58 protein-coding genes, 1 other RNA gene and 1 pseudogene (1 of these 60 only partly in view) are annotated in these 55,089 nt (G+C 65.5%); 23 read left to right on the forward strand and 37 right to left on the reverse strand.

Annotated features, from left to right (window positions below; all coding sequences use genetic code 11):
* Window positions 1–39 precede the first annotated feature (39 nt).
* Together ACUCV3_RS18505 and ACUCV3_RS18510 are read left to right on the forward strand one after the other, a co-directional pair.
* Window positions 40–654, forward strand: a complete 615-nt coding sequence (locus ACUCV3_RS18505) for a superoxide dismutase (protein ID WP_279731226.1) — start codon at window positions 40–42, stop codon at window positions 652–654.
* A gap of 170 nt (window positions 655–824) precedes the next feature.
* Entirely contained in the window at window positions 825–1,271 is a 447-nt protein-coding gene (locus tag ACUCV3_RS18510) for a hemerythrin domain-containing protein (protein ID WP_279731225.1), read from the forward strand.
* 7 nt (window positions 1,272–1,278) lie between these two features.
* On the opposite strand, the gene ACUCV3_RS18515 is transcribed toward ACUCV3_RS18510, so the two are convergent.
* The 14 genes from ACUCV3_RS18515 to mscL all read right to left on the reverse strand — a co-directional run bounded on the left by ACUCV3_RS18515 (window position 1,279) and on the right by mscL (window position 13,699).
* Window positions 1,279–2,808: a methyl-accepting chemotaxis protein gene (locus ACUCV3_RS18515; RefSeq protein ID WP_278394645.1), complete on the reverse strand. Its 1,530-nt coding sequence runs from the start codon at window positions 2,806–2,808 to the stop codon at window positions 1,279–1,281.
* Window positions 2,808–3,128, reverse strand: coding sequence for a hypothetical protein (locus ACUCV3_RS18520; RefSeq protein WP_099233749.1), 321 nt, complete (start codon window positions 3,126–3,128; stop codon window positions 2,808–2,810). The genes ACUCV3_RS18515 and ACUCV3_RS18520 overlap by 1 nt, the downstream gene beginning before the upstream one ends.
* Before the next feature lie 72 nt (window positions 3,129–3,200).
* A complete protein-coding gene (locus ACUCV3_RS18525; RefSeq protein ID WP_279731234.1) occupies window positions 3,201–3,551 on the reverse strand; it encodes a thioredoxin domain-containing protein in 351 nt (116 codons plus the stop codon).
* On the reverse strand, window positions 3,524–4,072 hold the full coding sequence (locus ACUCV3_RS18530; protein WP_279731221.1) for a J domain-containing protein: 549 nt from the start codon (window positions 4,070–4,072) through the stop codon (window positions 3,524–3,526). The genes ACUCV3_RS18525 and ACUCV3_RS18530 overlap by 28 nt, the downstream gene beginning before the upstream one ends.
* 49 nt (window positions 4,073–4,121) lie before the next feature.
* On the reverse strand, window positions 4,122–6,110 hold the full coding sequence (locus ACUCV3_RS18535; protein ID WP_279731220.1) for a hypothetical protein: 1,989 nt from the start codon (window positions 6,108–6,110) through the stop codon (window positions 4,122–4,124).
* A gap of 55 nt (window positions 6,111–6,165) precedes the next feature.
* Window positions 6,166–6,550: RNase P RNA component class A (rnpB, locus tag ACUCV3_RS18540), an RNA gene on the reverse strand.
* Between the two features lie 29 nt (window positions 6,551–6,579).
* Window positions 6,580–7,278 (reverse strand): N-acetylmuramoyl-L-alanine amidase, encoded by a 699-nt coding sequence (locus ACUCV3_RS18545; protein WP_004210419.1) that lies wholly within the window; start codon window positions 7,276–7,278, stop codon window positions 6,580–6,582.
* A gap of 137 nt (window positions 7,279–7,415) precedes the next feature.
* Window positions 7,416–8,285 carry a CheR family methyltransferase gene (locus ACUCV3_RS18550; RefSeq protein WP_278394642.1) on the reverse strand — a complete coding sequence of 290 codons (870 nt, stop codon included), beginning with the start codon at window positions 8,283–8,285 and terminating at the stop codon, window positions 7,416–7,418.
* Entirely contained in the window at window positions 8,285–9,379 is a 1,095-nt protein-coding gene (locus ACUCV3_RS18555) for a chemotaxis protein CheB (RefSeq protein WP_279731215.1), read from the reverse strand. The genes ACUCV3_RS18550 and ACUCV3_RS18555 overlap by 1 nt, the downstream gene beginning before the upstream one ends.
* Before the next feature lie 64 nt (window positions 9,380–9,443).
* Window positions 9,444–9,809, reverse strand: a complete 366-nt coding sequence (locus ACUCV3_RS18560; RefSeq protein WP_004210416.1) for a response regulator — start codon at window positions 9,807–9,809, stop codon at window positions 9,444–9,446.
* 84 nt (window positions 9,810–9,893) lie between these two features.
* Window positions 9,894–10,331: a chemotaxis protein CheW gene (locus ACUCV3_RS18565; protein ID WP_017500268.1), complete on the reverse strand. Its 438-nt coding sequence runs from the start codon at window positions 10,329–10,331 to the stop codon at window positions 9,894–9,896.
* Window positions 10,332–10,342: 11 nt separating this feature from the next.
* Window positions 10,343–12,712 (reverse strand): chemotaxis protein CheA, encoded by a 2,370-nt coding sequence (locus ACUCV3_RS18570; RefSeq protein WP_482240963.1) that lies wholly within the window; start codon window positions 12,710–12,712, stop codon window positions 10,343–10,345.
* Window positions 12,713–12,848: 136 nt separating this feature from the next.
* Window positions 12,849–13,121 carry a hypothetical protein gene (locus ACUCV3_RS18575; protein ID WP_004210413.1) on the reverse strand — a complete coding sequence of 91 codons (273 nt, stop codon included), beginning with the start codon at window positions 13,119–13,121 and terminating at the stop codon, window positions 12,849–12,851.
* A 143-nt stretch (window positions 13,122–13,264) separates the two neighbouring features.
* A complete protein-coding gene (mscL, locus tag ACUCV3_RS18580; RefSeq protein ID WP_004210412.1) occupies window positions 13,265–13,699 on the reverse strand; it encodes a large conductance mechanosensitive channel protein MscL in 435 nt (144 codons plus the stop codon).
* Between the two features lie 101 nt (window positions 13,700–13,800).
* Between mscL and ACUCV3_RS18585 the strand changes: the two genes are divergently transcribed.
* The 5 genes from ACUCV3_RS18585 to ACUCV3_RS18605 are packed head-to-tail and all read left to right on the forward strand — an operon-like array spanning window position 13,801 to window position 16,942.
* The gene (locus tag ACUCV3_RS18585) at window positions 13,801–14,403 is read left to right on the forward strand and encodes a LemA family protein (RefSeq protein ID WP_004210411.1); all 603 of its coding nucleotides are present in this window, start codon (window positions 13,801–13,803) and stop codon (window positions 14,401–14,403) included.
* Window positions 14,404–14,413: 10 nt separating this feature from the next.
* Entirely contained in the window at window positions 14,414–14,923 is a 510-nt protein-coding gene (locus ACUCV3_RS18590) for a TPM domain-containing protein (protein ID WP_279776258.1), read from the forward strand.
* Between the two features lie 2 nt (window positions 14,924–14,925).
* A complete protein-coding gene (locus tag ACUCV3_RS18595) occupies window positions 14,926–15,726 on the forward strand; it encodes a TPM domain-containing protein (RefSeq protein ID WP_279776262.1) in 801 nt (266 codons plus the stop codon).
* Window positions 15,727–15,776: 50 nt separating this feature from the next.
* The gene (locus ACUCV3_RS18600) at window positions 15,777–16,403 is read left to right on the forward strand and encodes a TPM domain-containing protein (protein WP_048938408.1); all 627 of its coding nucleotides are present in this window, start codon (window positions 15,777–15,779) and stop codon (window positions 16,401–16,403) included.
* Window positions 16,400–16,942, forward strand: a complete 543-nt coding sequence (locus ACUCV3_RS18605) for an NUDIX hydrolase (RefSeq protein WP_279731909.1) — start codon at window positions 16,400–16,402, stop codon at window positions 16,940–16,942. Before ACUCV3_RS18600 ends, ACUCV3_RS18605 begins: the two co-directional genes overlap by 4 nt.
* 210 nt (window positions 16,943–17,152) lie before the next feature.
* Here ACUCV3_RS18605 and ACUCV3_RS18610 read toward each other — a convergent pair whose 3' ends face one another.
* On the reverse strand, window positions 17,153–17,611 hold the full coding sequence (locus ACUCV3_RS18610) for a DUF6456 domain-containing protein (protein ID WP_482240964.1): 459 nt from the start codon (window positions 17,609–17,611) through the stop codon (window positions 17,153–17,155).
* Window positions 17,612–17,710: 99 nt separating this feature from the next.
* Here ACUCV3_RS18610 and ACUCV3_RS18615 point away from each other — a divergent pair, with 99 nt between their 5' ends.
* A complete protein-coding gene (locus ACUCV3_RS18615; RefSeq protein WP_048938403.1) occupies window positions 17,711–18,274 on the forward strand; it encodes a helix-turn-helix domain-containing protein in 564 nt (187 codons plus the stop codon).
* Window positions 18,275–18,331: 57 nt separating this feature from the next.
* Window positions 18,332–19,501 (forward strand): glycosyltransferase, encoded by a 1,170-nt coding sequence (locus ACUCV3_RS18620; RefSeq protein ID WP_279731904.1) that lies wholly within the window; start codon window positions 18,332–18,334, stop codon window positions 19,499–19,501.
* A 97-nt stretch (window positions 19,502–19,598) separates the two neighbouring features.
* Here ACUCV3_RS18620 and ACUCV3_RS18625 read toward each other — a convergent pair whose 3' ends face one another.
* Window positions 19,599–19,934 (reverse strand): hypothetical protein, encoded by a 336-nt coding sequence (locus tag ACUCV3_RS18625; protein WP_482240965.1) that lies wholly within the window; start codon window positions 19,932–19,934, stop codon window positions 19,599–19,601.
* Window positions 19,935–20,328: 394 nt separating this feature from the next.
* A complete protein-coding gene (locus tag ACUCV3_RS18630; protein WP_482240966.1) occupies window positions 20,329–21,966 on the reverse strand; it encodes a molybdopterin oxidoreductase family protein in 1,638 nt (545 codons plus the stop codon).
* 143 nt (window positions 21,967–22,109) lie between these two features.
* Here ACUCV3_RS18630 and modA point away from each other — a divergent pair, with 143 nt between their 5' ends.
* Entirely contained in the window at window positions 22,110–22,895 is a 786-nt protein-coding gene (gene modA / locus ACUCV3_RS18635) for a molybdate ABC transporter substrate-binding protein (RefSeq protein ID WP_010335671.1), read from the forward strand.
* A gap of 39 nt (window positions 22,896–22,934) precedes the next feature.
* Here modA and ACUCV3_RS18640 read toward each other — a convergent pair whose 3' ends face one another.
* The 9 genes from ACUCV3_RS18640 to ACUCV3_RS18680 all read right to left on the reverse strand — a co-directional run bounded on the left by ACUCV3_RS18640 (window position 22,935) and on the right by ACUCV3_RS18680 (window position 31,393).
* Window positions 22,935–23,582, reverse strand: a complete 648-nt coding sequence (locus tag ACUCV3_RS18640; protein WP_029547404.1) for an ATP-binding cassette domain-containing protein — start codon at window positions 23,580–23,582, stop codon at window positions 22,935–22,937.
* On the reverse strand, window positions 23,572–24,273 hold the full coding sequence (gene modB, locus ACUCV3_RS18645) for a molybdate ABC transporter permease subunit (RefSeq protein WP_010335669.1): 702 nt from the start codon (window positions 24,271–24,273) through the stop codon (window positions 23,572–23,574). The genes ACUCV3_RS18640 and modB overlap by 11 nt, the downstream gene beginning before the upstream one ends.
* A 70-nt stretch (window positions 24,274–24,343) precedes the next feature.
* Complete coding sequence (locus ACUCV3_RS18650) at window positions 24,344–25,630, reverse strand: capsule polysaccharide biogenesis protein (protein ID WP_017500257.1); 1,287 nt, start codon at window positions 25,628–25,630, stop codon at window positions 24,344–24,346.
* Window positions 25,623–27,308 (reverse strand): capsular polysaccharide export protein, LipB/KpsS family, encoded by a 1,686-nt coding sequence (locus tag ACUCV3_RS18655; RefSeq protein ID WP_100206919.1) that lies wholly within the window; start codon window positions 27,306–27,308, stop codon window positions 25,623–25,625. Before ACUCV3_RS18655 ends, ACUCV3_RS18650 begins: the two co-directional genes overlap by 8 nt.
* 93 nt (window positions 27,309–27,401) lie before the next feature.
* Entirely contained in the window at window positions 27,402–28,697 is a 1,296-nt protein-coding gene (locus tag ACUCV3_RS18660) for a glycosyltransferase family 4 protein (RefSeq protein ID WP_482240967.1), read from the reverse strand.
* Window position 28,698: 1 nt separating this feature from the next.
* Window positions 28,699–29,139, reverse strand: coding sequence for an HIT family protein (locus ACUCV3_RS18665; protein ID WP_136186455.1), 441 nt, complete (start codon window positions 29,137–29,139; stop codon window positions 28,699–28,701).
* Between the two features lie 9 nt (window positions 29,140–29,148).
* Window positions 29,149–29,784 (reverse strand): CoA transferase subunit B, encoded by a 636-nt coding sequence (locus tag ACUCV3_RS18670; protein WP_279730537.1) that lies wholly within the window; start codon window positions 29,782–29,784, stop codon window positions 29,149–29,151.
* A gap of 2 nt (window positions 29,785–29,786) precedes the next feature.
* Window positions 29,787–30,683: an HAD family acid phosphatase gene (locus tag ACUCV3_RS18675; protein ID WP_279730539.1), complete on the reverse strand. Its 897-nt coding sequence runs from the start codon at window positions 30,681–30,683 to the stop codon at window positions 29,787–29,789.
* Entirely contained in the window at window positions 30,683–31,393 is a 711-nt protein-coding gene (locus tag ACUCV3_RS18680; protein ID WP_037506493.1) for a CoA transferase subunit A, read from the reverse strand. Before ACUCV3_RS18680 ends, ACUCV3_RS18675 begins: the two co-directional genes overlap by 1 nt.
* 90 nt (window positions 31,394–31,483) lie before the next feature.
* Here ACUCV3_RS18680 and ACUCV3_RS18685 point away from each other — a divergent pair, with 90 nt between their 5' ends.
* Entirely contained in the window at window positions 31,484–32,368 is an 885-nt protein-coding gene (locus ACUCV3_RS18685) for a LysR family transcriptional regulator (protein ID WP_279730541.1), read from the forward strand.
* 464 nt (window positions 32,369–32,832) lie between these two features.
* Here ACUCV3_RS18685 and thiS read toward each other — a convergent pair whose 3' ends face one another.
* A complete protein-coding gene (thiS, locus tag ACUCV3_RS18690; protein ID WP_279730543.1) occupies window positions 32,833–33,861 on the reverse strand; it encodes a sulfur carrier protein ThiS in 1,029 nt (342 codons plus the stop codon).
* A gap of 131 nt (window positions 33,862–33,992) precedes the next feature.
* On the opposite strand from thiS, the gene aroQ reads away from it, so the two are divergent.
* From aroQ to ACUCV3_RS18715, 5 genes are all read left to right on the forward strand, one after another.
* The gene (gene aroQ / locus ACUCV3_RS18695; protein ID WP_004210356.1) at window positions 33,993–34,433 is read left to right on the forward strand and encodes a type II 3-dehydroquinate dehydratase; all 441 of its coding nucleotides are present in this window, start codon (window positions 33,993–33,995) and stop codon (window positions 34,431–34,433) included.
* An 83-nt stretch (window positions 34,434–34,516) separates the two neighbouring features.
* Window positions 34,517–35,005 (forward strand): acetyl-CoA carboxylase biotin carboxyl carrier protein, encoded by a 489-nt coding sequence (gene accB, locus ACUCV3_RS18700; protein WP_010335658.1) that lies wholly within the window; start codon window positions 34,517–34,519, stop codon window positions 35,003–35,005.
* A 12-nt stretch (window positions 35,006–35,017) separates the two neighbouring features.
* Entirely contained in the window at window positions 35,018–36,370 is a 1,353-nt protein-coding gene (gene accC, locus ACUCV3_RS18705) for an acetyl-CoA carboxylase biotin carboxylase subunit (protein WP_004210354.1), read from the forward strand.
* Window positions 36,367–36,711, forward strand: a complete 345-nt coding sequence (locus ACUCV3_RS18710; RefSeq protein WP_004210353.1) for an arsenate reductase family protein — start codon at window positions 36,367–36,369, stop codon at window positions 36,709–36,711. The genes accC and ACUCV3_RS18710 overlap by 4 nt, the downstream gene beginning before the upstream one ends.
* Window positions 36,712–36,795: 84 nt before the next feature.
* Window positions 36,796–37,545, forward strand: coding sequence for a ParA family protein (locus ACUCV3_RS18715; RefSeq protein WP_017500882.1), 750 nt, complete (start codon window positions 36,796–36,798; stop codon window positions 37,543–37,545).
* A gap of 9 nt (window positions 37,546–37,554) precedes the next feature.
* Here the strand turns inward: ACUCV3_RS18715 and ACUCV3_RS18720 are convergent, their stop codons facing one another.
* A complete protein-coding gene (locus tag ACUCV3_RS18720; protein ID WP_037490941.1) occupies window positions 37,555–39,858 on the reverse strand; it encodes a putative bifunctional diguanylate cyclase/phosphodiesterase in 2,304 nt (767 codons plus the stop codon).
* A gap of 108 nt (window positions 39,859–39,966) precedes the next feature.
* Window positions 39,967–41,727, reverse strand: a complete 1,761-nt coding sequence (locus ACUCV3_RS18725; protein ID WP_037516124.1) for a fatty acyl-AMP ligase — start codon at window positions 41,725–41,727, stop codon at window positions 39,967–39,969.
* Window positions 41,728–41,890: 163 nt separating this feature from the next.
* Here ACUCV3_RS18725 and ACUCV3_RS18730 point away from each other — a divergent pair, with 163 nt between their 5' ends.
* The 4 genes and pseudogenes from ACUCV3_RS18730 to ACUCV3_RS18745 all read left to right on the forward strand — a co-directional run.
* On the forward strand, window positions 41,891–42,415 hold the full coding sequence (locus tag ACUCV3_RS18730) for a regulatory protein RecX (protein WP_279730550.1): 525 nt from the start codon (window positions 41,891–41,893) through the stop codon (window positions 42,413–42,415).
* A 48-nt stretch (window positions 42,416–42,463) separates the two neighbouring features.
* Window positions 42,464–43,021, forward strand: a complete 558-nt coding sequence (locus ACUCV3_RS18735) for a DUF192 domain-containing protein (RefSeq protein WP_279730552.1) — start codon at window positions 42,464–42,466, stop codon at window positions 43,019–43,021.
* Window positions 43,022–43,071: 50 nt separating this feature from the next.
* On the forward strand, window positions 43,072–43,470 hold the full coding sequence (locus ACUCV3_RS18740) for an NADH:ubiquinone oxidoreductase subunit NDUFA12 (RefSeq protein WP_010335652.1): 399 nt from the start codon (window positions 43,072–43,074) through the stop codon (window positions 43,468–43,470).
* Window positions 43,471–43,712: 242 nt separating this feature from the next.
* Window positions 43,713–43,883: pseudogene (locus ACUCV3_RS18745) on the forward strand (DUF2155 domain-containing protein); the annotation flags it as partial.
* A gap of 35 nt (window positions 43,884–43,918) precedes the next feature.
* On the opposite strand, the gene aat reads toward ACUCV3_RS18745, so the two are convergent.
* Entirely contained in the window at window positions 43,919–44,671 is a 753-nt protein-coding gene (gene aat / locus ACUCV3_RS18750) for a leucyl/phenylalanyl-tRNA--protein transferase (RefSeq protein ID WP_279730554.1), read from the reverse strand.
* A gap of 81 nt (window positions 44,672–44,752) precedes the next feature.
* Here aat and ACUCV3_RS18755 point away from each other — a divergent pair, with 81 nt between their 5' ends.
* Window positions 44,753–46,054 (forward strand): dipeptidase, encoded by a 1,302-nt coding sequence (locus ACUCV3_RS18755; protein WP_279730556.1) that lies wholly within the window; start codon window positions 44,753–44,755, stop codon window positions 46,052–46,054.
* 58 nt (window positions 46,055–46,112) lie between these two features.
* Here ACUCV3_RS18755 and ACUCV3_RS18760 read toward each other — a convergent pair whose 3' ends face one another.
* Together ACUCV3_RS18760 and ACUCV3_RS18765 are read right to left on the reverse strand one after the other, a co-directional pair.
* Window positions 46,113–47,150 (reverse strand): S66 peptidase family protein, encoded by a 1,038-nt coding sequence (locus tag ACUCV3_RS18760; protein WP_279730558.1) that lies wholly within the window; start codon window positions 47,148–47,150, stop codon window positions 46,113–46,115.
* Window positions 47,147–47,593 carry a cupin domain-containing protein gene (locus ACUCV3_RS18765; RefSeq protein WP_279730560.1) on the reverse strand — a complete coding sequence of 149 codons (447 nt, stop codon included), beginning with the start codon at window positions 47,591–47,593 and terminating at the stop codon, window positions 47,147–47,149. The genes ACUCV3_RS18760 and ACUCV3_RS18765 overlap by 4 nt, the downstream gene beginning before the upstream one ends.
* Window positions 47,594–47,646: 53 nt before the next feature.
* Between ACUCV3_RS18765 and dapE the strand changes: the two genes are divergently transcribed.
* Window positions 47,647–48,789 (forward strand): succinyl-diaminopimelate desuccinylase, encoded by a 1,143-nt coding sequence (dapE, locus tag ACUCV3_RS18770; protein WP_279776275.1) that lies wholly within the window; start codon window positions 47,647–47,649, stop codon window positions 48,787–48,789.
* Window positions 48,790–49,265: 476 nt separating this feature from the next.
* On the opposite strand, the gene ACUCV3_RS18775 is transcribed toward dapE, so the two are convergent.
* The 5 genes from ACUCV3_RS18775 to secB form a co-directional block, all read right to left on the reverse strand.
* Window positions 49,266–50,507, reverse strand: a complete 1,242-nt coding sequence (locus tag ACUCV3_RS18775) for a dicarboxylate/amino acid:cation symporter (protein WP_482240968.1) — start codon at window positions 50,505–50,507, stop codon at window positions 49,266–49,268.
* Between the two features lie 136 nt (window positions 50,508–50,643).
* Window positions 50,644–51,294, reverse strand: a complete 651-nt coding sequence (locus tag ACUCV3_RS18780; RefSeq protein WP_010335644.1) for a DUF4136 domain-containing protein — start codon at window positions 51,292–51,294, stop codon at window positions 50,644–50,646.
* Between the two features lie 210 nt (window positions 51,295–51,504).
* On the reverse strand, window positions 51,505–52,509 hold the full coding sequence (gene trpS / locus ACUCV3_RS18785) for a tryptophan--tRNA ligase (RefSeq protein ID WP_004210335.1): 1,005 nt from the start codon (window positions 52,507–52,509) through the stop codon (window positions 51,505–51,507).
* Between the two features lie 20 nt (window positions 52,510–52,529).
* The gene (gene murJ / locus ACUCV3_RS18790) at window positions 52,530–54,104 is read right to left on the reverse strand and encodes a murein biosynthesis integral membrane protein MurJ (RefSeq protein ID WP_004210333.1); all 1,575 of its coding nucleotides are present in this window, start codon (window positions 54,102–54,104) and stop codon (window positions 52,530–52,532) included.
* A 69-nt stretch (window positions 54,105–54,173) separates the two neighbouring features.
* Window positions 54,174–54,677: a protein-export chaperone SecB gene (gene secB / locus ACUCV3_RS18795; protein WP_099234505.1), complete on the reverse strand. Its 504-nt coding sequence runs from the start codon at window positions 54,675–54,677 to the stop codon at window positions 54,174–54,176.
* A 221-nt stretch (window positions 54,678–54,898) separates the two neighbouring features.
* Between secB and ACUCV3_RS18800 the strand changes: the two genes are divergently transcribed.
* Window positions 54,899–55,089, forward strand: partial view of a Tim44/TimA family putative adaptor protein gene (locus ACUCV3_RS18800; RefSeq protein WP_125985631.1) — the 5' portion only. Its footprint extends 466 nt past the window's final position; only the first 191 of its 657 coding nucleotides appear in the window; the start codon lies at window positions 54,899–54,901; the stop codon falls past the right edge of the window.

The raw sequence follows: 55,089 nt of genomic DNA on the forward strand, positions 1-55,089 counted from the left end.
ACTGCGAGCCGCCCCATAACGAACCCGAGGAGTTCCGCCATGGCCTTTGTTCTGCCCGACCTTCCCTATGCCAAGGACGCCTTTGGCGACATCCTGTCGGTCGAAACCTTCGACTTCCACCACGGCAAGCATCACAATGCCTATGTCGTGAAGGCCAATGAACTGGTCGCCGCCGACGAGAGCCTGCAGGGCAAGTCGCTGGTCGAACTGATCAAGTCGTCGAAGGGCGGCCTGTTCAACCAGGTCGGCCAGATCTGGAACCACACCTTCTACTGGAACTCGCTGTCGCCGGTGAAGACTGCCCCGACCGGCGACCTGCTCGCCAAGATCGAGGAAGCCTTCGGTTCGGTCGACGCGCTGATCGAAAAGCTCAAGGCAGAGGCCGTCGGCCACTTCGCCAGCGGCTGGGCCGCGCTGATCCTGAAGGACGGCAAGCTGGAAGTGACCAGCTATCATGACGCCGACACCCCCGTCGCGCATGAAGGCCATGCCCCGCTGCTGATCCTCGATGTGTGGGAACATGCCTATTATATCGACTATCGCAACCTGCGCCCGGCCTATGCCGAAAAGCTGCTGAAGGAAGCGATCAACTGGGACTTCGCGGCCCTTAATCTTGACGGCGAGGGCGCAAGCCGCGCCGACCAGCCGGCCTGATCGCGACAGGCTCCGATGGAGCCTGATCCCCAGGATCGATGACAGAAGGACCGTCCGGTGCGCAGGCGCCGGACGGTCTTTCTTTTTTACAGGCTTTGCGCGCTTTGCCCGCCCTGCGCTCCAATCCCCTCTTAACGCCGGCCGACGCATGATCGCACGGGGCAGGGAGGATGATCGCGATGAACATGGACGAGTTGGGCACGCAGCATGAGGAGATCGCCCTGATCGCCGCGCAACTGCGCCAGGCGATCGCCGATCCCGACCAGCCCCAGGCGGTGAGCGCATTGCGCTGGCAACTGGCGCGCAAGCTGATGGCCCATCTCGCGCTGGAGGATCGCATCCTCTACCCCGCGCTCCAGCGCCAGGGCGACGATCGCGTCCGCACCACCGCCGCCCGCATCCAGGCCGAGATCGGCGCGCTGGCCGAGAGCTTCGCCCGCTACATGGCCGCCTGGACCGACGAGCGGATCACCCGCGACTGGCGCGGCTTCTGCGCCGACAGCGGCCGGATATTGGATGCCCTTGCCCGGCGGATCGATCGGGAAGAGCGCGTCCTTTATCCGCTGGCACGCTCCCTTGATAACCAGGCAACCGGCCAGATAGCCCGCGCCGGCTGACCGGCGATCAGGCCGCTTCCAGCTGAGCCACGAACAGGTCGGTCGCGCGCTGCAACTCCTGCGCGGTGCGCGAAAGGCCGGCCGCCGCGCTCGACACGCGATCGGACAGATTTTCTGTATTGCGCGCGACATCGGCCACGGTCGCCATCCGCTGCGCCATATGATCGGCGTCGCGGGCGGTATCGCGCGCCGACTGGCCGATCGCCGCCGTCGCATCGCGCTGGTCGGCCACCGCACGCTGAATCGCCTGCGCCGCCTGCGCCAGTTCCTCGACGCTGCCGGCCACCTCGGACAGGGCTTCCTGCGCCACCCCGGCCCCCTGCCGCGCGGACGAGGCCAGCGACTGGATTTCGCCGGTCGCACTCGCCGTCTGGTTGGCCAGCTGCTTCACCTCGCCGGCCACCACCGCAAAGCCGCGCCCGACCTCGCCGGCCCGTGCCGCCTCGATCGTGGCATTGAGCGCCAGCAAATTGGTGCGGGCGGCAATCTCGGTAATCGAATCGGCGAAGCTGGTGATCGACGCGGTGCGCCCTTCCATCGCCTGCATCGCCTCATGCCCCGCCACCGACACGCGCTGCGCCTCGCCGCCCAGACTCGCCTGCTGGCTGGCCGCCGCTGCAATCGCGCTGATCGATTCGGACAATTGCTCGATCCGCCGCGCCAGCACCGCCGCGCTGGCCGAGGATTGCCCCGCCGCCGCCATCGTCTCGTCCGTGCCCACACTCGCCCGGCGCGCCAGATCATGCAGCAGCCCGGCCGATTCCTTGAGTTCGCCCGTTGCCGCGCTGACCGCGCTCACCACGCCCGCGACCGACTGGCGGAAGGCGCCGACCAGCGCCAGCGTCTCGCTGCGTCGGTCCTGTGCCATCCGTGTCTTTTCGGCATCCCGCTCGATTCGCAGATGCGCCTCGCGCGCATCGGACTGGCGCTGGGCATCCATCGCCGATTCCGCCGCATTGCGCCCCGCCTGCGCTTCCCGCGCCAGCCGGGCCGTGTCCGCCACATGTGCATCCTGCGCCAGCAGCAGCGCATGCAGCTTGATGCTGAGATAGCCCAGGATCGTGCCTTGCAGCACCACCGCAAAGCCATGGACGATGACCCGGCCGAGCTCCGCCTGCCCCGAAAACACCCAATTGGGCGCGACATAGGTCAGCACCAGATGATGCAGCGCGATCAGCACCGACGCCAGCAGGATCGGCCGCCAGTCGTAGAGCACCGCCAGCGAGGCGAGCGCCACGAAGAAATACATGTGCGCGTCCATCTGCCAGACATGGCCGCTCAGCAGGAACAGGGTGATCGCCGGCTGCACCGCCGCCAGCGTCCCCATCACCAGCCGCACCTCCAGGTCGTTGCGACGCCGCATCACCATCCAGGTCGGCAGGATATTGGCCAGCGCCGACAGCAGCATGGCGGGCGCCGCCCGCTCATTGCCGATCATCATGCCGCCAATGCCGATCAGCACGGTCCAGATCAGGCTGCACAGCAGCAGGATGCGCAGGCCATGCAGGCGCAGACTTTCGAGACTGTTGAATGCCATCAGGCCAATCCTCCCACCGGTTCGCCACAGGCCGCGGCAAAGGCGCGCAGCGGCAATATGCCGCCCCGCAACAAGGGCAGCAGCGCGTCGCGCTGCCCCTCCACCACCATCGATCCCGGCAGGCGTCCGCTCGCCACCAGCCGGGCGCCATGCGCCACCGCATCAGGCACCAGATGCGCACGCGCGCCGGCCGTCATCGGGATCAGCAGGATGCGCCCCTGCGCCGGCGGATTGCCGTAGAGCAGGGCGAGACCCAGGAGGATGATCGCGAGCTGGACCAGCAGCACCGCACCGCGCGAGGAAGGAAGCCATATCCGCATGGCATCCCCCCTAGGAAATGTTGGTAAGGATAGGCTTAACAGACCCGCCGGGATTTACGCATTTTGCGTAAGTCAGCCCGGATTCTGCGATTCCGCCTGCGCCGGCAGGTCCAGTGCCGTCGCCAGTGCGTCCAGATCCGCCCCCGGCCGCACCAGCAGCCAGTCGCGGCTGGCGGCGCCATTGACCACCGTGACCGCGCCCCTGGGACAGACGCCTAGGCAATTCACCTCGATGATGCCCGCCGCCGCCTTGCGCCCCTTCTTCAGCGACAGATGCCGCCGCAGCGCCTTGGCCAGCCGCTCCTCGCCATCCTTGCCGAAGCCGCCGTCCAGCTTCTTCGAGCATTTGCGGCAGACCAGCACGGCATTTTGCCAGTTGGACCGGACATGATCCTTCAATCGCTGGCGCCCCGCGGCTTCCAGGTGCGCCGTTCCTCGGCCGCGCGCAGCACCTCATAGGCGGCCTGGATCGTCTGGAACTGCACCGCCGCCTCGGCATCGCCCGGCTTCACGTCAGGATGATATTCCTTGGCCAGGCTGCGCCAGCTCTTGCGCACCGCCTCGAAATCGGCGTCATCCTCCAGCCCCAGCGCCTGCAGCGCGTGCATCTCGTCGCGCGACCGGCTGCCGTCGCCGGGACCGCCCCAGCCATGATGGGCGCTCGACTGATAGCCGCCGGCATCGCCCCGTTCGGTGCGCTCGCGTTCGGCCCGCTCTTCCTCGTCCAGTCCCTGAAAATAGTCCCAGTTACGGTTATATTCGGCCGCATGCTCGCTGCAGAAATACCAGCGGTCCGGGCTGTTGGGCGATTTGGGCGCGGGGCAGTTACCCGGCTGGTCACAGCCGAAACGGTCGCAGATGCGCACGCGCTGCGCTTCCCGCGTCGCGCCATAGGCACGCCAGCGGGGAAAACCCCAGTCATTGGATCGGCTCTGTCTTGCCATCGGACCAAATTAGGGAAGCCGCGCCCGGAAAGCCAGCCCTGCGCCGGGATTAGCGACGGAAAGTCACCCCCTGCATGTTGCCGCCGCAGCCAAGGCCACCATCGGGGCGATAGCTTTGCTCATATTTGGCCCGCGTCACGATCTTCGTGCCGTTGGTGCCAAAGATCATCGGCGGATAGGTGATGACGGCCCGCTGGTTGCGGGTCGTGCCGTCCGCCGCGATGTCGAACTGGACCCGCGTCCATCCCTCGACACCCACGGACACCATGTCCGTGGGATAATCGGCGGAGGATACTGGCGCGCTGCGCAGGCTGGGCTTGGCATCGACGATCGAACATTGCTGCGCCGACAATCCGGTCGCGGCATAATCGGCCCGTGCCGCTTCCAGATTGCCGCCGGTCGCCTGCAGGCTCGCCCGTCGCACCAGCGCTGCCACGCGCAGCGGATCATTGGCCGGCAAGGCGCCATCGTCGATCACCGCGTTCAACAGCGCCTGCGACCCGGCCTTTTCCCTGGGCCTCAGATCATCATAGGCCAGGATCGCGAAGGTCGCCCGTGCATCGGCATCGGCCTGATAATCGGCGGCGCGCAACGCATAGGGGGAATCGGCCCGGATACGAATATCCACATGCTCGGCGGCATCATGGACCAGGCGGTCGACCAGCAATTGCGCCAGCGGCGGGGCATCCGCCGTCCGCACCACCCGGCGCAGCAGCGGGCCATAGGTCTCGACATCCTCGCGCGCGGCCATCGATCCGGCGAGCAGCGGGATCAGCACCGGCACCAGTTCCACCGTCGTATCGCCCTTCTGGCTGCGGATCAGCTGCGCCTGCTGCAACAGCAGCGCGCGCTGCCGGGTCATCGGCACATTGTCCAGCACCGGGCCGGGAACGCGCCTGGCCTCCAGCCAGTCGCCCAAAGCCTTGGTCGGCCCCGCCAGCATCGACGGACCGCCTTCCGCGGTCGAACAACGCAGTTCCAGCCGCGTGACGAACCGGAACAGCGCCGGGATATTCTTCACGTCATCGGGCCGCCACGACCAGTCCCGCACCGCCCGCGCGAACGCGAGCGCCGACGGGCCGGGACGCGATCCATAGACCGGCCGGGCATAGGAAACAGCGCCGCTGTCGCTGATGCCGAATTCCACCACGGCATAATCGTCGGGCTGGACGCCATCCTCACCACAGCGCGGCAGCGCCATGTCCGCGCCCTGGGTAAAGTCCTGCTGCGGCATGCGCCCGGCACCGGTATAAACCAGATAATTGCGCGCCGTGTCGCGATGGCCGGCCAGCATGGCCGCGATCGACGCATCCGACCGGGTCACCAGATCATTGAAATCGACCCTGGTGGTCAGCCCGCCCTGCTGCTTCACCGCCCGCGCGAACAGTTTTTCCGCAGGATCGAACTGGCCCAGATTGAGCAGCGCCCGCCCCCGGATCAGATCGATATGCGCCAGCGACGCCTTGTCGAACATCTTGGGGTCCGCGACCGCGATGGCATTGGCCGCTTCGGCGGCCTTCAGCGCTTCGGCCGGATCGACGAACGTGCCGGCCTGCGCCTGTCCCAGCAGCGCCTGGATGCGCGCCGCCGGCCCCTCCGCTTCGGCCAGCGCCGCGCTGAAATGGGCCAGCGCGCCGACATAGTCGAGGTCGCCCATCGACACGCGGCCCAGCGTGTAGGCGGCACGATAACGGTCGGTCGACAGGCTGGCATCATCCCTGGGCAGGGCCGGCGCCGCCTGATTCAGCAGGTCGCGCGCCTCGGCCCAGCGCGACAGTTCCGCCAGCACCATGGCCTTGCGCACCCGCACGATCGCCAGGCTGCGCGGATTGCGCACCACCCGGCCTTCGAGCGCAGTGAGGATTTCGAGCGCGCGGGGATAATCCGCCGCCTCGGTGGCTTGCGTCGATTGCTCGAACAATTGCTGGATCGTGCCAGTTGCGGGGGCAGACGTTGCCGGCGCCGCATCCTGCGTCGCATGGCCGATAGCGGGCATGGCGGCCATCGCCATCAGCAAGGCCAAATATCTGTTACGCAAACCATATCCCCCCAAGACCACGGACCGGTTATTGCGATAACCTCGCAACAGGGGAAATGCCAGAGGGCCTGTAAGCCGGGTTCTGTCCACCCCCAAGGGGGATAGGCGACCATTCCTCTAGGGGACGGATTGCTCCGTCCCTCAAGCAACCAACCCGGACGGTCTCAGTCGAAACAGACCTAGCAGTCAAGCTGCGCGCCGCCCCTATTCGGTCTTGCTCCCGGTGGGGTTTACCGTGCCGTCTTGCGTTGCCGCAGACGCGGTGCGCTCTTACCGCACCCTTTCAATTTCACTGGGCCGAAGCCTTAGTGACCTGCTTTCTGTTGCACTGTCCCTTGGATCACTCCAGCCGGCCGTTAGCCGGCACCGTCATTTCGTGGAGCCCGGACTTTCCTCGCCGTGGAAGTTACCCGCCACGCCGCGGCCGCCCGGCCCTCTGGCACAGGCGCCTATAGGCGCAAAAATCGGGTCAGTCATCCCCTGTCGGCTTGGGCAGCAACAGGGCGAGCAAAATCGCCCGGCATTCGCCGTCGATGACGCCGTCGATCAGTTCCGGGCGGAAGCGCCGCTGGAAGGCGACGACCGCCGGCTCCGGCTCGGCAATGTCATAGCCGAAGCGTTCGAGCGCCAGCATGAAGCCGCTATCGGTCCAGTGCGGGTCCATCAGATTCTTGGTCGGTCGCGGCAGCGCCAGCCGCAGCCGCGCCAGTTGCCCCCAGGGGAAAAGCTCGCCCGGATCCTGCTTGCGCGCGGGCGCGATGTCGCTGTGCCCGACGATATTGCCACGCGTGATCCGGTGGCGCTGGACGATGTCGTGGACCAGCGGGATCAGCGATCCCATCTGCGCCTCGGGGAAAGGCCGATAGCCCCATTCATGCCCCGGATTGACGATCTCGATGCCGATGCTGGCACTGTTCACATCGTCGATGCCGCGCCAGTGCGACCGGCCGGCATGCCAGGCGCGCTTGTCCTCGGCCACCATGCGGATGATCTGGCCATCCTCGGTCACGACATAATGGGCCGACACCTTGGATTCGGCATTGGCCAGCCAGTTGATGGCGCTCGCCGCGTCCGGCATGCCGGTATAATGGAGCACCAGCATGGTGATCGGCAGGCTGCGCTCGTCATAATTGGGCGACGGCGTCTCGATCATGGGGATGTCGGTCATCGCAAAGGGCCCGTCACCACGAAAAGTCCAGTCTCACGCCCTGTTCCGCCCTGCGTCGCGCCGCGTCATGCAGCCACGAACGGAATCATGGCCGAGACCGGCGCGGCAATCAAGCGTGGTAAATGATCGGCGGACGATTAGCCCGCGCGCCGGGCCGAATTGCCGGCATCGGTCGAAGGCCCCCTCCGCGCATAGCTGCCGCGAAATTCGGGATGCGGCACGAATTCCTCGCTCTGGCCGATCACCGTCTCGCCCGCGCCCAGCAGCAGCACCGATCGGTCATGGCTGTGCCGTGCCAGCAGGTCGAACACGCTCTGGCGCCGTTCGGGCGAGAAATAGAGCAGCACATTGCGGCACAGCAGCAGGTCATAGGCGCCGGTCGGCACCCGCGCGGCAAACAGATTATCCTGACGGAAGTCGATCATCCGCCGCAGCTCCGGGTTCGCGCGCCAGTCATCGCCCGCCGGCTCGAACCATTTGATCAGGTCGCCGATAGGCAGGCCGCGCTGCACGTCCATCTGCGAGAAAATGCCGCTGCGCGCCTGGTCGATCGCCGCGCTCGAAATATCGGTCGCCAATATCTCGATCCGCCAGCCCGCCCAGCGCGCCGCCTCGTTGCAGAAACGGATCGCCAGCGAATAGGCTTCCTGCCCGGTCGAACAGCCCGCGCTCCAGATCCGCAGCACCCGGTCGCCCCGCGCCTCCTGGATGCGCGGCAATATCTGCCGGTGGATGAGGTCGAATATCTGCAGATCGCGGAAGAAGCTGCTTTCGTTGTTCAACAGCGCGTTCACCACATCCTCGTCCAGCCGCGGATTGCGGCTGCGCAGCAGCTTGCCGGCCAGTTCATCGATATCCTGCAACCCATGATCGCGCAGCACCGGCTTCAGCGCCGTCTCCATGCGCCAGGCCCGCCCCTCGGACAGAACCTGGCCGGTCCGCGCTTCCAGCAGACCCGTCAAAATCCGGGCAGCGCCCGATCCCATCCTGGAAGGGGGCAAGGCCATCAGTCGTTCATCTTTCCGCGTCGTGCGACAAAATCCATGATCGCATGGGGTTCCATCAGGGCACAGGTCAGCCCTGCCCCCGCGACCGATCCCGGCATCCCCCATACCACGCTGCTTGGCTCATCCTGGGCGACGATCCAGCCGCCCGCTGCCACGATGTCCCGCGCCCCGGCCGTGCCGTCGCGGCCCATGCCGGTCAGCACGATCCCCGCCGCGCCCGCGCCATAGACATCGGCCATGGCGGCGAACATCGGGTCGACACCCGGCAGATTGCCCGACGGCGTCCGTTCCGGGTCCAGCACCACGCTCACCCGGCCATGCAGCCCGCGCCGCAGCAGCAGGTTGGCGTCGCCCGGCGCGACATAGACGGTGTCGGGCGCCAGCTGGTCGCCGGCCTCCGCCACCTTGACCCGCAGGCTGGTCATGCGCGCCAGTTGCTGCGCGAAATAGACGGTGAAACTGACCGGCAGATGCTGGGTCAGCAGGATCGGCACGCCCAGCGGCGCGGTCAGGCCGCTGAACAACTGGCTGAGCGCATGGATGCCCCCGGTCGACGCCCCGATGCCCAGGCAGGCCAGGGGTTCGACCGCTGCGCCGGTCGCATGGGCGGACGGAACCATGGTCGACCGCTGCGCCGGTGCCGTCGGCGCTTCGCCGCCGAACAGCCGGCCGAGCCGATCGATCAATGCCTGCGGAAATTGCTCGCCAAAGCTGCCGCTGCCCGGCTTGGAAAGAATATCGCTCGCGCCCAGCGCCAGCGCCTCGATCGCCGCCGCACTGCCCTCCTCGCAGCGGCCCGACAGGATCGCCACCTTACCCTGCGGGTTCGATCGCAGGATCGCGGGGAGCGCGGCCAGGCCGCTCTGGCCCGGCAGTTCGATGTCGAGCAGCACCAGGTCGACGCTATGTTCGGCCAGATAGCGCAGCGCATTTTCCGCGCTGTTGGTCTTGTGGACGACGGTAAAGCCGGGATCGGCGTTCAGGATGCGCTCGATCACCGTGCGCACCACCACCGAATCGTCAACCACCAGCGTGCGCACCGCGGGAGCGGTGTGGCTGTCGAGGCTGACCATGGTCGGCACGAAGACGGTCATTGACGGGCTTTCAGAACGAAGAGGCTGGGAAAGACGGCGATATCCTCGAAGGGAGGGACCGGGCCTAGATGACCCCGACGATCGCCAGCTTGCTCTCCAGCGTCTCGCGGTCGAACGGCTTCATCACATATTCGTCGGCACCGGCCTCGACAGCCGCCTTGATATGGCTGATGCCGTTTTCCGTGGTGCAGAAGATGATCTTGGGCCGGGCCTCCATCTTGGTGGCCGACAGCGCCTGCAGGAATTCCATCCCGCTCATCACCGGCATGTTCCAGTCGAGCAGCACCACATCGGGCAGGCTGGCCTCGCACTGGGTCAGGGCATCCTGCCCGTCCACCGCTTCGGTCACGGTCAGGTCCAGCGATTCCAATATGTGGCGTGCCACTTTGCGGATGACCTTGGAATCATCGACGACCAGGCAGTTCTTCATGAAGCGTCCCTTTGATTTTTACGTGCCGGGAGGAGAGGCGTAAACGCGAAAGGCGAGGAAATGGTAAACGACGCGGCCAAGCGATCAGGCCGCCTGTGCCTGGGCACCGGCCTCGATGAAGCCGGCCAGCGACACCAGCAGATGGGGCACGCCCTCATGCTCCACCACGCCGCGCGCAAAGGGCATCCAGGCCGGATCGAGCTGTCCGCGCAACGGCAGTTCGCCCTCGGGCACGCGACAGATATCCGACACGCCATCGACCATCAGGCCATAGCTATGACCGCTGATATTGGCGATGATCGCCAGATCGCGCTGGTCGGCCGGGGTCGCGCGCCCATGAATCAGGGCGGCGACATCGATGATCGTCAGCACCCGGCTGCGCAGCGCGGAAAGACCCGCGACATGCACGCCCATGCCGGGCACGGGCGATATCTCGGTCAGCTTGACCACCGCCTCGACCTCACTGGCGTCGACCGCGATGCGGGCGCCGGCCAGCGTCGCCAACAGATAGAGTTGCTCCATCGCTCTTCCCCTTATCCGCGCGCGCCGGACAGCGCCGCCATCAGCGCGTCCTGGTCATAGCGGTAGATGCTGGCATCCATTGGCCCGGTCGCCCGCGGCGTGGCGCGCAGATGCACCACCCGGCATCCCATGATCTCGACCACCTGGCCGACATCGCCGGCCGAATAGAGCACGATATCCTGCGCATCGACGGCGTCGCCCGGCAGGCCCAGCACCACCTCATGCCCGGCCTGGCGCAGCAGCGGCGCCAATATCTCGCGGGTCCAGCCATCCTCCGCATCGGCCAGCAGGCAACGGCCCCGGCTGTGCGGCGCAATCGGTTCCTGCGGCAGCGCGGCGAACAGGGCGAAGGGGTTGATGACCTCCAGATGCTCGCCATCGACCACCGCGACACCGCTCAGCATGCCGTGCATCGCCACCATGTCCGGCACCAGCGGCATCTGGACGATGTCCAGCACCGCCGCGACCGGGTAACAGGCTTCCAGGCTGCCATCGCGCAGGCGCAGCGCGCAGACCTTGTCCTCGGCAAAGGCATGGCGGCCGTTCACCACCGGCACCAGCCGCTCGTCCAGCCGGACGAAGGCCTGGCCGCCGGACCGGCCGAACAGGCTGGCGTCGATATCCTCGACCCGCTCGATCAGCGACAGGCGCAGCAGGCGCCGTTCGCCCGACAATTCCTCGAAGCGCAGCGCCGCCACCATTTCGACGCCGGCCTCCTGCGCGGCGGCATCCGCCACTGCGCCATGGGCGCGATCGTCGATCAGGTTCGGCAGGCGCGCCGCATTGGCCAAGCCCGCCGCATCCAGCAGCAGCATCGGCTTGCCATTGTCGGGCAAGGTCATGCCGGCATAGACGCCGCTCGCCATCACCAGCGGCGATGCGGGACGGATCACCAGTTCCTCATGATTCTCGACTGCGGACACGCCCATGGCAAAGGGCACGCCGGTCGCCGATCGCACCACCATCACGGCGCGCGGTCCGATCTGCTGTGGCTTGTCCATGCCCAGCACATCTTCCAGGTCGATCATCGAATGGCGGATCGACCGGATCGTCGCGATCTTGGCACCGCCGACATCGGCAATCTGCATCATCTCGTTATTGTCGTGCAGTATCTCGACCACCGCCGCGCGCGGGATCGCGAAATGCAGGCCGCCGGCGCGCACGATCAGGCCCGGAATGATGGTCAGCGTCAGCGGCACGCGCAGCGTGATGCGCAGCCCCTGCCCCGGATGATTGTCCAGCGCGATGACGCCGCCGATCCGTTCAATATTGGCGCGCACCACGTCCATGCCGACACCGCGCCCCGACACCGCCGTCACCTTGGCGGCCGTCGTCAGCCCCGGCTGGAAGATCAGGTCCAGCTTGTCCTGCTCGGTCATCCGCGCTGCCGCATCGGGCGTCAGCCGCCCGGCGGCGATCGCCTTTTCCACCAGCCGCGCGGTGTTGATGCCGGCGCCGTCATCGCTGATCTCGATCACGATCTGGTTGCCCGACTGGCGCGCCTCCAGCCGCAACCGGCCGGCCTCCGGCTTGCCCGCCGCACGCCGCCGCTCGGGCGTCTCGATGCCATGGTCGATGCTGTTGCGCACGATATGGGTGAGCGGGTCGACGACCATCTCCACCATCTCGCGGTCCATCTCGACGTCGCCGCCTTCCAGGCTCAGCTCGATCCGCTTGTCGAGATCGCGGCTCAGGTCGCGCACCATGCGCGGCATCGCCGCGAACAGGCGCTCGACCCGCTGCATGCGGGTCTTGGAAATCACGTCGCGCATGTCCGCGACACAGGTGGACAGCCGCTCGAACGCGCTGTCCAGTTCAGGATCGGCCGACCGGTCGCGCAGCTTGCGCGACAATTCATTGCGCGCCAGCACCATGTCCGACACGCCGTTCATCAACTGGTCGATCAGCGACAGCGGCAGGCGAATGGTGCGCAGCGCCTGGCCCTGGCGCACCGCCGCGACCGGGGCCGCCGGCTCTTCGGGTTCCGCTTCCTCGGCGGGCGCGGCCGGCGCCTCCACCTGCGTCAGCGCGCCGATCAGATATTCGTCATTCTCGTTGGGCAATGCCGCGCCGCGCGCCACCGCCTCGGCCAGTTCGCCGATCCGGTCCATGATCGCCAGCACCGCGCTGACGGTCGCGGGATCGGGCTTGCGGTTGCCGGCGCGAATCTCCGACAACACGTCCTCGGCCGCATGGCTCAATTTCTCGAAACGCGGCAGATTGAGGAAGCCGCAGCTGCCCTTCACCGTATGGAAGAAGCGGAAAATGGCGTCCAGCCGCTGGCTATCGCCCGGATTGGCCTCCCAGGCGACGACTTCGCCCGCCAGAGCCTCCAGCGTTTCCTGCGTTTCGGATATGAATTCCTGAAGTAACTCGTCCATTCCCACGACCTTTGGATGCGCGCGAGGGCACCATGGCCGGCCGTGGTTAAGGGGCCGTTAAAGGCGAGAGCCGGCAAAGAAAAAGGGCGCCGCAAGCGCGACGCCCCTTTGGCCCGATGCTCGGTGCCGCAGCAGATCAGTGCTGCTTCTTCTCCACCGCGTCGGCGGCAGCCTCGCCCGCCTCGCGGGTGGCGTCGGCCTTGTTCTCCAGCGCGTCGGCCGCATTTTCGGCTGCATTTTCGGCGTTGCCCGACAGGTTGTCGGCCATCGCTTCCATGTTCGCGGCCTGGTTGTCGAGAGCGTCCGCCTGATTCTCGTAGGCATTCTCGACCTTGTTTTCCTGCTTGGAATCGCACGCGGCGAGCGAGACCATGCTGGCAAGGCCAAGGATTGCGACGAAGCTTTTCACAGCGTTTTCTCCTGTTGCGCCCCCTCAGGGCTGACATGTTCGACACGAGGTTCGGGACGGTCCTTGCCATCCCGAACCCTGACGCCGATCAACCGGCCGCGTCCCCAATGGTTCCCATCAGGGCCTCGGTTCGTCGCAATCGCTTATTTTTTCAGCGAGTCGCGAATCTCGCGCAGCAGCACGATATCCTCCGGCGTGACGGCCGGTGCCGGCGCTTCCTCCGGCTTGGCCAGAACCTTGTTCACCAGCTTCACCAGCAGGAAGATGATGAAGGCCAGGATGATGAAATTGACCAGCACGGTCAGGAACTGGCCCCAGCCGAACATGGCGACACCGGCCGCCTTCAGGTCGGCATAGCTGTTGGGGTTGCCCTTGAACCCCTCGGGCAGGTCGCCCAGGCGCAGGAAGTAGCCCGAAAAGTCAGCGCCACCGAAAAGATAGCCGACCACCGGCATGATCAGGTCATCGGTCAGCGACTTGGTGATGGTGGCGAACGCGCCACCGATGATGACACCAACCGCCAGGTCCATGACATTGCCGCGATTGATGAACGTCTTGAATTCCGAAATCAGCCCCATGATGAACCTCTTGTCTCGCCTTCGATAAACTCTGCATGGCCCGTTGCACGCCATCCGACAACGCCCTATTTCCGTCAGCGAAACAGAGCCGAGGATGTTCCATGCTTTTCCCGCGTCGCCTCTCCCGCCTTTTGCTGCCGGTCATGGGCGCGCTTGCGCTGTCCGCCTGCGGCATCAACAGCGTCCCCACTGCCGAGGAAAATGCCAAGGCCAAATGGGCTGACGTCCAGGCGCAATATCAGCGCCGCGCCAACCTGACCGGCAACCTCGTCGCCACGGTCAAGGCGGCGGGCAAGCAGGAACAGGCGACGCTGACCGCCGTTACCGAGGCCCGCGCCAAGGCGACGTCGATCCAGATCAACGCCGCCGACCTGTCCGATCCGGCCAAGGTCGCGCAATATCAGGCCGCCCAGGCACAGCTGAGCCAGGGCCTTGGCCGCCTGCTCGCCTCGGTCGAGGCCTATCCCGACCTCAAGACCAACGAGAATTTCCTCCAGCTCCAGTCGCAGCTGGAAGGCACGGAAAACCGCATCGCCGTCTCGATCCGCGATTATAATGAAGCGGTTCAGGCCTATAATACCCGCATCCGCACCTTCCCCGACGCGATCGGCGCCAAGCTGATCCATGGCGCAAAGCCCATGGCCCCGTTCCAGGCGGTCACGCCCGGCGCGGAAGAAGCGCCCAAGGTCGACTTCGGCAACTGAGCCGATAACGATGATGCGGCGCCTGCTGCTGGTCCTGTTGCCCCTGCTTGCTGCCTGCAGCGGGGCCGCAGCCGATGCGCCTAAGCCGGCCATGGAATTGACGGGTCGCGTGGTGGACAAGGCAGGCTTGCTTGATAGCGCGACCGCGACGGCCCTGACCGCCCGCCTTGCCCGGCTGGAACGACAGACCGGCGTACAGATGGTGATCGCCACGACACCCACTCTCGGCGGCGAGGCGATCAACGATTATTCGCTGCGGCTCGCGCGCAGTTGGGCGCTCGGCAGCAAGGAACGCAATGACGGCCTTTTGCTTCTCGTTGCGCCGACCGAGCGCAAGGTCCGCATCGAAGTGGGCAAGGGCCTGGAGACGGTGATGAAGGACGAGGTCTGCGACCAGATCATCCGCCGCATGATGATGCCGCATTTCACGGCCGGCGATCCGCAATCCGCGATTCTCGCCGGATCGGGCGCTATGATCGAGGTGCTGGAACATCGCCCCGCTCGGAAGGTGGCGGCATGAAGGTGCTTCGCTCTATGCTGCTGGTCCTTGCGCTGCTGGTCTTCATACCGGCGGCGCAGGCACAGACCTTTCCCAAGCTGACCGGCCAGGTGGTCGATGCCGCCAACCTGCTCTCGCCGCAGCAGGAGCAGGCGCTGACCGCCAAGCTGGCCGCGCTCGACAAGCAGAGCGGCCGGCAGGTGGTGGTCGCCACCGTGCCCGACCTCCAGGGCTATGAAATTGGCGACTATGCCTATCAGCTAGGTCGCAGCTGGGGCATCGGCAGCAAGGAAAAGGACGACGGCACGATCCTGCTGGTCGCCCCGAACGAGCGCAAGGTGTGGATCGCCACCGGCTATGGTGTCGAGGGTATCGTCACCGACGCGCTTGCCTCGCGCATCTATCGCACCGCCATCATCCCGCGCTTCAAGGCGGGCGACTTTCCCGGCGGCATCGATGCGGGCGTCAACGAACTCGCCACCCTGCTGACCCTGCCGCCCGAGGAGGCGAAGGCGCGCGCCGCCGCAGCCGAGGCGGAGCAGCGCAAGGGCGACAATGGCGGCGGCGCCGTGATGCTGGTCTTCTGGGTCATCGTGATCGTCATCGTCGGCATATCGATGTTCGCCAGCCGCGGCGGTCGCGGTCGCCGCTATCGCGGCGGTGCCGGCCCGGTCATCATCTGGGGCCCGTCCGACAGCGGCTGGGGCAGCGGCGGCGGCTCGGGCTGGGGCAGCGGCGGCGGCGGCTGGGGCGGCGGCGATGGCGGCGGCTTCTCCGGCGGTGGCGGCAGCTTTGGCGGCGGCGGTGCGGGAGGCAGCTGGTGAAGCCGGTACAGTTCAGCGAACGCGATCATGACCTTGTCTCGGCCGCCGTGATGGAGGCCGAAAAGCAGACATCGGGCGAGATCGTGCCGATCGTCGCCCGCCGGTCCGACGCCTATCATGATGTCGGCCTGCACTGGGCGATCGGCACCGTGTTCGTCGCCCTCGCTTTCTTCGCCTTCTTCCCGGACTATCTGCGCGACCTGGCCGGCCGGCTGCTGGGCGATTGGGACCATCAGGTCGCCGACTGGAAGATGCTGACCATCCTGCTGGGCGACCTGATCCTCGACTTCCTGGTGGTGCGCTACCTCCTCGCGATCATGCCACTGCGCATGGCGCTCACCCCGCGCGCGACCAAGGCCCGCCGGGTGCGCCGCCGCGCCATATTGCTATTCCGCGCCGCCGCAGAGGCCCGCACCGCCGGCCGCACCGGCGTCCTTATCTATCTCTCGCTTGACGAGCATCGCGCCGAAATCGTCGCCGACAAGGCGATCAACGATCGCGTCACGCCGGAAGCCTGGGGCGAGGCGATGGCGCTGCTGATCGATGCGGTGCGCGACGACCGGCCGGGCGAAGGCCTTGCCCTCGCCATCGGCCGGGTCGGCGCGATTCTGGCGCCGCACTTCCCCCGCGCCGCCGACGACATCAACGAACTGCCGGACAGACTGATCGAATTATGAGCGATAATGACTGGAATGCGCCCGAGGAAACCATGTGGACCGGGCGCTTCATCACCGCGAAGAAGCGCGGCAAATGGGAATATGTCGGCCGCGCCCGCGGCATCCGCGCCGCCGTCATCCTGGCGATCGACGAGGACGAAGACGGCCGCCATGTCCTGCTGGTCGACCAGTATCGCGTGCCGCTCGGCAAGCGCTGCATCGAACTGCCCGCGGGCCTCGTCGGCGATCATGACGCCGGCGAGGAGGCCAGCCTCGCCGCCAGCCGCGAACTGGAGGAAGAGACCGGCTATCTCCCCGGTCGCCTCGAATCGCTCGGCGAATTTTTCAGCTCGCCCGGCATGGTCTCGGAAAGCTTCACCCTGTTCCGCGCCCATGATCTGGTGAAGACCGGCGATGGCGGCGGCGTCGACAGCGAGGATATCCGCGTCCACCGCGTCCCCCTCGCCACCCTGCCGGACCAGATCGCCGCCTGGCGCGAACAGGGCTTCGCCATGGACGTGAAACTGCTCCTGCTGCTCGGCGCAGGGTTCATGGCCTGAATCTCGCCCCTCCCTTCCAGGGAGGGGTTGGGGTGGGTAGCGAGCGCAGCGGGGTTCGTGGCCTAGGCGCTACGGGCCGCTGCATATTTATTCCGTTCGCCCTGAGCAAAGTCGAAGGGCATGATTGAGCGAAGGCGAAGTCATCGCCTCGCGCCGCTCGGCCGAAGGCTTCGACTTCGCTCAGCCCGAACGGTTCATTTAGCCCCCCCCTCACCCAACCCGATACCAGTCCGCCACCCGGTCGAGCGCCAGTCCCAGCACCAGCTTGCCCGCGCGGCTGGGCCAGCCCAGCGCCCGTTCCGCCGGCCCCAGCCCCTCGCCCGCGCACACCACCCGCCACAATATGTCGGCCAGTCCCGGCCCCGCCGCCCGCACCGCGCCGTCGAACCGCTCGCGCGCCGACAACTGCGCGGCGCTCGGATCGGGCATCGCCGCCGCGCCGCCCGGTCGCCGCTCCGCCGGTGCCCCGTCCCAGCGCATCGTCACCCGCGCGCCCAGCCCCGCCTGCTCCCAGTCGCGCCGCAGCCGCTCCCCCGCCGCCAGTTGCCGGTCGCTCACATGGCCGCGCGCATGCAGCCAGCCGAGCGGCGATTCCCCCAGATGCAGCTTCACTGCCTGCATCTTGCCGGCAGGGTCTTCGATCATCTGGTCGACAAACTGGGCGGCCATGGCGGCATCTCCTGACAGGATGGGGAAGGCCAGGGCTTGCCACGGCGGATAATCTGTAGGAAAGAGAAAACCAAATAGGTTATCAACCCGAGGACAGCCATGATCACCCGCATCCGCGAGGTCCGCAAGGCCAAGGGCCTGACGCTGGAACAGGTGGGCCTGCTCTGCGTGCCGCCCACCACCGCCCAGACCATCGGCCGGCTCGAAACCGGCACCCGCACCGTCTCGGTCAAATGGCTGAACCGCATCGCCGACGCGCTCGGCGTCACCAGCGCGGAACTGGTCGCCCTGCCCGGCCAGAGCGAAGTGCCGGTCGCCGCCCTGCTCGGGCCGGAGGGCGCGCGCGCGCCGGTCCGCGCCCTGTCCTTCCCGCCCCCCGTGCCCGCCGACGGCATGATCGGCATCCAGGTCAATGCCAGCATCGGCGACTATCGCAGCGGCGACGCCATCTGGTGCCGTCGCATCGCCCCGGCCGATTTCGCCAGCGCCTTGAACCGCGACGTCCTCTTCCCCCGTCCCGCCGGCCGCTTCCTGTTCGGCCGCCTCATCGGCCGCGAGGGCGACCGGCTCCAGATATTGCCGCTCGGCCATGGCGCCCGGCAACAGGTACTGACCGACCCACCCTGGGGCGCAGTGGCGGTGCAACTCGTCCGACGGCTATAGCCAAGCGCCCCCGCCACGCCTAAGCCTCGCTTAACCGACATGCAGTAGGGAGGGCCCATGACACTCAACGTCCTCACGCTTTCCACGCTCTTCCCGGACATGAGCCGGCCCAATTTCGGTGTCTTCGTGGAGCGACAGGCGCGCGAACTGGCGAGCCGCCCCGACGTCAGCGTCACCGTCGTCGCCCCGATCGGCATGCCGCCCTGGCCGCTGTCGCGCGCCGGCCGCTATGCCCCGCTGCGCGCCCTGCCGCCCAAGGAAAGGTGGAAGGATCTGACCGTCTATCGGCCGACCTTCCCGATCATCCCGAAATTCGGCGGCCGCACCAACGTCCTCACCATGACCCGCGCGATCCTGCCGCTGGTCAAGCGGCTGCACGCCCAGACTCCGTTCGACGTGATCGACGCCAGCTTCTTCTTCCCCGATGGTCCGGTGGCCCAGCGCCTGTCGAAGGCGCTTGGCATCCCCTATTCGGTCAAGGCGCGCGGCGCCGACATTCATCATTGGGGCACGCAGCGCGGCACCAGGAAGATGGTGAAGCGCGCCGCCGACGGCGCCGCCGGCCTGCTCGCCGTCTCGGCCGCGATGCGCCGTTCCATGGGCCGAATGGGCATCGATGCCGACAAGATCCGGGTCCATTATACCGGGGTCGACCTTGATCGCTTCGAAATCGCCGACCGCGATCAGGCCAAGGCCGCGCTCGGCTTCAAAGGGCCACTGATCCTCTGCGTCGGCGCGCTCATCCCGCGCAAGGGGCAGGATATTCTGGTCCGCGCCCTGCCACAGCTACCCGGCACCACCCTGCTGCTCGCCGGCCAGGGCCAATATCGCCGGATGCTCGAAAATCTCGCGCAGGAACTGGGCGTCGAACGGCGCATCGGCTTCCTCGGCTCGGTGCCGCACGACCGCTTGCCGCGCCTCTATGCCGCCGCCGACGTGATGGCGCTGCCGTCGGAATCCGAAGGGCTCGCCAATGCCTGGGTGGAATCGCTCGCCTGCGGCACGCCGATCGTCATCACCGATGTCGGCGGCGCCCGCGAACTGCTCGATCGCCCCGAAGCCGGCAGGATCGTCGATCGCGAACCCGAAGCCCTGGCCGAAGCGATCGCCGACATATTGGCAGACCCGCCCGAACGCGACGCCGTCCGCGCCGCCGCCCTGCGCTTCACCTGGACCGCCAATGGCGACGCCCTGCTCGATCATCTCACGGGCATAACGCGAGGCTGAAGCTATCCAGAATATGGCCCTAGCCCACCGCTGGGATGGCAATGTTGGGTGGGTAGCGGACTGGCGGCTTCGCTCGCAGTTTCAGGTGGAAGCAGCCTTACCGCTTTGCGCGAAACAGTTCTCTCTGAGCCTGATTGATAGAAAGCTCATCCCAATCAACCTCACGCATTGATAGCGGGAAGATTTCTCGCCGGTCATCATAGCCGTAGAATAGCGTTCCATGTATGCCCTGCGCTTCGCTCTTCAGAATGGGGCGATCCCACAAAGGCGAAATAACGCGGCCCGCTTCGGCATCCCCAAGGCGTGCAAACACGTCCTCAATGATTGCCATGTCACTATTCCCGACGAAGATCGCACCAAATTCATCGTCAGTGGCTTGAAACAGGCTGAAGGTCGCATTGAGCGCACCGTCAATGATCTGGATGTTTTTCATGAGCCCATTATGCGGAGGGCCGTGACGAACAGCAATGCTTTCGAGCGTCCGGTTTTGAGCCGAATTGCGAAGTTGCTTAGCGTCCGAAGATGGTCGGTAGCAGCCCCATCGCTTTCCTACTCGCGCCCTTTCTGTTCCACATGCTTCGATGGAACGCCGTGCCCTTTCCCGCCCCCACTGCCGCCGCCCACGCGACACTGTCGCGTCGCTGTCCTTTCCCTGTCGCCTCGCTGTCGCGTCGCAGGCGCGGCACCGGCGCCTGATCATCGCGCGGCCATCACCCCGCGCCGACCGAGCTGACGCAAATCCGCCAAAAGACGCGCCACCATAGGCCGCACAACGGTGTGAACTTTCTACTGTCGCGTCGGCGCCCCATCGCCCGGCGATCTACCGCCTAGGACAGGGGCAGCAGGCGGGCCTTGCCGTCCGGCGTCGGGAAGTGCCCCTCGTCGAACGGCAACTCGCCCCAGCGCCAGGGGGTCAATTCCTCATAGGCGGGGTTGGAAATCGGGGCATGGCGGCGCAGGTTGAGCAGCCGCGCACCGTCATTGCCATAGGCGGTCAGGCGCACATGCTCGCGATAGATTTCCGCCGCCCATTCATAATGGAAGGCCGCCTGCCAGCCCATGGCGCGCGCGACCTGGGTGACGATCCACCAGTCGGGCTTCGCTTCGCCGGGCAGCGGGAACAGCCGGCGCTGGCGGCTGATCAGCCGGTCCGCCCCGGTCAGCGTGCCGTCCTTCTCCACCCAGCTCGCCGATGGCAGCGCGATGCCGCGCCCGTCCCGCTCCGGATCGGCCCAGGGGGTGGAGCGGATCGCCAGCGGCACCGCGTCCAGCGCCGCGCGCAGCCAGGCCGGATCGATGCCGTCGCCGCTTATGCTCCACAGCGCGCGGATGCGCCCGTCCCGCACCGCGTCGGCCAGTTCCGCGCCGTCCAGCCCCGGCCCGGTCGCCATCGCCTCGGCCGACCAGAAACGGGCTATTGCGGCCATCGCTTCCGTCGTGAAGCCGCGATGCGCCGCAAGCCCCGCTGCATGGCAGCCGACCTCGCGCCCACCCATGCCATTGGCCGCGGCTGTCATGGCAAAGGGCGCCGCCCCTGGCCTGCCGATCCGTCCCGTCGCCAGATGGAAATCGATCACCGCCCGCGCCAGCCCCTCGTCCGCGCCGCCAAACAGCGTCACGATCCGCGGCACGGCGGCGATCCGGTCATAGAGCGCACGCAGCTCCACCGGCGACAGGCCGCACCCCCGCGCCACCGACCACAGATCATGGCGGGTCCGCAGTTGCGCCCAGAAATCGTCGGGCACGCTGACACTGCTCGCCAGATAGTCGCCATCGGTCGCGCCTGTGTCATGGCAATGGCGCAGCAGCCCGGCGATCCACGCCGCCATGCCCTCGCGCGGCACGTCGATGCGCAGGTCGACCTCGATGCTCGTCCCCTCGCCCGGCGGCGCCAGCAACAGCAGTTCGACGCCCTGCTCGGCCCGCACCGCCGCAATCCGCGCATTCAGCACCGGATGATCCTGCGCCAGATCCGCGCCGATCATCAGGATCAGCTCGGCCCGCTCGATATCCTCATAGGCGGCGGGCATCACATCCTCGCCATAGGCCGCGCGCTGCGCCAGTGCCGCGCCGTCATTCGCCGTCCAGCCCGCATCGACATGGGCCGAACCGATGAAACCCTTCATCAGCTTGTTGGCGACATAATAATCCTCGGTCAGCAGGCCGCCGCCGACATGCAGCGCCACGCTGTCCGGGCCATGCTGGCCGATCACCGCCGACAGCCGCCGCGCGACCTGCGCAATCGCCTTCTCCCAGCGTTGCGGCCGACCGTCGATCATCGGCTGGAGCAATCGCCCTTCCAGCCCGACCTCTTCCGCGATCTCCAGCCCGCGCCCGCACAGCCGCCCGGCATTGGCCGGATGCATCCGGTCCCCCTCGACCATCAGGTCGCGATCCTCGCCGGTGATGGCGCGCAGGCCACAGCCGACGCCGCACCGGCCGCAAAGCGTGCGTATCACTGCCATGTCAAAGGGCTGCGCGGGTCCGGCCGGAACGGACGAAGGGGGGAAGGATCGGCGTCACCAGCGTCTGCTTAGCGGATCGGGCGCGGCGACAAAAGCATGTGCCGACAATTGCATGGCCGCGGCGCCGAGCGCACAAGGCGGTCATGCGCTTCTTCTCTCCGATTCCGCTCCTGCTGCGCGCGCTCGCGCTCCTGTCGCTTTTGCTGTCGCCATCCTGGGCCGCCGCGCAGGACAGGCGCGGGCCACTGGTGCTTGCCGCCGCCAGCCTGCAGGAATCGATGAATGCCGCCGCCGATGCCTGGGCGCGGCAGGGCCATGCCCGCCCGGTCCTGTCCTTCGCCGCCTCCTCGGCGCTGGCCCGGCAGATCAAGGCCGGCGCCCCTGCCGACCTGTTCGCCTCTGCCGACGAGGATTGGATGGACGATATCCAGAAGGCCGGCTTCGTCGCGCGCCGCAGCCGCGCTGACATGGCCGGCAACCGGCTGGTGCTGGTCGCCCCGGCCGGCAAGCCGGTGCGGCTGCGCATTGGCCACAACATGCCGCTCGCCGCAGCGCTGAACGGCAGCCGCCTCGCCATGGCCGATCCCGACGCCGTGCCGGCGGGCAAATATGGCAAGGCGGCGCTCACCGCGCTCAATGTCTGGCCCTCGGTCGCGGACAAGATCGCGCGCGGCGACAGCGTGCGCGCCGCCCTCGCCCTGGTCGAGCGCGGCGCCACCCCGTTCGGCATCGTCTATGCGACCGACGCCCGCGCCTCGAAATCGGTGCAGACAGTCGGCACTTTCCCGACCGGCAGCCATCCGTCGATCCGCTATCCGGTGGCGCGGCTGACCGCCAGTCGCCACCGTGACGCGGAAGGCTTCCGTCGCTTCCTGCTGTCGGCGCAGGGCCGGACGATCCTTGGCCGTTACGGCTTCAGCGCGCCCTGATCGCCGATTGTTTTTCTACGGATCGCGCACACCATCATCTCAAAGCCCCGCCCCATCTCCGGTTTTCAACGGACGGATCGAGACAAGGTCGGCTCCCAGCGCCTCCAATTCTGCACGATCGTGACTGACATAAAGAATCGGGATCGATGTGGCCGCGTGCAACTTGCGTATAAGCTCCAGTATCTGGTCCTTCAGGCCCTGGTCCAAGCCCGTCAATGGCTCATCCATCAACAAAAAATGAGGATTGGCTAGCAAGGCACGCCCAATCGCCACACGCTGCGCCTCCCCCCCGGAGAGAGAATGTGGCCGGCGCTCAAGCAGATCGCCGATGCCTAACATGTCGACGATAGCTGGCATATCAAGCGCGCTGCCCCCACTATGCCTTCGGCCATAAATAAGGTTCCGGCGCACGCTCATGTGCGGAAAGAGGCGCAGATCCTGAAAAATATAGCCGCAATGCCTCTGCGCGATGGGCAGGTCTACGCCGACGGCGCTGTCAAACAACGTGCCCCCGGCAATCGCGACACGACCTTCATCGGGACGTAATAGACCGGCCACCATGTTGAGCAGGCTGCTCTTGCCTGCCCCAGATGGACCAAATAGGCCGACGATCGCACTGGAACTGGCAATGTCTATGGCCAGATGATTGGCCCCCAGTCGGCGACGGACATGGATGTCAAAGGACATGGTCGCCCCTGCCCATGCGTCTCGCGAGCCATTCGGATGCCATCAACGCGCCGAGCGACAGCGCAATCGAAATCAGTGCCAGCCGCAATACCGCATTTTCGCTGTCCGGCAGTTGCAGTGCGGAATAGATGGCGATCGGCAGTGTTCGGGTCTCCCCTGGTATATCGGACACAAAGGTAATGGTGGCGCCAAATTCCCCGATCGATCGAGCAAAACCCAGGATCATGCCAGCCAATATGCCCGGAGCCGCGAGTGGCAACGAGATAGTGCAGAAGACCCGGACACGGCCGGCTCCGAGCGTCTGGGCGACAGCCTCCAATCGTCGATCGATTGTCTCAACCGACAGCCGGATAGCGCGCACCATCAGCGGCATCGCCATGATTGCTGCCGCGAGCGTTGCGCCCGTCCAGCGAAACAACAGACTGATGCCAAACCAGCTTTCCAGCCAATAACCAAAAACACCCTGCCGACCAAACAGAAGCAGCAGTAGCCAGCCGGTGACCACCGGTGGCACCACCAACGGCAAATGCACCAGTGCATCAAGCATCAATTTGCCAGGAAAACGATAGCGCGCGAGCAACCATGCCAAGGCAAAAGCTATCGGCAGCATCGCGAAGACCGCTGTCAGACTGACCCGGAGCGAAAGCGCGATGATCGCCCATTCTTCAGCACTGATCGATGACAATAGCATGTAGTCACCGATTCACTTCGGCAAGATTGCGCATTCGCCGATCAATGGCGATGGTCACCAAAATTGTCCTTTAGCGTACTCCACGTAACGCCGTGCCCTTTTGCATTGTCCATCGTGGTGCCCGACCTCGGTCTGGCCGGATAATCTGCGCAGGCGCCCGCAACAGCCGATCAACCGCGTTGCTGACGAGCATCTGCAGCCCTTCCTCGCTCAGAAGCCCTCCGCGAATGAGGCAGCGATCGACCAGAACTCGCCGAAACGCTGAATAGAGCGTCATGTCCGGCTGGCGCGGCGCCGACCAGAAATCATCAAGGCTCGACTGATGCACCACTCCTGGCACCTTGTAGACTGCGTGCCCCAGAACCACGACAGGCTTGCCGGCATTGAGCGCCAGCGTGCCTACAGTGCTGTTCACCGTCACCACGCCCAACGACTTGCCCACCACTTCGGCAATGTCCCAATCGGCCAGATAGACGACACGGTCCTTTACGCCATAATGCGCGGCCAGCCGGCGAGTCAGTCGGTCCCAGGCGACAAGACCGGGGTCCAGCGGATGGCGTTTCACCACAAGAGAGACATGATCAGGCGCATGCTGAGCAAAGCTCTTGATAGCGAAACGCAGCGCAGCGCGCATGTTGCCGAAGGGCGAATGAACGCGAATCTGATAGTCGGAGTTGAGTTGCAACGGGAGCGCGAAATAGGGCTTATCCTTGACCGTATCCCACGCCTTGAAAGACCGGCGCCCGTCACCGCGACGCATGACCAGCTTGCGACACCAGGCGACCGATTCCATCAGGAAACTATGCGGCCGGTGGGTTCGGTAGAATGGGAAATAGGGCCGCATGAATGCAGCGGCCAGACCATTGCGCATCGTGTTGCGCGCACGGGCATTGAAGGTCGAGGGCACGGGCGGCAGATTATCGATATAGTCCGGCAAGCCCCGGACCTGGTCTAGATACCATTGTGGGTCCAGCGGCAGAGTCGAATTGCCGTTCACGCCATCGTCCTGCAAGGTCAGGAAATCGGGGCGAATATACCCTTCCTCCACGACATGAACATGCAAGTTGCGCAGTCGTGCCATGCCATGTGCCGAGGTATGGTAGGGACGGCAATCACCATAGAGAATCAGGTCCGTAACGCCATGATTGACGATAAAATCGTCAAAAAAGAGCGGCCAGTTACGAAATGTTCCACGGTAATCAGTGGCATCTCCTGGCCAATCGACCTTGTCGCCACCATTGATATTGATCCGCAGAGCAGAATGCCCCCGCTTGCGCAACGCATCCGCAAGCATCGAGAAATAGGGACCATGCGGCCCCTGCAGGAACAAGAATATTTTCGACGTTGGTTCAGCCATGAAGGAACTCAGCGGACAATGTCATAAATCTTCGTAGCTTCCCCTGTAGCGCACGCAGCCGGATGAGCCATGTCATCAGCGGCGTCGATCCACTCGCTAGGCGGTCCACCATCAGTTCGGGACCACAAGGCAAGCGCGTCACGGGATCGATGTAGCGAGGATAGAGAATGAGTGCGGCCGCGACAAGTCGATCCACGTCGAGTTGACGCCCTCTTCGTGGAGAGGATTTGGCCAGATCGCGTGTCAGCCCCCAGCCAGCGTAGAAGGGCATGCCATGGACCGTCACGGAACAGCCGCGCATCAACGCCTCAAAGCCTGTCAGCGACGACAGGACATGCACCTCGTCCACTGCCTGCACCAGTTCCATCAAGGGTGCGCCCGTGTCGATCGCGTCCGCATGTTCCAGCACGACGGCGTCGCTCAAATGCCCCTTGCGATGTCCGGCCTGCACATCGGGATGGGGACGATAGATGATCCAGGCGTCCGGTTCGGCGCGGCGCACCCGCGCCAGAAAGTCGAGATTGCCATCGACCCCGGCTCCGCCCAGTTGCACCGACATGTCGTCATCGACCTGCCCCACCGCCAGCACCGTGCGCCGGCCCGGCGGCAGGTCGATCATCTGCCCCGCCTCGGCGCCATATTTGGTAACACCGGCATCACAGACCCGCGCGCGTAGGAGCCGCGCGCGTTCGACCAGGTCCGGCGAAAATTCATGGGTGGCGAGCAAGCCTTCCAGATCGCTTGCGGCGCGCGCATTATAATAGATGCCGCATCGATCGATCACCACCGATCCGGGCGGATGCAGCGCCGCGCCCAGCCCCCGTGAGCGCAGAAACCCATCCTCTACCCGAGCCAGGGTAACGCCAACGGCCGCCGCATCCGCTGTAATGGTCACGGGCACGCGCGATGGCCAGATCGCCAGCGCGCCCGCTTCCCGCCGTGCCCGCGCCAAGCCGCGCGCGGGTGGCAGGAAGAGCGGTGTGCGGACTCCATCCCACAGGAAATGACGCATCGCTTCCCGCTTCCAGAATGCCATGCCGCTTGCCGCCGCAATCCCTCTGTTGCCGTCCACATGCCGTCGCCAATCGGCCAGTTGCGCAATTGCATGGGCGGCTTCGACCATCTCGCCACTGAAACAATCGCGATAGCGGGCGCTGGCCAGCCGATAACGGGCAGCTTCCTTCAATTGCTCTGCAGAGAACGCCGCACCATCCGGCCCGAAGACCGCAATGCCCAACAAGCCGGCAACGATGGCCAGGTCATCGTCCACCTCGGCATGGACGGTGCGCGCGTCGGCCAGCAATGCCCAGGGATCGCAGACCGCAGGCAGCCAATGCCCGATTGCTGGCGCTGCCCCACGCTTCGCGCTGACATCAGCGGGCATAATGCCAATTTGCCCGGCGACGAGACCGATGCAGGCGGACGGGTCGATCCACACGCCTTCGCGCGCGACCAGCAGCAGCCCTTTCGGCCGATGCCCCCAGAAATCGCCACCCACCCGTGCTAGCCGCAACGCATCCAGCAACGCGTCGGATATGGGCGCTAAGACGCTGCCCTGTTCCGCATGGCTGATGGCTGCAACAGCCGGATCGATGCCGGGAAAAGGCGGCGACCGCAGGAACGGGGCACGGTCTGCACGACGGCAGGCTCCGACTCCCGCGTCGGCCATTTCCGCCATGTCCATATACCCCCGACGACGCCCTCCAAGCCGGCCAGCGCCAAGGAGAGGAATTGCATTCAACCCATTCCATGATCGCCTGAAAATTCCAGGTCAAGGAACAGTCGCTGTCACATCTTCCAATAGCTGTGCCACTATGTCGAAATAGTCACGCCAGGTCGGCGCATGCCATCCGCCGATCCGCGCCAGTTGCGCTGCCCGCTGCGGCGAATCCGCTGCGGCATAGGCATGGATCATCCGCATCCAGCCCATGCCATCGAGTGGATCGATATAATCGGGCGCGTCCCCGCCGACTTCGCGATGCGCCGAAATGTCGCTGCAGATCACCGGGACGCCGGCACATAGCGCCTCGACCACCGGCATGCCGAAGCCTTCGGCGAAGGACGGCATCAGCATCGCCCGCGCGCCCGCGACCAGATCCTGCATCTGGTTGTCGGGCAGCTCGCCCGCCTCGACCACATGGCCGCGCAGCGCTTCGCCCCGCTCCAGCATGTCGATGACATTCTCATTTTCCCAGCCGCGCCGGCCAATCAGCACCAGCATCGGCGCCGCATCGCCCAGTTCGTCCACCATCCGCCGCCAGATATTGAGCAGCAACAGATGATTCTTCCGCGGCTCGATGGTCGACAGATAGACGAAATAGGGCCGCTGCGGGATCGCCGTGCCCGACCCGCCAAAGACGTCGGGCGGATCGGCGCCGAAATGGGCGACGCATGTCCTGCGATCCGTCAGACCGTTCGACAGATGCGGTTCCAGCGCGTCCAGGGTCGCCTGGCTGTTGCCAATGATGCCGGTTGCATAAAGATCGATGCTGCGCAGCCGGCGACGATGCTCGTCGGCGCCCTGCGGCCGGGCAAATTCGGGGTGGCTGAGCGGAATGACGTCATGCACCAGCGTGACGAACTTCGCGCCCTCCGCGCGCAAAATCGCGCCCACCTGCGCCGCATCGTCCAGATGATGGGGCGATGCCTGCAGATAGATGCGCGGTCCCCTGGCCCTGGGCACCGGGCGCGGGCGCGTGGCGAACATGTGGCGGATCACCGCCGCCCCCTCCTTGCGCTCGTCGGGCGAATCCACATTGCGCCATTTCGCGGCGGTGAAGGCCAGGAACTGGCGCACCGCGGCATGGTTCAGGCGGCCATAATAGCCGCCAGCGGGATGGACAGCGGCGAAGGCCAGCCGGTCCGGCATCCGCTCCAGCAATTCGCGGGCATAGACATATTCGACCCGGTCGATACCGGTCGGCGTCGGGTGGAAAGCACGCGAGAGCAGACGCGAGATGTCGAGGATCACCTCGGCCCTGCCCCGGTCCCCGGTCAGATAGCTGTTGGCCGGCTTGGACCGCAGCGCCAGCCGCGCGCCCGGCGCCTTGAAGGGTTTGAGTGCCACGTCAGAACTGCGCGCGAATCTCTTCGGCCAGCGCCGCCAGCGCATCCTTGTCCGCCTGCGCGCCCGCGCCATGGGCGGCGAAGCCCTTGGGGTCGCCTTCCCAGCGCGGCAGGATATGGACGTGCAGGTGGAAGATCGTCTGGCCCGCCGGCGCGCCGTTATACTGGGCGATCTGGATACCGTCGGGGTCCAGCGCCTTGCGGATGGCGGTGGCGACCTTCTTGGTGGTCGCCATCACCTCACCCAGCGCCTCATCCTCCATCTCCAGCAGGTTGCGCGCCTTGGACCATTTGGAAATGACCAGCGCATGGCCCCGCGTCTGCGGCATGATGTCGAGGAAGGCGAAGGTGTTCTCGTCCTCGTACAGCTTGGTCGACGGGATCTTGCCCTGCAGGATCAGGGCAAAGATATTGGCTTCGTCATAGGTGCCGTCGAGGCTCATGAAACGCCCTTAGCTGAGATAATGGGCGGTCGTCTTAGCAGCGACTTCCTCGGCGGTCACGCCCGGTGCCAGTTCAACCAGCTTGAACGGGCTGTCATGGTCGGGACGCTGGAACACGCACAGGTCCGTGACGATCATGTCGACCACATTCTTGCCCGTCAGCGGCAGGGTACAGGCCGGAATGAACTTGGGATCGCCATTCTTGGACGTATGCTCCATCACCACGATGATCTTCTTGACGCCCGCGACCAGGTCCATCGCGCCGCCCATGCCCTTGATCATCTTGCCGGGGATCATCCAGTTGGCGATGTCGCCATTCTCGGCCACTTCCATCGCGCCAAGGACGGTGAGGTCGATATGCCCGCCGCGGATCATGGCGAAACTGTCGGACGAGCTGAAATAGGCCGATTGCGGCAGCTCGCTGATCGTCTGCTTGCCCGCGTTGATCAGGTCCGCATCCTCCTCGCCCTCATAGGGGAAGGGACCGATGCCCAGCATGCCATTTTCAGACTGCAGCGTCACCTCGACGCCATCGGGAATATGGTTCGCCACCAGCGTCGGGATGCCGATGCCCAGATTCACATAGAAGCCGTCCTCCAGCTCCTTCGCCGCACGCGCGGCCATCTCGTCACGGGTCCAGGCCATTATCACTTCTCCCCTTGGGCGGGCGGCGCCCACCTCTTGTCGGCAGGAAAAACATCGTCGAAGCCGCCCTTGAGGCCGCTGCCATAAACCGGGTTGGGCAGGACGAACCAACCCGCGCCCCAGAGTTTCGCGATTGCCGGGCCTTGCGTCGCGGCGCGGCGTGCCGGCACGTTCTGCCCGACATTGAACAGGTCGGTGAAATCGCCAAGCTGATCGCCGCCCAGTGCAATCACGCAATAGCTGCGCGAAATCGTCCAGCGCCGGCCATCCTTGCGCGATCCCATCGCATCGTCGCCGGCCAGATACAGCGTCTGGCCATGCACCGCCTCGCCCAGCCCCGCCGCCTTGATCGCGCGCGCGGTCGCGTCGGCATTGGCGGCCGAGCGGTTGGTGTTGAAGATCACGGTCACGCCCATCGCCCGCAGCGCGTTGAGGCCGCTGTCCGCACCCGGCACCGGGCCGACCGCGCCTTCGCCGGTCTTTTCCCACGCGTCCCAGTCGGCGGCATCATAGCCCTTCCCGGTCTTCGCATCATGATATTCGAAGCCGGTGTTCAGCATTACCGTCTCGTCGACGTCGAACACGGCGGCGAACGGCCGGTTGCCACACGGCACATATTTGGGCGCATCCAGGCTCGCGCCGTCGGCCAGCACGACAGAATCGGCCGGCCGCGCCTTCACGACGGCGGCAGTATGTGCCACCAGCGCGGTCCAGGCTTGGCGCGACAGCGCCGCCGCCTCGCCCGATCCATAAAGATATTGCATGCCCGTCGGCGGCACCGCCGGCCCGGTCGGCGTCACCGGCGCCGGACCCGTCGCACTTGTCGTCGCGGAGGTGGTCGCACAGGCCGCCAGCGGCGCCAGCAACAGCGCCGGCGCAAGCCGCATCATCGTCGCCATCAGGCCGCGTCCCTCTGGCGCACGGTGCGGAACTCGATCTTCTTGTCATAGGGCGCGCCGACGATCATCCGCTTGACGTAGATGCCCGGCAGATGGATCGCATCGGGGTCGAGGCTGCCCACGGGCACCACTTCCTCCACCTCGGCGATACAGATCTTCGCCGCCGTCGCCATCGGCGCGTTGAAATTGCGCGCGGTCTTGCGGAAGATCAGGTTGCCGCTCTCGTCGGCCTTCCAGCCCTTGATGATCGCGACATCGGCAAAGATGCCGCGCTCCAATATATAGTCCTGGCCGTCGAAACTCTTCACTTCCTTGCCCTCGGCCACCGCGGTGCCGACGCCGGTCTTGGTATAGAAGCCGGGAATGCCCGCCCCGCCCGCGCGGCAGCGCTCGGCCAGCGTCCCCTGGGGGCAGAATTCCACCTCCAGCTCGCCGGCCAGATATTGCCGCTCGAACTCCTTATTCTCGCCGACATAGGAGGAGATCATCTTCTTGACCTGGCGCGTGCGCAGCAGCTTGCCCAACCCCTCGCCGTCGATGCCCGCATTGTTGCTGGCGATGGTCAGGTCCTTGACCCCCGAATCGCGGATCGCATCGATCAGCCGCTCGGGAATGCCGCACAGGCCAAATCCGCCCGCGCACAGATGCATGCCGTCGAACAGCAGCCCCTCCAGCGCAGCGGCGGCATCGGGGTAGAGCTTCTTGGCCATCGGCATCCATCCTTCATACAATTTCGGCGCAGACTAGGCAGGCAAACCGATCAATACCAATGATTTGTTTTTTTCAGTTAAGCCCAAACAATGTCTATCAATCGCATCGCCTTCTACCATCTTGAAACCCTGCTCTGGATCGCGCGGCTGGGCACATTCGCGGCGGCGGCGGCGCGCCTCAACACCACCCAGCCGGCCATTTCCGCGCGGGTGCGCGAACTGGAAAGCCATCTGGGCACCGCGCTCTTCCGGCGCGAGGGGCGGACGATGGCACTTACCCCCGCCGGGCGCGAACTGGTGCGCGAGAGCGAACCGCTCTGGGCGCGTTTCCAGGGCGTGCTGATGGGGTGCAGCGACATATCCGGCGCGACCGGCATCATCCGCATCGGCGCAGGCGAGATTGCCGCCGCCAGCTGCCTGCCCGGCTTCGTCGCCCAGCTTGGCCGCGACCTGCCCCATGTCAGCCTGGAGGTCGACATCGCGCTCACCGCCGACCTCATCCAGCAGCTCGCCTCGGGCCATGCCGACCTCGCCTTCGCCGCCGGCCGCATCGCCCATCCGATGCTGCGCACCGCGCCGATCGGCAGCGTCGACCTGCTCTGGCTCGCCAGCCCCGCAACCGTCGCGACGATGGCAGACGTCCGCCCGCCAATCTGGTCGCTCACCAACCTCTCGCCACTCTACCGCATCATGAAGGACGCGATTGCCGCGTCAGACCTGGCCGACTGTCCGCTCAACCTGTGCAACAATGTCCGCACCATGATCGACATCGTGCTGGAAGGCGGCGGCATCGGCATCTTCCCTCGGCCGATGGCCCGCCAGCAACTGGCCGAAGGCCGACTGGTCCCGGTGCCCGGCGCCCCGCTCATGCCCCCGGTCGATTTCCACGTCGCCGTCCGCGCCGCCGAAGCCGACCCGCTGGTGCTCACCATCTTCGACCGGGCCAGCCGGCTGGAGTTGCGGGGTGAGGAATGAAGAACGAGGGATGGGGTCGCGGTCAACCTGATCGGTTAAATAATGGGCTTCCGCCCCTCCCTCACAACGTCATGCTGAACTTGTTTCAGCATCCATCCAGCCCAATAGTCCATTGGCCTGCTGGGACAAATGGACCCTGAAACAAGTTCAGGGTGACGATGCTGTTAGCGACAGATTCCGCCCCTCAACCGCGCTGTCCTACACGCGTTTCTTCTGATTTATTCTGAGGGATGGAACATCCGCCCCCAAGCAACCGGTCATGTGCCGTCTAGGCGTCGCTTCCCTGTCGCCCCAGTGTCGCCTCCGTGTCGCGTCGAACGCGCGCGATCGTGACCCGATTGTCGCGCGACTGTCGCTTCGCTGTCGCGTCGCGGGCGCATTCCCGGCGCATTGGCCCGGAATAACCCCCACGACACTGTGAACTTCGACTGTCGCGTCGAATCTCCGGCCGCGACGCCCTGGAATCAGATCAGGCCGGCAAGCGGGCTCGACGGGTCGGCATACATGCGCTTGCCCATGCGGCCGGCGCGATAGGCCATGCGGCCGGCCTCGACGCCCGCCTTCATCGCCGCCGCCATCAGCACCGGGTCCTTCGCCTCAGCAATGGCGGTGTTCATCAGCACCCCGGTGCAGCCCAGCTCCATCGCCTGCGCCGCTTCCGACGCGGTGCCCACGCCCGCATCGACCAGCACCGGCAGCTTGGTGCCTTCCACGATCAGGCGGATCGTCACCTTGTTCTGGATGCCCAGGCCCGACCCGATCGGCGCGCCCAGCGGCATGATCGCGACCGCGCCGGCATCCTCCAGCCGCTTGGCCGCGATCGGATCATCGACGCAATAGACCATCGGCTTGAAGCCTTCCTTGGCCAGCACCTCGGTCGCGCGCAGCGTTTCGACCATGTCGGGATAGAGGGTCCGCGCCTCGCCCAGCACTTCCAGCTTCACCAACTCCCAGCCGCCCGCCTCGCGCGCCAGGCGCAGGGTGCGGATCGCCTCCTCGCCGGTGAAGCAGCCAGCGGTATTGGGCAGATAGGTGACCTTCTTCGGGTCGATATAGTCGGTCAGCATCGGCGCGTTGGGATCGGAGACGTTGACGCGGCGCACCGCCACGGTGACGATCTCCGCGCCCGACGCGACCAGGGCGGCGGCATTCTGCTCGAAATTCTTGTATTTGCCGGTGCCCACGATCAGGCGCGAGCGGAAGGTCTTGCCCGCCACCGTCCAGCTGTCATCGTCAACGGCGGTCACATCGCCGCCGCCCCCCGCGACCGGATGGTCGCCACCACCAACAAAATGGACGATCTCCAGCTCGTCGCCGTCCTCGACCTTCACATCGGCCAGGGTCGAACGCGGCACCACTTCCAGATTGCGCTCCACCGCCACCTTCTCCGGCGCGAAACCCAACTCGCTCGCCAGCTCGGCCAGGGTCAGGCCGTCGCGGATGCGGCGATGCTCGCCATTGATATGGATGGAGATGGTGCCGTCGATGCTCACTACATTATCCCGTTCGTGGCTGGAAACGTGTCTCGACTTGGCGCGACACGAAGGGCTAAAGGTCAGCGCGCATATAGGGGCGGCGACGCCGCGCCCGCAACAGACAAGTCTCGACCGACTGGGGGATCGCCATGGCGGACACACGCAAAATCTATGTTCTCAACGGCCCGAACCTCAACATGCTCGGCACCCGCGAACCGGAAATCTATGGCTATGACACGCTGGACGACATTGCCGAGCGGATGGAGGATGCCGCCCACCGCGCCCATGTCGAAATCGACTTCCGCCAGTCCAATCATGAAGGCCATCTGGTCGACTGGGTGCAGGAGGCACATCGCGAGGGCGCCCATGCCATCATCATGAATCCCGGCGCCTATACCCACACGTCGATCGCGCTGCATGATGCGATCAAGAGCATCACCGTGCCGGTGATCGAGATCCACCTGTCCAACCCGCACACGCGCGAGGCCTTCCGCCACAAATCCTATGTCGGCATGGCCGCCAAGGGCACGATCGCGGGCTTTGGCGCCATGTCCTACATGCTGGCGCTCGAAGCAGCTCTGGAACTGTAGGACGCACAAAAGTTGCGCTTTGGCGCAAATGAGCATAGGCGCTGGCCGCCAGAACGCATTTTGAAAGACGACAAGGGTCAAGCATGAACGACAAGCATGACAAGGGCGCGATGCAGGTGGACGTCACCCTGGTGCGCGAACTGGCAGCTTTGCTGGACGACACCAACCTGACCGAGATCGAGGTCGAGGACGGCGATCGCAAGATTCGCGTGGCGCGCAAGATCGGTGGCGGCGCCCCCATCTTTGCAGCGCCCGGTGCCGTAGCGGCACCCGTCGCTGCCCCGGCTGCGGCACCGGCCGCTGCCCCCGCCGCGGCGGCCGAGCCCGCCCTGCCGGCCGGCAATGTGGTGAAGTCGCCGATCGTCGGCACCGCCTATCTTTCGGCAGAGCCGGGCGCAGCCCCCTTCGCGCGCGTCGGTGCGCAGGTGAAGGCCGGTGAAACCGTGCTGATCGTCGAGGCCATGAAGGTGATGAACGCGATTACCGCGCCCGTCGCCGGCACCGTCAAGGCCGTGCTGGTCGATAACGGCCAGCCGGTCGAATATGACCAGCCGCTGATCGTCATCGAATAAGGCCGCGATCCCATGGCCATCGAAAAACTGCTGATCGCCAACCGGGGCGAAATCGCGCTGCGCATCCACCGCGCCTGCCATGAAATGGGCATCAAGACGGTGGCGGTCCATTCGACCGCCGACGCCGATGCCATGCATGTGCGCCTCGCCGACGAGGCGATCTGCATCGGGCCGCCCGCCGCCAAGGACAGCTATCTCAACATCGCCGCGATCATCTCTGCAGCCGAGATCAGCGGCGCCGACGCGATCCATCCGGGCTATGGCTTCCTCAGCGAAAACGCCAAGTTCGCCGAGATCGTCGAGGCCCATGGTCTCGCCTTTGTCGGTCCCAAGCCCGAACATATCCGCACCATGGGCGACAAGATCGAGGCGAAGCGCACCGCTGGCGCGCTCGGCCTGCCGCTGGTGCCCGGTTCGGACGGCGCGGTCAGCGATGTCGAGGAAGCGCGCGCGATTGCCGATGCTGCCGGCTATCCGGTGATCATCAAGGCCGCGTCCGGCGGCGGCGGTCGCGGCATGAAGGTCTGCACCTCGCCCGACCAGCTCGAAACGCTGATGCAGCAGGCCGGTTCGGAAGCGAAGGCCGCGTTCGGCGACGCCACCGTCTATATCGAGAAATATCTCGGCAATCCGCGCCACATCGAAATCCAGGTGTTCGGTGACGGCAATGGCAACGCCATCCATCTTGGCGAACGCGACTGCTCGCTGCAGCGCCGTCACCAGAAGGTGCTGGAAGAAGCGCCCTCGCCCGTCCTGAGCCAGGCCGAGCGCGAACGGATCGGCGGCATCTGTGCCAAGGCGATGGCCGACATGGGCTATCGCGGCGCGGGCACCATCGAGTTCCTGTGGGAAAATGGTGAATTCTACTTCATCGAGATGAATACCCGCCTGCAGGTGGAACATCCCGTGACCGAGATGATCACCGGCCTCGACCTGGTGCGCGAACAGATCCGCGTTGCCGAAGGCAAGCCGCTGTCGGTGAACCAGGAAGATATCCGCTTCACCGGCCATGCGATCGAATGCCGCATCAACGCGGAAGATCCCAAGACCTTCGCGCCCTCGCCGGGCACCGTCACCAGCTATCATGTTCCGGGCGGCATGCACGTCCGCGTCGATAGCGGCCTGTATCAGGGCTATAAGGTGCCGCCTTACTACGACTCCATGATCGGCAAGCTGATCGTCTATGGCCGCACCCGCGAAGGCGCGATCATGCGTCTGCGCCGCGCGCTGGAGGAATATGTGATCGAAGGGATGAAGACCACCATCCCGCTGCACCAGGCGCTGCTGAAGGATCCCGAATTCCTCAACGGCGACTATACGATCAAGTGGCTCGAAGAGTGGCTTGCCCGTGAGGATGGCCAGTGAAGGCCACCATCTGGCACAATCCCAAATGCGGCACGTCGCGCAAGACACTGGCGATCCTTGAGGAAACGCCAGGCGTCGAGGTGGAGGTGGTCGAATATCTCAAGACCCCCTTCACCCGCGACAAGCTGGCCCAGCTGTTCGCCGACGCCGGGATGACCCCGGCCGAAGCGGTCCGCAAGATGGGCACCGATGCCGAGGAACGCGGCCTGTCGGACATGACGGCGGATGCGATCCTGGACGAGATGGCGGCCAATCCGGCCTATGTGAACCGCCCCTTCGTCGAAACCGAAAAGGGCGTGCGCTTCTGCCGCCCCCAGGACAAGGTTCTGGAAATCCTTTGAATATCAGCCGCTTGTCACGCCCATGTAACAAGCGGCTGATTTGAGCCCTTGCTTTGACGGGGGGAAGCCGTAGCTTCCTCTCCCATGGCAAAGGAACCGGCATTGGCGACCATCGCCGTCTACAGCCTCAAGGGGGGCGTTGGCAAAACCACCTTTTCGGTCAACCTCGCCTGGGCGTCGGCGAGCATATCGAAGCGGCGCACCCTGCTCTGGGATCTCGACCCGCAGGCGGCGTCGAGCTGGCTCCTCTCCACCGATCTTGAAAGCCGCGATGCGGCCCAGGCCATCTTCAGCAAGGATGTCGAGGTCCGCAAGCTGATCCAGCCCACCACCGTGCCGGGCCTGGACCTGATCGCCGCCGACACCTCGCTGCGCAGCCTCGACCATCTGTTCCGCGAGATGGACAAGAAGAAGCGGCTGGCCAAGCTGATCGACAGCCTGGGCAAGGATTATGACCGCATCATCCTCGATTGCCCGCCGGGCCTCACCGAAACCAGCGAGCAGGTGCTGCGCGCCGCCGACCTGATCGTCATCCCGGTCATCCCCTCCCCCCTGTCGCAGCGCGCGATGGGCGAGGTGGCACGCTATCTGGTCCAGCGCGGCGGCAATCATGCGCCGATCCTGCCGGTCTATTCGATGGTCGACCGCCGCCGCAGCCTGCATCGCAAGGCACTGGACGAACAGCCTGGCTGGGGCGCGATCCCGATGGCCAGCACGATCGAGCAAATGACGGTCCGTCGCAAGCCACTGGGCGCCTTCGCCCCCGCCTCGCCCCCGGCTCAGGCCTTCGGCGCGCTATGGACGATGGTCGAGCGGCAGGTTCAGCAGGGCTGAGGCCCTGCCTCAGCCAACGGCGCAGGCCTGCGCCGGCGGATCGGGGAACAGGCGCGCCGCATCCTGCGGCAGCATCGGCCGGCCATAATAATAGCCCTGCACCTTCTTGCAGCCCAGCCGGCGCACCATGTCCAGCTCGGTCGCGGTTTCCACCCCTTCCGCCGTGGTCGACATGCCCAGGCTTTCCGCCAGCGTCACCACCGCCCGGATGATCGCCAGATTCTCCGGCGTGTTATGCGCCGCGCCGACGACGAAGCTGCGATCGATCTTGATCGTGTTGAAACGGGTGCGGCTGAGATAGCCAAGCGAGGAATAGCCGGTGCCGAAATCGTCGAGCGACAATTGTATGCCCATCGCCTGCAACTGATCCAGCACGCGCAGCGCGCCGTCATCCTCATGCATGAACACGCTTTCGGTGACCTCCAGCTCCAGTCGCCGCGCATCGAGCCCGCTCTGCGCCAGCGCATTGATCACTGCGGAGATGAAGTTGGACTGGTGCAACTGTTCCGCCGATACGTTGACGGCAACCCTTATATGCGCGGGCCATCGCATCGCTTCGCGGCAGGCGGTGCGCAGCACCCATTCGCCGATCGGTCCGATCAGCCGTGCCTCCTCGGCCACCGGCACGAATTTCGACGGCGGGATCGGCCCCAGTTCGGGATGGGTCCAGCGCGCCAGCGCCTCGAACCCGGTGATCACGCCGGACGTCGCATCCACGACCGGCTGATAGAGAAGATGGAGCTGATCCTTCTCCAGCGCCTCGCGCAGCGCCTGCTCCAGCCGCTGCCGTTCCTCCGCCTTGGCATGCAACTGCGGCTCATAGGGGCAATGGACACCGCCGCCTTCGTCCTTGGCGCGATAAAGCGCCAGATCAGCGCTGCGGATGATCGATTCGGACTGATGCCCATCGATAGGCGAGACGGCCGAGCCGACCGACGCCCCGACATGCAGCACATGCTGATCGATCTGATAGGGGGCCGACAGGGCGTCGATGATCGCGATCGACAGGCGCGCCACCGCCCGGTCGTCGTCGATCCGCGCAATCACCACGCCAAATTCGTCGCCACCGATGCGACCGCAAAATCCGGCACCGCCACAGACATGGCGCAGACGCTGCGCCACCTGGCTGAGCAGCTGGTCGCCGACCTGATGGCCCAGGCTGTCATTGATCGCCTTGAACCGGTCGAGATCGAGCATCAGGAACGCGCAGCCGGGCCGGCGATTGCCGGTGTCTGCCATCGCCTGATCCAGCGCATCGCGCAGATGGGCGCGGTTGGGCAGGCCGGTAAGCGTGTCGAACCGCGCCAACTGGGCGATCTTGTCGGCCGATTCCCGCTGGATGGTGATGTCCGACCCGACACCGCGAAAGCCCTGGAAATTGCCATTGTCATCATAGCGGGGCGAGGCCGACAGTTCGAGCCAGCGCGTGCGCCCCTGCACATCGACGGGCAACGCCAGATTGCTGAAGCTTTCCCGCCGCTTGAGATGATCCGCCAGGCTATGCAGGCTGGAGGCGAAGCGGCCGCTTTCCCATCCGGCGCCGGCCAGAACCTGGACCAGCGGCGCCCCTTCCAGCGCCTGCGGCGTCATGCCGACGCTTTCGGCGAAACGCTGGGATACGCCGCTGATCCGGCGCAGCGCATCGGTCTGCCACAGCCAGTCGGATGCGCCCTGCTCATATTCGCGCAGCAACAGGCTGACGACTTCGGTCTGCTCGGCCAGCTGGACCGTGGTGCTGTGCTGGCGCGCGAAGGTGCGGGCATAGATGAGGCAACCGACCAGCAGCGACAGTGCATAGCTGGTGGCGAGCGCCCGCAGCGGTAACAGGGTTTCGCCGTCGAACATCGCCGACAGGCCGACGATGCAGGGCACCAGGAAAGCGATCGCGGCCAGCGGCGTCGCCGCATAGCTGATTGCGCCGCACACCATGATGCAGCTGATGAGGGTCCAGAGCGCCACGAGATGCTCAGCCCCCTCTCCCCTCGAAAAAAGCGTCATGCAGGCCGCCCAGACCAGGCCGTGCAGCAGGCCGGTCAGGGCATGGCGGCGCAGGTCGCGCGCCTGCGGCACGCCGCCGGCACCGATCTTCCGGCGATGGATCAACAGGGCACTGATAGCAACGGCACCGATCAGCGCGACGCTCCAGCCGATCATGACGGTCGCCGAAACATGGCTGCCAAACACGCGCCAGAGGAACAGCAGGCCGAACACGTTCATCGCCAGACGCAGCAGCGCGACGCTATCTGCCGACTGCAACTGGGCAGTCAGGACGCGCATATCGGCTTCATCGACGAGGCGTGCGAGCCCCATCATCGCCCTTAGCGAGCCCCGTCCCTGTCGGTCGGTTTCGGATTGCCCTTGCTCGATACCCACATGCCCGGCCTAGCAGGCAATGGTTATCAATCGGTATGCGTCGCCCGATCAGGCAGCGATATCGTAAGGACGGATCTCGCCGGTCAGATAGAGGTTGCGTGCCTTGGACCGGCTGAGCTTGCCGGAGCTGGTGCGCGGCAGGGTGCGCGGCGGCACCAGTTCGACGACGCAGTTCATGCCGGTGATGGCGCGAACCCGCTCGCGAATCTGGTCGCGCAGACGCGAACGCTCCTCATTGTCGGAGGTGCGGCAATGGACCAGCACCGCCGGCGCTTCCTCGCCGCCCGGCGTGGTGATCGCGAAGGCGGCAATATCGCCCTGCTTGAAGCCCGGCAGCTGCTCCACGGCCCATTCGATATCCTGGGGCCAGTGATTTTTGCCGTTGATGATGATCATGTCCTTGGCGCGACCGACAATGTAGAGATAGCCATCGGACAGATAGCCCATGTCGCCCGTGTCCAGCCAGCCATCCGCCATGCAGGCCTCGGTCGCTTCGGGATCCCGGAAATAGCCGACCATCAGCGAGGGGCCGGTGGTCCAGACCTTGCCGATCTGGCGCTCGTTCATCAGGCCGCCATCCTCGTCGCGGATCTCGACGATCATGTCCTTGGCGGGCTTGCCGCAATTGACGATCGAGCGGAAACGCTGCGGACGGCCTTCCGGTGCGGCACCGCCCGACAGGTCGGTTTCCTCCACCAGTTCGACGATGATGCCTTCGCCCGGCGGCATGATAGTGACCGCCAGGGTCGCTTCGGCCAGGCCATAGCTCGGCAGGAACGCCTTGGGGCTGAAGCCGGCATCGCCAAACGCATCGACGAAGCTCTGCATCACGTCGGGGCGAATCATGTCGGCACCGTTGCCGGCCAGTCGCCAGCGCGACAGGTCGAAACGGTCGGCCGCCTTGGTCTGGCTCGACATGCGACGCGCGCAGATGTCGTAGCCGAAGGTCGGCGAGTAACTGATCGAGGTGCCTTCATTGCGGCTGATCAGGTCCAGCCAGGCCAGCGGGCGGCGGGCGAAATCCTCTGTCTTCATATAGTCCGTCGACACCTGATTGGCGACGACCGACAGGAAGCAGCCAACCAGGCCCATGTCATGATACCAGGGCAGCCAGCTGATGCAGCGATCGCTTTCCTGCACTTCCATGCCATGGCTATGCGCCGACAGGTTGGACAGCAGCGCATGGTGCGTCACGGCGACACCATGGGGGAAGCGGGTCGAACCGCTCGAATATTGCAGATAGGCGATTTCCTCGCCCTTGGCCTGCGGCAGGTCGCAGGGGACCGCGTCGCGGGCGATGAAATCCTCGAAGGCGATGCTCTCGACCGACTTCTGCCGACCGGATTCGCCCGCCATGTCCTCCAGTTCCTTGGGGAAGAGGAACAGCATCGGGTCACAGCTCGACAACTGGACATTGAGCTGGTCGATATAGCTTTCCTTGCCGCCAAAGCTGGTCGGCAGCGGCAGCGGCACCGGCCAGGCGCCGGCATAGACGATGCCGAAGAACAGCATGGCAAAGTCGGCGCCGGTTTCGGCGACGAGGGCGACGCGGTCCTCGGGTTTCACGCCATGGGCGATCAGGCGATGGGCACAGGCGATCGCGTCCTCGCGCAGTTCGCTGAACGGATAGGGCCGCGCCAGATTGCCGCGCGCATCATGGAAATTGAGACCGCGCTTGCCCTGCGCCGCATAATCCAACGCTTCGCCCAACGTCTCGAAATCGGAGAAGCGGCGCGGAAGAACATCGTTGGTCGGCGTAGGTGCCATCATAATCTGCGAACCCGTCATATTGGTGTCACCCAATGTCATATCTGTCATATTCCGGCGGCCGCTATCAGTTTTGACGTCGACTTGCACCGGATAGTTTCAATCCAGCCTGTGCTTCTAGACCATAAGGCGCGGTAAAATTCCGGCCCGACTGTGGCATAAAGATGGCGCTTAGCGCATGATGGCGCACAATGCACGACCGGTCATGACCAGCAAACGCCCGCCCCCACCCCTGGACGAAGACGCCTTGCGCGAATTGGCGCTGCGCTATGTCGGCCGGTTCGCGACCAGCCGCGGCAAGCTGCTCGCCTATCTTGCACGCAAATTGCGCGAGCGCGGATGGGGCGGGGAAGCGCCGGCCGATCCCGAAGCGCTGGTCGCCCGCTTTGCAGAACTTGGCTATGTCGACGACAGCGGCTTTGCCCTGATGAAGAGCGCGGCGCTCGGCCGACGCGGCTACGGCGCCCGCCGCGTCACCGAAACGCTGCGCGCCGCCGGCATAGAGGAGGCCGATCGCGGCGCCGCCGATGCCCAGGCACAGGCCGATCGCTGGGCGGCAGCTGACCGATTCGCGCGACGCAAGCGGATCGGCCCCTATGCGATGCAGGCGCCCGATCCCAAGCGGCGGGAGAAGGCGATCGCCGCCTTCCTGCGCGCCGGCCACGACTATGCCCTGGCCCGGCGCTGGGTCGACGCAGCACCCGGCGACTTCCCCGAAGCGGAGGATTGAGGGTTAACCCTCTCCCGCACCTCCCCGAAACCCGCTAGGCAGGATCGCATGATCTTTACCCGACTGCTTCTCGCCGCCGCCCTGCCCGCACTGCTCCTGGCCTGCTCTGCCAAGCCCGATGCCGGCGCCGATGCCGCAAATGACAGCGGCAATGTTCAGGCCGCCGCACCGCAGGGCGCGCTGCTTCCCCTCGTCATCCACACGGCGAAGGGGGTACATCGCTTCAACGTGGAAGTCGCCCGGACCGAGGCGGAGCAGGAACAGGGGCTGATGTTCCGCAAGGCGCTGGATGCCGACAAGGGCATGCTGTTCCCGATGGAGCCGCCGCGCACCGCCAGCTTCTGGATGAAGAACACGATCATCCCGCTCGACATGCTGTTCATCCATACGGACGGCACGATCGCCTTCATCGGCGCCAATGTCGCACCCTATTCGCGCGAGCCTGTGTCCGCCGGCGTGCCGGTGATAGCGGTGCTGGAACTGCGCGGCGGCCGCGCCGCGGAACTGGGGATCAAGGAAGGCGACCGCCTATCCTGGGGCAAATGCGCAACAACCGACGGCAAGAGCGCGATCGACCTCGATTTCTGTCCGACAACCGCCCGTTAGGGCCATATCGTCCTTGCCCACGTCAATCCCAGCGGCTAAGCGCATCGGCCATGGGTATCCTGGCAAACATCTTCACCTGGTGGAATGGCGCCACCTTCGGCACCTGGCTCTTCACGGCTCGCAAGGGCACGAAAGTGGGCGAGGACCATCAGGGCAATGTCTATTATGAAGGCGGCGTCGATCCGAACGGCCTGACGCGCCGCTGGGTGATGTATAACGGCGCCAATGATTCGAGCCGCGTGCCGGCCGAATGGCATGGCTGGCTGCATCACTCGATCGAGGGCACGCCTGAAAGCTTCCTGCCGCCGCCGCGCATCTGGGAAAAGGAATTCACCCCCAACGCGACCGGCACCGCCAACGCCTATCGTCCCTCGGGCGCGCTCGAAAAGGGCGGCAAGCGCCAGAAGGCGACCGGCGATTACGAGGCATGGAGCCCCGACGCGGCATGATTCGGCGTCCGGCGGGGGGATTCCCGCCGATCCTGCTTGGCGCGCCGCTTCTGGGCTGCGCGTTGCTGGCGGCCTGCGGTCGCAATGATGCGCCAGAGGCGAATCAGAGCGGCCCGGTGAAGATCGAGGGCCAGCCTATCCGCAACGCGGACGAGGCCAGCCTGTCCGGTACGCCGATGGCCGAGCGCACCGCCGTCATAGGCCTGCTCAACAAGCGCAACGGCCTGACCCGCGACCTGACGATGAAGCCCGGCGAGGCGCTGCGTGTCGGCGACGCCATCGTCCGCCTGCAGGCATGCGAGACCACGGCTCCGTGGGAAAATGTGCAGGAAACGGGCGCCTTCGTGCAGCTGGACGTGCGCAGCAGTTCCGACGGCAAGTGGCGTCGCAATTTCTCCGGCTGGCTGTTCCGCGAACGGCCCGACCGCAATGTCGTCCAGCACCCGGTCTATGACGTCTGGGTCAAGAGCTGCACGATGGATTGGCCCGAAAGCGGTCCTGCCACGGTCAAGCTGGGCGACAAGGGCAAGGTGCCCGCTGCCGCATCGCCGGCCAGCGGCGCAAACGCCAGTTCGGCCGCTGCGCCCGAACCGGCCGACAGCACCGCGTCGCCCGCTCCCAGCGGCACGTCGCCGACGGCAACGCCCAACAACTGAAGATAGTCGCGCTGGCTGATTTCCTGCGCGCCCATGCTGCGCAGATGATCGGTCATGAACTGGCAATCGAGCAGGCTGAAGCCGCCAAAGCGCATCCGCGCCACCAGCCAGGCCAGCGCCACCTTTGACGCATCGGTGCGGCGCGACACCATGGACTCGCCGAAAAAGGCACCACCCAGCGCCACGCCATAGAGGCCGCCGACCAGTTCATCCCCGTCCCAGCATTCGATCGAATGGGCAAAACCCAGTTCGTGGAGATGGCGATAGGCGCGCTCGATCGGGCCATTGATCCAGGTCGATGGACGATCGGGCGCGGCTTCCGCACATAGGGCGACGATGCCGGCAAAGGCGCGGTTGGCGGTGACGCGAAACCTGTCCTGCCGGATCGTCTTTGACAGCGAACGTGACAGGTGAAGGCCATCGAGCGGCAGGATCGCCCGCCTTTTGGGCTCGACCCAATAGACATCGTCGGCCTGCCGGTCATCGGACATCGGGAACACGCCGATGGCATAGGCCTGCAGCAGCAACAGCGGATCGATCGTCATCGATTCAAGGGTCTAGCCAATGTCGCACCCGCCCGCCAGCCGCGATTGACTTGATCCGTCGCCCCCCTAGTCTCCCGCGCCATGACATCCCTCCGCCTCGCAGCCCTGTCGCTGCTCCTCGCCACCGTCGCTCTCCCCTTCGCCGCCTCGGCCGCGCCCGCATCCGATCCCTATGCCGCGCGAATCGCCAAGGTGCTGAAGGCCACGCCGCTGATCGACGGCCATAATGACTGGCCCGAAGCGATGGCCGGCAAGGCCGGGGACGCCCGCTGGACCATGCCGCTCGACCGGCTCGATCCCAGCCAATATCATACCGACATCACCCGCCTGCGTGCCGGGCAGATGGGCGGGCAATTCTGGTCCGTCTGGGTGTCGGCCGATCTGCCCGAACTGCAGCAGGTGAAGGACACGGTCGAGCAGATCGAACTGGTCCACAGCCTCGCCCGCCGCTACCCGCAGGACTTCACCCTCGCCACCACCGCTGCCGAGGTCCGTGCCGCGCACAAGGCCGGACGGATCGCGTCGATGATCGGGGTCGAAGGCGGCGGCCAGATCGACGGCAGCCTGGCCGTGCTGCGCGCCTATCATGACCTTGGCGCCGGCTATCTGACGCTGACCCACAGCCGGACCATCGCCTGGGCCGACAGCGCCACCGACAATCCGCAGCATGACGGCCTCACCCCGTTCGGCGAGGCGGTGGTGCATGAACTCAACCGCCTGGGCATGCTGGTCGACCTCGCCCATGTCAGCGAAGGCGTGATGCTGGACGCACTGAAGATCAGCAAGGCACCAGTCATCTTCTCCCATTCCAGCGCGCGCGCCCTGTGCAACACACCGCGCAACGTGTCCGACGCGATCCTGCAGCAGGTCGCGGCCAATGGCGGCGTGGTCATGGTCAATTTCGCGCCGCAATATGTGTCGGAGGCCCGCCGGGTCTGGAGCGCGGCGCGCAGCGCGGAAATGGCCCGCTATAACGCCCCGCCCTTTGGCGGCCTTTATATCGGTGATCCCGAGGGCGCGAAGAAGGCGCTGGCGGAATGGGAAAAGGCCAATCCCGAACCGGTCGTCACCCTGTCGATGGTCGCCGACCATATCGACCATATCGCCAAGGTTGCGGGCGTCGACCATGTCGGCATCGGCAGCGATTTCGACGGCGTGGGATCGCTGCCCCAGGGGCTGGGCAGCGTCGCCACCTATCCCGCGCTGCTGGCCGAACTGATGCGCCGCGGCTGGAGCGATGCCGACATCGCCAAGCTGGCCGGCGAGAATGTGCTGCGCGTCATGGCGGCGGCCGAGAAGGTTGCAGAGGGGATGAAAGGCGAGCCGATCGGCAATGGCACCGTCGCCTCGCTGGACGGCACCAAGCCCGCAACAAAGGAATAGAGCCTGATTCACGCCATCGCTGGAAGCGCGGAGCGCTTCCAGCTCAAACGATCAGGCTCTAACTGACAGCCGGCTCCAACAACCGGATCGTACCCGCGTCCGCGTCGATTTCGGCGCGGGCGCCGACCGGCAGGCTGAACTGGTTGGCGATATGGCCGAACAGCGCGCCCTGGAAAGCGGGGATGCCGAGCGGCGCCAGATGCTGCTGCAGCACTTCCGACAGGGTGAAGCCGCCATAGGACACGCCGGTGGCCGTGCAGCTGGTGCATTGGCCGAAAATGAAGCCGGCGAGCTTTGGCAATATGCCCGCCAGCGACAATTGGGTCAGCATCCGGTCAATGCGATATTCCGCCTCGTTGGTTTCCTCCACGAACAGGATCGCGCCGGTGAAATCGGGCAACCAGGGTGTGCCCATCAACGCCGTCAGCACGGTGAGATTGCCACCCAGCAACCGCCCGCTCGCCTTGCCGCTGCCAAAGGTGCGGATGCGGCCGCTGCGCGGCACCAGCCTATCCTCCGTCCCCACCGGATTGACATAGGTCGGCGTCGCCCCGTCAAACGCCACCGCGCGGAAGCTGTCCCAGCTGAGCTTTCCCCAGCCGCTGGCGGCATTGGGGCCGTGGATGGTGGTGAAGCCGGCGCGGGCCGCGAAGGCCAGGTGCAGCGCCGTGATATCGGAAAAGCCGGTCAACAGCTTGGGATTGGCGCGGATCGTCTTGAAGTCGAGATAGGGCAGCATGCGCGCGCAGCCCCAGCCGCCGCGCACCGCAAACACCGCCTTCACCTCCGGGTCGGCATACATGGCGTTGATGTCGGCGGCGCGGTCGGCATCCTTGCCCGCCAGATAGCCATAGCGCTCGACCAGATGCGGCGCGGCCTTGGGCTTCAGCCCCATCGCCCGGATCGTCTCCTTGACCAGGTCCAGGTCGAAGGCGTCATCGGTAAAGCCCGCCGGCTCCACCAGACCGACCACATCCCCTTCACGCAGGCGCGGCGGCCGGATCAGCCCGCCCGGTGCCGCTGTAGAAACCGAAGGAATGCCCGCCGCGACCACAGCACCACTTATTCCGGCCAACAACCCACGACGATCCATCATGCAAAAACGCTCCCATCCTTGTGGCGATAGACCCCACCTGACAGGTGCAGATCGATATCGGGATAATGGCAATCACTGACAGACGGACGGCCAAAGGCAAGAAAGACGCAGTCCGCGTCACTTTCGTTGCGCAGATGATGGCCATCCGCCACGCCCTTGGGGAAGGCCGCCATGTCGCCCGCGACCATCGGCGTGCGCCGCGCCTCCTCGACCAGCACCGCCTCGCCCGACAGCATGACGACAAATTCGTCCTCGCCCTCATGCCAGTGGCGTTGCGAGGAGGCCGCGCCGGGTTTCAGCACGACATGGCTGACGCCGAAATCGCCAAGACCCGTCGCCGGGGCCAGCCGGCGATAGTAGCGACCGGCGACCGCCTGTGCATGGTCGCCCGGATAACCGGTGGCATTGCTCTGGGGAATGGCGACGAGATCGATCTTCGGCATGGCCCCTCTCCTCTGCGCTGGCCAAGAAAGACGGCTTTCGCTAACGCTGCCCCATGACCAAGACCAGCACCAATCATGACGCCCTGGCCCTGACCGAGCGCCTGCTCGCCTGCCCCTCCGTCACCCCGGCCGTCGGCGATGTCTTCGCCGAGCTGGAAGCGATGCTGGTTCCGCTGGGTTTCACCGTAGACCGTTTCGTCAGCGGCGTCGCGCCCGACGGCCCGGTCGAAAATCTGCTCGCCTGGCGCACCACAGGCGCCGGCCCGCATTTCGCCTTTGCCGGCCATCTCGACGTCGTCCCGCCCGGCCATGGCTGGGCCAGCGATCCTTTCACCCCGGTGGTGCGCGGCGACCTGCTCTATGGCCGCGGCGCAGTCGACATGAAGGGCGCGATCGCCGCCTTCGTCGCGGCGCTGCACGAATTGCCCGACAGCCTGCCCGGCACGATCAGCCTGATCATCACCGGCGACGAGGAAGGCCCGGCCACCTATGGCACGCTGGCGCTGATGGACCGGATGGTCGCCCATGGGCTGCACCCCGACATGTGCCTCGTCGGCGAACCGACCTCCTCGGCCCGGCTGGGCGACGTGGTGAAGATCGGCCGGCGCGGCTCGGTCAACATGTGGATCAAGGTGGCGGGCACGCAGGGCCATGTCGCCTATCCCCACCTGGCCGACAATCCGATCCCGGCGCTGGTCCGCATCCTGGCCAAGATCGACGCGGAGGTGCTGGACGAGGGCACCGACTGGTTCCAGCCCAGCAATATCGAGATCACCGACCTGGAAGTCGGCAACCCGGCGCATAATGTCATCCCGGCGGCGGCAACCGCGCGCATCTCGATCCGCTTCAACGACCAGCATAGCGGCGCGTCGCTGATCGATCGGATCAGCGCGATCGCGGCGAGCGAGGGCGGCAGCGTGGAGGCCAAGATCAGCGGCGAGCCCTTCCTGACGCAGCCGGGCACGCTGTCCACCCTGATCAGCGATGCGATCCGCGACGTGACGGGCCTCGACACCGAATTGTCGACCACCGGCGGCACGTCGGACGCGCGCTTCCTCTCGCGCCTCTGCCCGGTCGCCGAATTCGGCCTCAACAATGCGACGATGCACAAGCTGGACGAGGCCGTCGCGATCGCCGACCTGCACGACCTGACCCGCATTTACCGGCTGATCACGGAGCGGGCGTTGCGCGGCTGAAACCGGTTTACGACGCGACAGTCCGAAGTTCACAGTGTCGTGAGGCTGTTTTGGGCCATTTGCGCCTGAAACGCCACGCCAACGCGTCTGTGACGCGACAGTTGAGCGCCACGGACGCGACACCAGGGTCATGCTGACGCACCATTGACGCTACGATGAAACGACAGTGAAGCGACAGCCACGCGCCAGCGGCGCATCGGCCGATGCCGGATCAGGAAGCGTTGGCCTCTGCATCCGACAGGATAGATCATAAAAGCCCGCAGTAGGACAATCTGTCCGATGTCATGATGGGGTGGAAAGCAGACTGTCCGAAAATCCTCCCCAAGCTTGCTTGGGGAGGGGGACCGCCGAAGGCGGTGGAGGGGCAATAGCGTTGCGCTTGCGCCATTTCCCCTCCGTCAGCGCTTCGCGCTGCCACCTCCCCAAGCAAGCTTGGGGAGGAACTAGGTACGTCAGATTCTGGTCGTTAGCAGCCATCAATCCCTGATGCCCGTTCCGCTTCCCAAGCGATCTATGATATGGGTGACGCCCATGTCGGCGGTGACATTGCCGACGGTGCGGAAAATGTCCGGCACGGTTTCGACAGCCAGCAGCAGCGGCAGCGCCTCGACCGGGACGCCCATGGCGAGGCAGATCGGGCCGGTGGTGGTGAAGAAGGTGATCTGGCTCGGCAGGCCGACGGCCGCCAGACTGACGATCGCGGCGACCACAACGCCCAGCATGATCTGCACCGGGCCGAGCGCTACCCCGTTCATCGCCGCCACATAGAGGGCAACGCCGAGATTGGCCGGCGGGCTGGTGATACGGAACAGCGAGATGGCGAGCGGCAGGACGATCGACCGGGTGCTTTCGCGTATTTCGAGCGGCCCGTCGCTGGCCGCAATCATCGCCGGCAACGAGGCGATCGAGCTTTGCGTCGAAAAGGCGATGAGTTGGGCCGGCAAGGCCGCACGGGCGAAGCGGCCGGGCGCAATCCGGCCAAGCAGGATCACCAACGGATAGACCAGCGCCGTCACAGCCAGACAAATGAGGACGATGAAGCCGATATAGTGGAGCAGCGCACCGGCAGTCGCGAGACCGGCGCGGCTGCCCGCGACCAGCGCCAGCGCAAAGACGCCGACCGGCGCGAGCCAGAGCACCCAGCCGACCATGACCAGCAATGTGTCCACCAGCGCGGCGAGAAAGCCGGTCAGGGCGATACGCCGATCCTCTGCTACACGGGTCACGGCAAAACCGAAAACCAGGGCGAACAGGACGACGGCGACCACCTGCCCTTCCGCCGCACTATGGATCGGGTTGGCCGGGATGAAACCGAGCAGCCATTCGGCCGAGGGGCGTATGCCGGGCACGTCCGTCGCCGGGCCGGCACCAGCGAGCGCGCCAACGGCGCCGGCCGGGACCGGCCAGAGCTGGAGCAGCAGAGGGCCAAGCAATGCGGCGACGCTGGCCGAGCCAAGCAGCAGCAGGGCGAAGAGAAGGAGGGTGCGTGCCGCCGTGCCGCTGGTCCGCGCGGTGGTCGCGGCAGAGGCCACGCCCGTGACCAACAGGGCGAAGATCAGCGGGATGAGCGGCATCTGAAGCCCGTTCAGCCAGGCCTTGCCGACCGGCTGCGCGATATCAACCACCGCCGCGTCGAGCTCGCCGCCATATTCGGACAAGGCGATACCCGCCACCAGCCCCGCGACCAGCGCGATCAATATCCGTATCGTCAACGACATGCCCGTCCCCCGCATCTTGACGGCATCGCTCCCCTTCCTGCCAGCCTAAGATGTTGCAGGCAAAAAGAAAGCCCGGCGATCGCAGGGATCGCCGGGCAATTTTGGTCTGGCTGGGAGCCGACCGTATCTTGACTGCTCAGCCCTTCTTTTCGGGCGGCAGGGTGATCTTCACATCCTCGCCATTCTGGCCGGGGAAATTGGTGAACATCGCGTCGATCAGGTTCGGCACCAGATAGGTCAGCTTGTTGGACAGCGACTGAGCACTGGCCTTGCCCTCGAACAGGCGCAGATTATCGGCCGCACGATCGATCTTCATGCTGAGGTCGCTGGTGTAGACGGTGTAGCTCGACACATCGTTATACATGCCGGCACCGCCGAACAGCCAGGGATCATAAAAGCCATAGCCCCAAGGGCGGCCCCAGCGGCCATAGCCCCAGCCGCCGCCGAAATAGGGGCTAGGGCCGAAACCACCGGTCGAGCGCACACGCTCACGGCCATTGTCGACATCATAGGCGACACGCACGATGAGGTCGGCCTTGGCCGGATCGCCAGCGGCGACATAGCCGGTCTGGGTCAGGCGTTGCCCGACCATCTGGGCATAATGGGAAAATTCGAGCCCACCGGCGAGCTTGGGATCGTCGGCGACGATCGTGTAGCTCTGCCCTGCGGGTGCGGGGAGCTGCTGGAAACGGGCGACGTCCGCCTTGAACGACGTGGCGCAGCCGGACAGGGCCACCAACGCCAGCGCGGGCGCTGCGAAAAGGCCGATCTTGCTGAAAGCTTTCATTTTTTCGCGTCCTGAATCAGGCGGATGCCTGTTAGTCTTCTTGCGCCCTGCTCTAGCAAAACGCAACTGAACATCGTTTGAACGCACCAACCCGTCGATTGGACGCAAGCCATGTCCGGTCAATGAAGGGACGGAGCGGCAGCGCCCATTCCGTATGCCTGCCACAGGGAATGGATTCTTTCCCCGCCCCCTGTGGCATCAGGGCATCACTCAGCGCATCAGGCCCATGGCGTCATAGGCCGCGCGCAGGGTCGGTTCGGCTGCCGCCGCCGCCTTGGCCGCGCCCTTGTCGAGGATCGCATCGAGCGCGGCATCGTCGGTGCGCAGTTCCACGAAACGCTCGCGCATCGGCCGCAGCGTTTCGACCAGCAACTCGCCCAGCGCCGGCTTGAACGCGCCGAAGCCCTTGCCGGCGAACTGCGCGCAGACGGCGTCAGGCGTGCTGTTCGACAGGGTGGCGTAGATGCCGATCAGGTTGGTCGCTTCCGGACGACCGGCCAGGCCTTCCGCCGTTTCGGGCAGCGGTTCGGGATCGGTTTTGGCCTTCTTCACCTTGGTCATGATCGCATCATCCTCGTCGGTGAGGTTGATGCGGCTCAGGTCCGAGGGGTCGGACTTGGACATTTTCGCCGTGCCGTCGCGCAGCGACATGATGCGAGCAGATTCCTTGGGGATGATCGGGGCCGGCAGGGTGAAGACATCGACGCCGAAATCGGTGTTGAACTTGGTGGCGATGTCGCGCGACAGCTCGAGATGCTGCTTCTGGTCCTCGCCCACGGGGACATGGGTCGCCTGATAGAGCAGGATGTCGGCCGCCTGCAGCACCGGATAGACGAACAGGCCGACCGACGCGCCCTCGCGGTCCTTGCCTGCCTTGTCCTTGAACTGGGTCATGCGGTTGAGCCAGCCGATGCGCGCGGTGCCATTCAGGAGCCAGGCGAGTTCGGCATGGGCCGGCACGCGCGCCTGGTTGAAGAGGACCGAGCGATCGGGATCGATGCCCGATGCGACCAGGGCGGCGGCCATGTCGCGTACGTTGCGGATGCGCTGCTCGCGCCCTTCATGCACGGTGATCGAGTGCATGTCGGCAAGGAAGAAGAAGCACTGGCTGCCTTCATCCATCTCGTCCTGCATCTTCACCCAGTTGCGGATCGCGCCAAGGTAGTTGCCAAGGTGCAGATTGCCGGTGGGCTGGATGCCGGAAAGGACGCGCATACTCTAATCCATTCTGTTGGTTATGGGGTGCCTCGCCGCCGCATCAGCGCCTTGAGGTCGGATAGGCGATAGGCGCCGGTGACGAAGCAAGCCAGCCCGTACAGCGCGACGCCCGCGCCGACAAGCAGGGCAAGCCCGATATAGCGGCTGACCATCGGGCCCGAGAGCATCGGATCGAGCAGATCCTCGCCCGCCCAGAGCGCCAGCCCCATCACCACCGCCGCCACGGCAAGGCGTGGGATACGGCGGCGCAGTTGCGGGTCTGCCGTGAAATGGCCGCGGGCGACCAGCGTGCGATAAAGCATCGCGACATTGACGGTCGAGGACAGGGCAGTGGCGAGCGGCGGGCCGATATGGCCAAGCGTGGGGATCATCGCGAGATTGCCGACGATATTGATGGCGATCGACAGCATCGCATAGCGCACCGGCGTCTTCGTATCGCCGCGCGCATAGTAACCCGGCGTCAGCACCTTCACGAGCACATAGCTGGGCAGGCCGATCGAGAAGGCAGAGAGCGCCCAGCCGCAGCGCATCGCATCCTCCGCGCTGAAGCGGCCATATTGGAACAGGCCGCGCACGATCGGTTCGGCCACGGTGATGAAGGCGACGGTCGCAGGCAAGGTCAGGAACAGGGCCAGTTCGATGCCCCGGTTCTGCGTTTCCATCGCCGCCTGATCCTCGCCCTTCGACAACATGCGCGAAATGGTGGGCAGGAGGATGGTGCCCAGACCGATGCCGATCAGGCCGAGCGGCAACTGATTCAACCGGTCGGCATAATAGATATAGGTGATCGAGCCCGAGGCGAGCAGCCAGCCCGACAGCGCCGTGGAGATCAAGAGGTTGATCTGCGACGCGCCGGCGCCGGCAGCGGCCGGCACGATCAGGCGCAGCAGCTCGCGCACATCGGCGTCGAGGCGCGGACGCTTCAATTTCATCGAGACCCCGGCCCGCTTGCAGGCCCAGATCAGCCAGAGCAGCTGCAGCGCGCCGCCAACCGTGACCGACATAGCCTGCACCCGCGCGGTCTCATATTCGTCGGCGCCGTGGAAGAACCACAGACCCGCGATCATCGCGACGTTGAGCAGGATCGGCGCGGCCGCATTGACCCAGAATTTGTCGAGCGAGTTCAATATACCGCCCAGCAAAGAAGCCAGGCTGATCAACGCCAGATAGGGAATGGTGATGCGCGACAAGGTGACGGCGAAGGCGAACTGATCCGGCGTCGGATTCTGGCGCGAAAAGCCGCCAGACAGCGCCCAGGTGATCGGCCAGGCCGCCGCCAGCAGGACGATCGTGAACAGGATCAGCACCGGCAGCAGCACGGCCAGCGCCCGCTCTGCGAAATGATAGCCGTCCGCCATGCCGCCCGGCCCGGCCGCCTTCTTGTTGAACAGCGGAATGAAGGCGGCGGAAAAGGCGCCCTCGGCAAAGAGCGCGCGAAACATGTTGGGCAGGCGGAAGGCGACGCCGTTGAAGGCGTCCGACGCGAAGCCGGCGCCGACATAACGAGCCGCGAGCGAATCGCGCACCAGCGCCAGAACCCGGCTGGCGAGCGTCAGCCCGCCGACCGAGCCAAGGGCCTTCACCAATTTCATGCGGCGGCCCTCCATGCCGTTCGGGCTTCGACAGGCTCAGCCCGAACGGGAATCAGGAGCATGATGCAATCAGGCGTGGCCGGCGGGTTCGCCTGCGGTCGCCTGCATCTGTTCAGCCTGCTGCAGGTAGAGCGCACCGAAATCGATCGGATCGAGCAGCAGCGGCGGGAAGCCGCCGTCGCGGATCGCGTCGGCCAGCACGCGGCGGGCAAAGGGGAAGACGAGGCGCGGCGCTTCGGCCAGCATGAAGGGCTGGATCTGGTCCTCGGGCACGTTGCGCATGCCGAACAGCGCGGCATAGACGAGTTCGACGGCAAAGGCGGTGCCCTGCGGCGCGACGGCCTTCACTTCGATCTTCAGGGCGATTTCCAGCACTTCGTCACCGACGCGGTCGGCACCGATGTTGAACTGGACGTCGATCTGCGGCTGGTCCTGCCACTGATAGACGGCCGGGGCGTTCGGATTTTCGAACGACAGATCCTTCACATATTGGCTGATCAGCGCAATCTGCGGCGCGGTGTCGGCGCCATTGCCGGTCACGTTGGTCTGGATGGTGTCGGCTTCGTCGGCCATTGTCCTCAAATCCTTGCTGATCGTTCGTTGCTCGAAGGGCCGGAACGGCCCGCGATATCGATCCGCGCGCTTAGCAGTGGCGAAAGATCAGGGCAATGCCGCCCGACAGGAAGCAACGTCGACCAATTGCTGCGCATTACAGGGCAAGCCGATATTTGAAGTATCGTGCAAACATGCCTATGTTGATGGAACATCATCCCGAACAAAGGGTATTTGCCTCCGTGTACGTGATCGTCATCCTCGCCATGATTGCCGGCTTCCTGGCACTGCGGCTCTATTCCGTTCTTGGAAAGCGGACGGGCCATGAGCAGGAGCCTGCGCTGCGTCCGGCGGAGGAACGCGCCAAGGTGGGCGGATTACAGCCCCGCCCGATGCCGGAAGCGACGGGCGATTCGGTTCGTCTGGCCGAAGG

Source organism: Sphingobium sp. VMM, from assembly GCF_056790315.1.

What these genes read in the sequence shown, in the direction of transcription:
- ACUCV3_RS18505 (WP_279731226.1), top strand. Translation starts at nt 40, where the DNA reads ATGGCCTTTGTTCTGCCCGACCTTCCCTATGCCAAGGACGCCTTTGGC.
- ACUCV3_RS18510 (WP_279731225.1), top strand. Translation starts at nt 825, where the DNA reads ATGATCGCGATGAACATGGACGAGTTGGGCACGCAGCATGAGGAGATC.
- ACUCV3_RS18515 (WP_278394645.1), bottom strand. Translation starts at nt 2,808, where the DNA reads ATGGCATTCAACAGTCTCGAAAGTCTGCGCCTGCATGGCCTGCGCATC.
- ACUCV3_RS18520 (WP_099233749.1), bottom strand. Translation starts at nt 3,128, where the DNA reads ATGCGGATATGGCTTCCTTCCTCGCGCGGTGCGGTGCTGCTGGTCCAG.
- ACUCV3_RS18530 (WP_279731221.1), bottom strand. Translation starts at nt 4,072, where the DNA reads ATGGCAAGACAGAGCCGATCCAATGACTGGGGTTTTCCCCGCTGGCGT.
- ACUCV3_RS18545 (WP_004210419.1), bottom strand. Translation starts at nt 7,278, where the DNA reads ATGACCGACATCCCCATGATCGAGACGCCGTCGCCCAATTATGACGAG.
- ACUCV3_RS18550 (WP_278394642.1), bottom strand. Translation starts at nt 8,285, where the DNA reads ATGGCCTTGCCCCCTTCCAGGATGGGATCGGGCGCTGCCCGGATTTTG.
- ACUCV3_RS18555 (WP_279731215.1), bottom strand. Translation starts at nt 9,379, where the DNA reads ATGACCGTCTTCGTGCCGACCATGGTCAGCCTCGACAGCCACACCGCT.
- ACUCV3_RS18560 (WP_004210416.1), bottom strand. Translation starts at nt 9,809, where the DNA reads ATGAAGAACTGCCTGGTCGTCGATGATTCCAAGGTCATCCGCAAAGTG.
- ACUCV3_RS18565 (WP_017500268.1), bottom strand. Translation starts at nt 10,331, where the DNA reads ATGGAGCAACTCTATCTGTTGGCGACGCTGGCCGGCGCCCGCATCGCG.
- ACUCV3_RS18570 (WP_482240963.1), bottom strand. Translation starts at nt 12,712, where the DNA reads ATGGACGAGTTACTTCAGGAATTCATATCCGAAACGCAGGAAACGCTG.
- mscL (WP_004210412.1), bottom strand. Translation starts at nt 13,699, where the DNA reads ATGGGGCTGATTTCGGAATTCAAGACGTTCATCAATCGCGGCAATGTC.
- ACUCV3_RS18585 (WP_004210411.1), top strand. Translation starts at nt 13,801, where the DNA reads ATGCTTTTCCCGCGTCGCCTCTCCCGCCTTTTGCTGCCGGTCATGGGC.
- ACUCV3_RS18590 (WP_279776258.1), top strand. Translation starts at nt 14,414, where the DNA reads ATGATGCGGCGCCTGCTGCTGGTCCTGTTGCCCCTGCTTGCTGCCTGC.
- ACUCV3_RS18600 (WP_048938408.1), top strand. Translation starts at nt 15,777, where the DNA reads ATGGAGGCCGAAAAGCAGACATCGGGCGAGATCGTGCCGATCGTCGCC.
- ACUCV3_RS18605 (WP_279731909.1), top strand. Translation starts at nt 16,400, where the DNA reads ATGAGCGATAATGACTGGAATGCGCCCGAGGAAACCATGTGGACCGGG.
- ACUCV3_RS18610 (WP_482240964.1), bottom strand. Translation starts at nt 17,611, where the DNA reads ATGGCCGCCCAGTTTGTCGACCAGATGATCGAAGACCCTGCCGGCAAG.
- ACUCV3_RS18615 (WP_048938403.1), top strand. Translation starts at nt 17,711, where the DNA reads ATGATCACCCGCATCCGCGAGGTCCGCAAGGCCAAGGGCCTGACGCTG.
- ACUCV3_RS18620 (WP_279731904.1), top strand. Translation starts at nt 18,332, where the DNA reads ATGACACTCAACGTCCTCACGCTTTCCACGCTCTTCCCGGACATGAGC.
- ACUCV3_RS18625 (WP_482240965.1), bottom strand. Translation starts at nt 19,934, where the DNA reads ATGAAAAACATCCAGATCATTGACGGTGCGCTCAATGCGACCTTCAGC.
- ACUCV3_RS18630 (WP_482240966.1), bottom strand. Translation starts at nt 21,966, where the DNA reads ATGGCAGTGATACGCACGCTTTGCGGCCGGTGCGGCGTCGGCTGTGGC.
- modA (WP_010335671.1), top strand. Translation starts at nt 22,110, where the DNA reads ATGCGCTTCTTCTCTCCGATTCCGCTCCTGCTGCGCGCGCTCGCGCTC.
- ACUCV3_RS18640 (WP_029547404.1), bottom strand. Translation starts at nt 23,582, where the DNA reads ATGTCCTTTGACATCCATGTCCGTCGCCGACTGGGGGCCAATCATCTG.
- modB (WP_010335669.1), bottom strand. Translation starts at nt 24,273, where the DNA reads ATGCTATTGTCATCGATCAGTGCTGAAGAATGGGCGATCATCGCGCTT.
- ACUCV3_RS18650 (WP_017500257.1), bottom strand. Translation starts at nt 25,630, where the DNA reads ATGGCTGAACCAACGTCGAAAATATTCTTGTTCCTGCAGGGGCCGCAT.
- ACUCV3_RS18655 (WP_100206919.1), bottom strand. Translation starts at nt 27,308, where the DNA reads ATGGCGGAAATGGCCGACGCGGGAGTCGGAGCCTGCCGTCGTGCAGAC.
- ACUCV3_RS18665 (WP_136186455.1), bottom strand. Translation starts at nt 29,139, where the DNA reads ATGAGCCTCGACGGCACCTATGACGAAGCCAATATCTTTGCCCTGATC.
- ACUCV3_RS18670 (WP_279730537.1), bottom strand. Translation starts at nt 29,784, where the DNA reads ATGGCCTGGACCCGTGACGAGATGGCCGCGCGTGCGGCGAAGGAGCTG.
- ACUCV3_RS18675 (WP_279730539.1), bottom strand. Translation starts at nt 30,683, where the DNA reads ATGGCGACGATGATGCGGCTTGCGCCGGCGCTGTTGCTGGCGCCGCTG.
- ACUCV3_RS18680 (WP_037506493.1), bottom strand. Translation starts at nt 31,393, where the DNA reads ATGGCCAAGAAGCTCTACCCCGATGCCGCCGCTGCGCTGGAGGGGCTG.
- ACUCV3_RS18685 (WP_279730541.1), top strand. Translation starts at nt 31,484, where the DNA reads ATGTCTATCAATCGCATCGCCTTCTACCATCTTGAAACCCTGCTCTGG.
- aroQ (WP_004210356.1), top strand. Translation starts at nt 33,993, where the DNA reads ATGGCGGACACACGCAAAATCTATGTTCTCAACGGCCCGAACCTCAAC.
- accB (WP_010335658.1), top strand. Translation starts at nt 34,517, where the DNA reads ATGAACGACAAGCATGACAAGGGCGCGATGCAGGTGGACGTCACCCTG.
- accC (WP_004210354.1), top strand. Translation starts at nt 35,018, where the DNA reads ATGGCCATCGAAAAACTGCTGATCGCCAACCGGGGCGAAATCGCGCTG.
- ACUCV3_RS18715 (WP_017500882.1), top strand. Translation starts at nt 36,796, where the DNA reads ATGGCAAAGGAACCGGCATTGGCGACCATCGCCGTCTACAGCCTCAAG.
- ACUCV3_RS18720 (WP_037490941.1), bottom strand. Translation starts at nt 39,858, where the DNA reads ATGATGGGGCTCGCACGCCTCGTCGATGAAGCCGATATGCGCGTCCTG.
- ACUCV3_RS18725 (WP_037516124.1), bottom strand. Translation starts at nt 41,727, where the DNA reads ATGACATTGGGTGACACCAATATGACGGGTTCGCAGATTATGATGGCA.
- ACUCV3_RS18730 (WP_279730550.1), top strand. Translation starts at nt 41,891, where the DNA reads ATGACCAGCAAACGCCCGCCCCCACCCCTGGACGAAGACGCCTTGCGC.
- ACUCV3_RS18735 (WP_279730552.1), top strand. Translation starts at nt 42,464, where the DNA reads ATGATCTTTACCCGACTGCTTCTCGCCGCCGCCCTGCCCGCACTGCTC.
- ACUCV3_RS18740 (WP_010335652.1), top strand. Translation starts at nt 43,072, where the DNA reads ATGGGTATCCTGGCAAACATCTTCACCTGGTGGAATGGCGCCACCTTC.
- aat (WP_279730554.1), bottom strand. Translation starts at nt 44,671, where the DNA reads ATGACGATCGATCCGCTGTTGCTGCTGCAGGCCTATGCCATCGGCGTG.
- ACUCV3_RS18755 (WP_279730556.1), top strand. Translation starts at nt 44,753, where the DNA reads ATGACATCCCTCCGCCTCGCAGCCCTGTCGCTGCTCCTCGCCACCGTC.
- ACUCV3_RS18760 (WP_279730558.1), bottom strand. Translation starts at nt 47,150, where the DNA reads ATGATGGATCGTCGTGGGTTGTTGGCCGGAATAAGTGGTGCTGTGGTC.
- ACUCV3_RS18765 (WP_279730560.1), bottom strand. Translation starts at nt 47,593, where the DNA reads ATGCCGAAGATCGATCTCGTCGCCATTCCCCAGAGCAATGCCACCGGT.
- dapE (WP_279776275.1), top strand. Translation starts at nt 47,647, where the DNA reads ATGACCAAGACCAGCACCAATCATGACGCCCTGGCCCTGACCGAGCGC.
- ACUCV3_RS18775 (WP_482240968.1), bottom strand. Translation starts at nt 50,507, where the DNA reads ATGTCGTTGACGATACGGATATTGATCGCGCTGGTCGCGGGGCTGGTG.
- ACUCV3_RS18780 (WP_010335644.1), bottom strand. Translation starts at nt 51,294, where the DNA reads ATGAAAGCTTTCAGCAAGATCGGCCTTTTCGCAGCGCCCGCGCTGGCG.
- trpS (WP_004210335.1), bottom strand. Translation starts at nt 52,509, where the DNA reads ATGCGCGTCCTTTCCGGCATCCAGCCCACCGGCAATCTGCACCTTGGC.
- murJ (WP_004210333.1), bottom strand. Translation starts at nt 54,104, where the DNA reads ATGAAATTGGTGAAGGCCCTTGGCTCGGTCGGCGGGCTGACGCTCGCC.
- secB (WP_099234505.1), bottom strand. Translation starts at nt 54,677, where the DNA reads ATGGCCGACGAAGCCGACACCATCCAGACCAACGTGACCGGCAATGGC.